This window comes from Streptomyces sp. JK94, assembly GCF_053613315.1.
In genome coordinates this window covers 1-57,114 of record NZ_JBSICH010000032.1, presented here as the reverse complement: position 1 = coordinate 57,114, position 57,114 = coordinate 1, and the positions used below count along the sequence as shown (strand labels likewise).

The 57,114-nt window shown below is 73.4% G+C and carries 49 protein-coding genes and 2 pseudogenes (1 of these 51 only partly in view); 31 read left to right on the top strand and 20 right to left on the bottom strand.

The features are described from left to right. Positions 1-720 carry the 3' portion of a TIGR03842 family LLM class F420-dependent oxidoreductase gene (locus tag ACVV2G_RS25450; protein ID WP_453845092.1) on the top strand. Its footprint begins 303 nt before the window's first position, so 720 of the gene's 1,023 nt are visible here — the last part of the coding sequence; its start codon lies off the left edge, out of view; the stop codon is at positions 718-720. Positions 721-757: 37 nt separating this feature from the next. On the opposite strand, the gene ACVV2G_RS25445 is transcribed toward ACVV2G_RS25450, so the two are convergent. Then, positions 758-1,420 (bottom strand): hypothetical protein, encoded by a 663-nt coding sequence (locus ACVV2G_RS25445; protein ID WP_453845091.1) that lies wholly within the window; start codon positions 1,418-1,420, stop codon positions 758-760. Between the two features lie 635 nt (positions 1,421-2,055). Between ACVV2G_RS25445 and ACVV2G_RS25440 the strand changes: the two genes are divergently transcribed. From ACVV2G_RS25440 to ACVV2G_RS25370, 15 genes are all read left to right on the top strand, one after another. Further along, positions 2,056-3,264: a PP2C family protein-serine/threonine phosphatase gene (locus tag ACVV2G_RS25440; protein WP_453845107.1), complete on the top strand. Its 1,209-nt coding sequence runs from the start codon at positions 2,056-2,058 to the stop codon at positions 3,262-3,264. A 287-nt stretch (positions 3,265-3,551) separates the two neighbouring features. Next, positions 3,552-3,968 carry an ATP-binding protein gene (locus ACVV2G_RS25435; RefSeq protein WP_453845106.1) on the top strand — a complete coding sequence of 139 codons (417 nt, stop codon included), beginning with the start codon at positions 3,552-3,554 and terminating at the stop codon, positions 3,966-3,968. Positions 3,969-4,241: 273 nt separating this feature from the next. Beyond that, positions 4,242-6,080: a gamma-glutamyltransferase family protein gene (locus ACVV2G_RS25430; protein ID WP_453845090.1), complete on the top strand. Its 1,839-nt coding sequence runs from the start codon at positions 4,242-4,244 to the stop codon at positions 6,078-6,080. A 214-nt stretch (positions 6,081-6,294) separates the two neighbouring features. Beyond that, positions 6,295-7,140, top strand: coding sequence for an inositol monophosphatase family protein (locus ACVV2G_RS25425; RefSeq protein WP_453845089.1), 846 nt, complete (start codon positions 6,295-6,297; stop codon positions 7,138-7,140). 174 nt (positions 7,141-7,314) lie between these two features. Then, a complete protein-coding gene (locus tag ACVV2G_RS25420; protein WP_453845088.1) occupies positions 7,315-8,724 on the top strand; it encodes a phytoene desaturase family protein in 1,410 nt (469 codons plus the stop codon). A gap of 31 nt (positions 8,725-8,755) precedes the next feature. Continuing rightward, complete coding sequence (locus ACVV2G_RS25415) at positions 8,756-9,277, top strand: O-acetyl-ADP-ribose deacetylase (protein WP_453845087.1); 522 nt, start codon at positions 8,756-8,758, stop codon at positions 9,275-9,277. After that, positions 9,274-9,453 (top strand): hypothetical protein, encoded by a 180-nt coding sequence (locus ACVV2G_RS25410; RefSeq protein WP_453845086.1) that lies wholly within the window; start codon positions 9,274-9,276, stop codon positions 9,451-9,453. Before ACVV2G_RS25415 ends, ACVV2G_RS25410 begins: the two co-directional genes overlap by 4 nt. Continuing rightward, positions 9,450-10,061, top strand: a complete 612-nt coding sequence (locus ACVV2G_RS25405) for an SRPBCC family protein (RefSeq protein WP_453845085.1) — start codon at positions 9,450-9,452, stop codon at positions 10,059-10,061. The genes ACVV2G_RS25410 and ACVV2G_RS25405 overlap by 4 nt, the downstream gene beginning before the upstream one ends. After that, a complete protein-coding gene (locus tag ACVV2G_RS25400) occupies positions 10,058-11,662 on the top strand; it encodes an ABC transporter substrate-binding protein (protein WP_453845084.1) in 1,605 nt (534 codons plus the stop codon). The genes ACVV2G_RS25405 and ACVV2G_RS25400 overlap by 4 nt, the downstream gene beginning before the upstream one ends. 32 nt (positions 11,663-11,694) lie before the next feature. Next, positions 11,695-12,663, top strand: coding sequence for an ABC transporter permease (locus tag ACVV2G_RS25395; protein ID WP_453845083.1), 969 nt, complete (start codon positions 11,695-11,697; stop codon positions 12,661-12,663). A 5-nt stretch (positions 12,664-12,668) separates the two neighbouring features. Next, positions 12,669-13,580: an ABC transporter permease gene (locus ACVV2G_RS25390; protein WP_453845082.1), complete on the top strand. Its 912-nt coding sequence runs from the start codon at positions 12,669-12,671 to the stop codon at positions 13,578-13,580. After that, positions 13,577-14,659, top strand: a complete 1,083-nt coding sequence (locus ACVV2G_RS25385; RefSeq protein WP_453845081.1) for an ABC transporter ATP-binding protein — start codon at positions 13,577-13,579, stop codon at positions 14,657-14,659. Before ACVV2G_RS25390 ends, ACVV2G_RS25385 begins: the two co-directional genes overlap by 4 nt. Then, entirely contained in the window at positions 14,652-15,311 is a 660-nt protein-coding gene (locus tag ACVV2G_RS25380; RefSeq protein WP_453845080.1) for an ABC transporter ATP-binding protein, read from the top strand. The genes ACVV2G_RS25385 and ACVV2G_RS25380 overlap by 8 nt, the downstream gene beginning before the upstream one ends. Positions 15,312-15,610: 299 nt before the next feature. Continuing rightward, positions 15,611-19,525, top strand: a complete 3,915-nt coding sequence (locus tag ACVV2G_RS25375; protein ID WP_453845079.1) for a glycoside hydrolase family 2 TIM barrel-domain containing protein — start codon at positions 15,611-15,613, stop codon at positions 19,523-19,525. A 40-nt stretch (positions 19,526-19,565) separates the two neighbouring features. Continuing rightward, positions 19,566-20,444 (top strand): DUF72 domain-containing protein, encoded by an 879-nt coding sequence (locus tag ACVV2G_RS25370; protein ID WP_453845078.1) that lies wholly within the window; start codon positions 19,566-19,568, stop codon positions 20,442-20,444. Here the strand turns inward: ACVV2G_RS25370 and ACVV2G_RS25365 are convergent. Next, positions 20,425-20,787 (bottom strand): ArsR/SmtB family transcription factor, encoded by a 363-nt coding sequence (locus ACVV2G_RS25365; protein WP_453845077.1) that lies wholly within the window; start codon positions 20,785-20,787, stop codon positions 20,425-20,427. The genes ACVV2G_RS25370 and ACVV2G_RS25365 overlap by 20 nt on opposite strands. Before the next feature lie 57 nt (positions 20,788-20,844). On the opposite strand from ACVV2G_RS25365, the gene ACVV2G_RS25360 reads away from it, so the two are divergent. The 3 genes from ACVV2G_RS25360 to ACVV2G_RS25350 are packed head-to-tail and all read left to right on the top strand — an operon-like array spanning position 20,845 to position 24,814. Further along, complete coding sequence (locus ACVV2G_RS25360) at positions 20,845-22,770, top strand: heavy metal translocating P-type ATPase (RefSeq protein ID WP_453845076.1); 1,926 nt, start codon at positions 20,845-20,847, stop codon at positions 22,768-22,770. A 55-nt stretch (positions 22,771-22,825) separates the two neighbouring features. Further along, the gene (locus ACVV2G_RS25355; protein WP_453845075.1) at positions 22,826-24,313 is read left to right on the top strand and encodes an AlkA N-terminal domain-containing protein; all 1,488 of its coding nucleotides are present in this window, start codon (positions 22,826-22,828) and stop codon (positions 24,311-24,313) included. 18 nt (positions 24,314-24,331) lie between these two features. Continuing rightward, the gene (locus tag ACVV2G_RS25350) at positions 24,332-24,814 is read left to right on the top strand and encodes a methylated-DNA--[protein]-cysteine S-methyltransferase (RefSeq protein ID WP_453845074.1); all 483 of its coding nucleotides are present in this window, start codon (positions 24,332-24,334) and stop codon (positions 24,812-24,814) included. Between the two features lie 200 nt (positions 24,815-25,014). Here ACVV2G_RS25350 and ACVV2G_RS25345 read toward each other — a convergent pair whose 3' ends face one another. The 3 genes and pseudogenes from ACVV2G_RS25345 to ACVV2G_RS25335 form a co-directional block, all read right to left on the bottom strand. Then, the gene (locus tag ACVV2G_RS25345) at positions 25,015-25,347 is read right to left on the bottom strand and encodes a glyoxalase superfamily protein (RefSeq protein ID WP_453845073.1); all 333 of its coding nucleotides are present in this window, start codon (positions 25,345-25,347) and stop codon (positions 25,015-25,017) included. Between the two features lie 4 nt (positions 25,348-25,351). Then, a pseudogene (locus tag ACVV2G_RS25340) lies at positions 25,352-26,101 on the bottom strand (SIR2 family NAD-dependent protein deacylase). 40 nt (positions 26,102-26,141) lie between these two features. Further along, a complete protein-coding gene (locus tag ACVV2G_RS25335; protein WP_453845072.1) occupies positions 26,142-26,636 on the bottom strand; it encodes an NUDIX domain-containing protein in 495 nt (164 codons plus the stop codon). 144 nt (positions 26,637-26,780) lie between these two features. On the opposite strand from ACVV2G_RS25335, the gene ACVV2G_RS25330 reads away from it, so the two are divergent. After that, complete coding sequence (locus ACVV2G_RS25330) at positions 26,781-27,935, top strand: glycerate kinase (RefSeq protein WP_453845071.1); 1,155 nt, start codon at positions 26,781-26,783, stop codon at positions 27,933-27,935. A gap of 283 nt (positions 27,936-28,218) precedes the next feature. On the opposite strand, the gene pssA is transcribed toward ACVV2G_RS25330, so the two are convergent. The 9 genes from pssA to ACVV2G_RS25285 form a co-directional block, all read right to left on the bottom strand. After that, entirely contained in the window at positions 28,219-29,034 is an 816-nt protein-coding gene (gene pssA / locus ACVV2G_RS25325) for a CDP-diacylglycerol--serine O-phosphatidyltransferase (RefSeq protein WP_453845105.1), read from the bottom strand. Between the two features lie 22 nt (positions 29,035-29,056). Further along, positions 29,057-29,713 carry a phosphatidylserine decarboxylase gene (locus ACVV2G_RS25320; RefSeq protein WP_453845070.1) on the bottom strand — a complete coding sequence of 219 codons (657 nt, stop codon included), beginning with the start codon at positions 29,711-29,713 and terminating at the stop codon, positions 29,057-29,059. A gap of 170 nt (positions 29,714-29,883) precedes the next feature. Then, positions 29,884-31,089, bottom strand: a complete 1,206-nt coding sequence (locus tag ACVV2G_RS25315; protein ID WP_453845069.1) for an acyl-CoA dehydrogenase family protein — start codon at positions 31,087-31,089, stop codon at positions 29,884-29,886. Beyond that, positions 31,090-31,602 carry a MaoC family dehydratase gene (locus ACVV2G_RS25310; RefSeq protein WP_453845068.1) on the bottom strand — a complete coding sequence of 171 codons (513 nt, stop codon included), beginning with the start codon at positions 31,600-31,602 and terminating at the stop codon, positions 31,090-31,092. Between the two features lie 5 nt (positions 31,603-31,607). Further along, positions 31,608-32,570 (bottom strand): HpcH/HpaI aldolase/citrate lyase family protein, encoded by a 963-nt coding sequence (locus ACVV2G_RS25305; RefSeq protein ID WP_453845067.1) that lies wholly within the window; start codon positions 32,568-32,570, stop codon positions 31,608-31,610. After that, on the bottom strand, positions 32,567-34,594 hold the full coding sequence (locus ACVV2G_RS25300) for a protein meaA (protein WP_453845066.1): 2,028 nt from the start codon (positions 34,592-34,594) through the stop codon (positions 32,567-32,569). Before ACVV2G_RS25300 ends, ACVV2G_RS25305 begins: the two co-directional genes overlap by 4 nt. A 10-nt stretch (positions 34,595-34,604) precedes the next feature. Beyond that, the gene (ccrA, locus tag ACVV2G_RS25295) at positions 34,605-35,942 is read right to left on the bottom strand and encodes a crotonyl-CoA carboxylase/reductase (protein WP_453845065.1); all 1,338 of its coding nucleotides are present in this window, start codon (positions 35,940-35,942) and stop codon (positions 34,605-34,607) included. 337 nt (positions 35,943-36,279) lie between these two features. Next, on the bottom strand, positions 36,280-37,092 hold the full coding sequence (locus tag ACVV2G_RS25290; RefSeq protein ID WP_453845064.1) for a TetR family transcriptional regulator: 813 nt from the start codon (positions 37,090-37,092) through the stop codon (positions 36,280-36,282). Positions 37,093-37,228: 136 nt separating this feature from the next. Beyond that, a complete protein-coding gene (locus ACVV2G_RS25285; protein WP_453845063.1) occupies positions 37,229-39,034 on the bottom strand; it encodes a 3-hydroxyacyl-CoA dehydrogenase family protein in 1,806 nt (601 codons plus the stop codon). A 380-nt stretch (positions 39,035-39,414) separates the two neighbouring features. On the opposite strand from ACVV2G_RS25285, the gene ACVV2G_RS25280 reads away from it, so the two are divergent. Next, positions 39,415-40,008, top strand: coding sequence for an adenylosuccinate lyase (locus ACVV2G_RS25280; RefSeq protein WP_453845062.1), 594 nt, complete (start codon positions 39,415-39,417; stop codon positions 40,006-40,008). 4 nt (positions 40,009-40,012) lie between these two features. Here the strand turns inward: ACVV2G_RS25280 and ACVV2G_RS25275 are convergent, their stop codons facing one another. The 4 genes and pseudogenes from ACVV2G_RS25275 to ACVV2G_RS25260 form a co-directional block, all read right to left on the bottom strand. Further along, positions 40,013-40,540, bottom strand: a complete 528-nt coding sequence (locus ACVV2G_RS25275) for a GNAT family N-acetyltransferase (RefSeq protein ID WP_453845061.1) — start codon at positions 40,538-40,540, stop codon at positions 40,013-40,015. Continuing rightward, on the bottom strand, positions 40,537-40,935 hold the full coding sequence (locus ACVV2G_RS25270; RefSeq protein WP_453845060.1) for a RidA family protein: 399 nt from the start codon (positions 40,933-40,935) through the stop codon (positions 40,537-40,539). The genes ACVV2G_RS25275 and ACVV2G_RS25270 overlap by 4 nt, the downstream gene beginning before the upstream one ends. A gap of 73 nt (positions 40,936-41,008) precedes the next feature. Then, the gene (locus tag ACVV2G_RS25265; protein WP_453845059.1) at positions 41,009-42,586 is read right to left on the bottom strand and encodes an alpha/beta hydrolase; all 1,578 of its coding nucleotides are present in this window, start codon (positions 42,584-42,586) and stop codon (positions 41,009-41,011) included. A gap of 605 nt (positions 42,587-43,191) precedes the next feature. Next, a pseudogene (locus ACVV2G_RS25260) lies at positions 43,192-43,482 on the bottom strand (NUDIX domain-containing protein); the annotation flags it as partial. A 170-nt stretch (positions 43,483-43,652) separates the two neighbouring features. Here ACVV2G_RS25260 and ACVV2G_RS25255 point away from each other — a divergent pair. The 8 genes from ACVV2G_RS25255 to ACVV2G_RS25220 all read left to right on the top strand — a co-directional run bounded on the left by ACVV2G_RS25255 (position 43,653) and on the right by ACVV2G_RS25220 (position 53,634). Then, positions 43,653-44,096 carry an SRPBCC family protein gene (locus tag ACVV2G_RS25255; protein WP_453845058.1) on the top strand — a complete coding sequence of 148 codons (444 nt, stop codon included), beginning with the start codon at positions 43,653-43,655 and terminating at the stop codon, positions 44,094-44,096. A gap of 150 nt (positions 44,097-44,246) precedes the next feature. Further along, positions 44,247-46,637, top strand: coding sequence for an MFS transporter (locus ACVV2G_RS25250; protein WP_453845057.1), 2,391 nt, complete (start codon positions 44,247-44,249; stop codon positions 46,635-46,637). 277 nt (positions 46,638-46,914) lie between these two features. Continuing rightward, positions 46,915-47,643: a class I SAM-dependent methyltransferase gene (locus ACVV2G_RS25245; protein WP_453845056.1), complete on the top strand. Its 729-nt coding sequence runs from the start codon at positions 46,915-46,917 to the stop codon at positions 47,641-47,643. 282 nt (positions 47,644-47,925) lie between these two features. Next, positions 47,926-48,759, top strand: coding sequence for a M55 family metallopeptidase (locus ACVV2G_RS25240; RefSeq protein WP_453845055.1), 834 nt, complete (start codon positions 47,926-47,928; stop codon positions 48,757-48,759). Next, positions 48,752-50,074: a M20/M25/M40 family metallo-hydrolase gene (locus ACVV2G_RS25235; protein ID WP_453845054.1), complete on the top strand. Its 1,323-nt coding sequence runs from the start codon at positions 48,752-48,754 to the stop codon at positions 50,072-50,074. Before ACVV2G_RS25240 ends, ACVV2G_RS25235 begins: the two co-directional genes overlap by 8 nt. A 19-nt stretch (positions 50,075-50,093) precedes the next feature. Further along, a complete protein-coding gene (locus ACVV2G_RS25230) occupies positions 50,094-52,061 on the top strand; it encodes a prolyl oligopeptidase family serine peptidase (protein ID WP_453845053.1) in 1,968 nt (655 codons plus the stop codon). Continuing rightward, positions 52,058-52,981 (top strand): S66 peptidase family protein, encoded by a 924-nt coding sequence (locus ACVV2G_RS25225; protein WP_453845052.1) that lies wholly within the window; start codon positions 52,058-52,060, stop codon positions 52,979-52,981. The genes ACVV2G_RS25230 and ACVV2G_RS25225 overlap by 4 nt, the downstream gene beginning before the upstream one ends. Positions 52,982-53,067: 86 nt before the next feature. Continuing rightward, positions 53,068-53,634 carry a GNAT family N-acetyltransferase gene (locus tag ACVV2G_RS25220; RefSeq protein WP_453845051.1) on the top strand — a complete coding sequence of 189 codons (567 nt, stop codon included), beginning with the start codon at positions 53,068-53,070 and terminating at the stop codon, positions 53,632-53,634. Here the strand turns inward: ACVV2G_RS25220 and ACVV2G_RS25215 are convergent. Then, positions 53,606-53,953, bottom strand: coding sequence for a DUF6204 family protein (locus tag ACVV2G_RS25215; protein ID WP_453845050.1), 348 nt, complete (start codon positions 53,951-53,953; stop codon positions 53,606-53,608). The two genes, ACVV2G_RS25220 and ACVV2G_RS25215, sit on opposite strands and share 29 nt — an antisense overlap. Positions 53,954-54,098: 145 nt before the next feature. Between ACVV2G_RS25215 and ACVV2G_RS25210 the strand changes: the two genes are divergently transcribed. Next, complete coding sequence (locus ACVV2G_RS25210; RefSeq protein ID WP_453845049.1) at positions 54,099-56,066, top strand: DUF5107 domain-containing protein; 1,968 nt, start codon at positions 54,099-54,101, stop codon at positions 56,064-56,066. Between the two features lie 19 nt (positions 56,067-56,085). Here ACVV2G_RS25210 and ACVV2G_RS25205 read toward each other — a convergent pair whose 3' ends face one another. After that, complete coding sequence (locus ACVV2G_RS25205; RefSeq protein ID WP_453845048.1) at positions 56,086-56,433, bottom strand: VOC family protein; 348 nt, start codon at positions 56,431-56,433, stop codon at positions 56,086-56,088. 79 nt (positions 56,434-56,512) lie between these two features. On the opposite strand from ACVV2G_RS25205, the gene ACVV2G_RS25200 reads away from it, so the two are divergent. Then, the gene (locus ACVV2G_RS25200; protein WP_453845047.1) at positions 56,513-57,028 is read left to right on the top strand and encodes a phage holin family protein; all 516 of its coding nucleotides are present in this window, start codon (positions 56,513-56,515) and stop codon (positions 57,026-57,028) included. Positions 57,029-57,114: the final 86 nt, after the last annotated feature.

The window sequence follows — 57,114 nt, the reverse complement described above, 5'->3', positions numbered from 1 at the left end:
GTCGCCGGCCGCAAGCCCAACACCCTCGCCCGCATCAGCGACGCGATGAAGGTCATCCGGGCGCTGGGCAGGGGAGAGGAGGCCGACCTCGGCGGCGGCACCGTCGTCCGGTTCCCCTGGATCAGGCCGGACGCCGAACTCCCGGTGTGGATGGCGGCGTACGGCCCGAAGGCGCTGAAGATGACCGGCGAGGAGGCCGACGGCTTCATCCTCCAGCTCGCCGACCTCTACCTGACCGAGTACATGGTGAAGGCCGTCAGGGACGCGGCCGCCGCCGCCGGGCGGGACCCGTCCCGGGTGACGGTCTGCGTCGCCGCCCCGGCCTACGTCACCGCCGACGACTCGCCCGAGGCGCTCGCCCACGCGCGCGAGCAGTGCCGCTGGTTCGGCGGCATGGTCGGCAACCACGTGGCCGACCTGGTCGGGAGGTACGGCACGCACTCCGGCGCCGTGCCCGGCGAACTCACCCGGTACATCGAGGCCCGCCAGGGCTACGACTACGCCCACCACGGGCGCAGCGGCAACCCGGACACGCGGTTCGTGCCGGACGAGATCGTCGACCGGTTCTGCCTGATCGGACCGGCCGGGAGGCACATCGAGAAGCTGAACGCCCTGCGCGCCCTCGGCGTCGACCAGTTCGCGCTGTACGACATGCACGACGCGCAGGAGGCCGTGATCGACGCCTACGGCACCACCGTGATCCCGGCCGTCAACGGCTGACCCGCCCCTGGAGAGGGGGAGGGGCGGCCGACCCGGCTCAGCCCCGACCCTCCTCCAGGGCGGCCACCGCCTCCTTGGCCGCCTTGATGGCACCCGTGTTGATCTCGTCCGTACCGGGCGCCTGCTTCGACTCGAAGTCACTGCCGTTGTACGTGACCACCACCAGGGCGTTGGCGGCGCGGACCAGCACGGTGCCCTCGCGCGTCTGCTGCTGGTCCTCGGTGGTGAGGTCCACCACCGAGTAGGCCGCGTCGCCGAGCCCGGGAACCTCACCGCCGCCGCTGCGGTCGGCGACCCGGTCCCCGTACGACTTCCGCGCCGCGTCGTCCGACGCCATCACCTCGAAGGAGACGTCGAGCCAGCGGTAGTCGTACTCCTCGAGCGCGTTCCAGGAACAGGTGCGGCGGGCCCGGGTGTCCGTCGAGGGAATCTCCTTGCCGGCCGCCTTGGCCCCCGGTACCAGGGAGGCGACCGTCTTCCCGGCCAGGCTCTCGCAGGGCGCCGGGGCGGCGGTGTACGTCCTCGTCTCGGCCTGCGCGGCCGGTGCGGAGGCGGACCGCTCCGGGGTGTCGGGCGGTGTCCGGTCCGTGGCGGCCGGCGTGGTGTCCGGCCCGGACGACAGTGCCCAGCCGGCCGTGGCGAGCACGGCGACCGGCGCCAGACGCGCGGTCAGGGCGAGCGGGAGAGGAAGAGAACGCACGGCGCACACTTCTCGTGGGGGACGGTGCGGAGAGGGTCCGCACTGCGGACGGGACGCCAGTGTCACACGAGTCCCCGTAGGGCGGAAGGGTCAACTCGGTGCGTGGCCGAGCGGTGACGCAGACGAACGGGGGCCGGCCCCGCGGTCCGCAGCCGGTCCGGCCCGTCGGCCGGGCGAGGACCGGGCCGGTTGCCCGGCGCCGGGCTCAACGGGCCGTGTCTTCCTGCGAGTCGGGCCCGGTGGAGGCAGGCCACCGGCCGCCGCCCGGTGAGGCGGGTGGGGGATCCGGGCCGGCCTACGGCCAGCGGCCGGTACCAGGCGCGGACCCCCAGCTCGCCGAGTGCGCCGAGCACCCAGTCGTCGAGGCAGGCGTAGCTGTCCGATTGCTCCGGCATCGGACGGACGCGCACAGGGTCCGTAGCGCACCTTGACGCCCGCCCTCGACGGGTCCGCGACTTCACGGAGCCGTCGGCGGGCGTCGAACGTGCCCGTCGTTGATCGAAAAGGGCAGCTCCTCGCGCGAGGGTGACACGGGTGTGACTCACCGTGCCGCACTCGTGGCCCCGCCGGAGGGTCGGCGCGTGTAAGGGCAGGTCGCGGGGCATCCGAAGAGATGGACCGGGGAGGTACCTGTGCTGAACGGTGAGGGCTTGGGCCTGGACGAGGTGTTGCGCGCGGCGGAGGGAGCCGCGCCGGTGGAGTCGGTGGACGTGGTGGCCCGGCACCTGGAGAAGCGGTTCTCGGCGAGGGAGGTGTCCTTCCTGTTCGTCGACATGCTGGGCCGGGAGGCCCTGCGGCTGCCCAGGGCCGGTACGGCGGAGCAGGAGCGCGGTGAGCCGGAGAGACTCGAGCTGTCGGGGAGCGTGTTCGACCGCGTCCTGCGCTCCCAGCGTCTGTACCAGGAGGACGACGGCGAGGGCGGCTGCCGGATCGTGGCCCCGGTGACGAACCGCGGCGACTGCGTCGGCGTGCTGGACCTGGTGGTCCCGTACGCGGACGACATGGTGTGCGACGCGGTGGCCCAGGCCGCGCACGCGCTCGCGTACATCGTGGTCACCGACCGTCGTTTCACCGACCTCTACCACTGCTGCCGGCGCACCACCTCCATGAGTCTGGCCGCGGAGATCCAGCACCAGCTGCTGCCGTCGGCGGCCTGCTGCGAGGCCGAGCAGTTCACCCTGGTCGGCGGCCTGGTCCCGGCCGACGACATCGGCGGCGACACCTACGACTACGCCCTCGACCAGGATGTCCTCCACCTGTCGATCACCGACGCGATGGGGCACGACACCGCCTCCGCCCTGCTGGCCACCCTGACCGTCAACGCGCTGCGCGGAGCCCGCCGCGCCGGACGCGGCCTCCTGGACCAGGCGTACGCCGCCCATGAGGCCATCACCCGCCACGCCCGGGGCATGACCACGGGGCAGCTGCTGCGGGTCCGGCTGGAGAGCGGGGCCTGCGAGCTGGTCAACGCCGGTCATCCCTGGCCCCTGCTGCTGCGCGGCACCTGCGTGGAGGAGCTGGCGCTGAAGGTCAACATGCCGTTCGGGGTCCCCGCCCCGGCCACCTACCAGGTGCAGCGGCTGCATCTGGAGCCCGGAGACCGGCTGGTGCTGATCACCGACGGCATGCACGACCGCGACGCGGCCGCGGTCGACCTGCCGGGCATCATCCACGACACCCGCGACGAACATCCCCGTGAAGCGGTCCGGGCACTGACGTCGGCGGTCCACGAGGCGTGCGGGGGGTCCCTGCCCGACGACGCCACCACGCTGGTCCTGGACTGGCACGGCGGCCGTCCGGAGAGCCGCCGCATCCGGGGTGCCGCCACTCCCGACCTCCGGTGACCGCGCGGGAGGGGCCCGCGACGCCCGGCACCGCGCCGGCGCGGGCGGCAGGACCCCGCTCATGAGGCACTTTCCTCGGCTCCGTCTACCCTTGCTCAGGGTCAGGGGCGCGCGGTGTTCCTGCTCCACCGCCCCGGCGGGACGCACCGGTGCGGTTGCCGGGCGACACGGCCGTGGAATAGGTGTCCGCAATGCGGGTATCGGAGCGCGGGTGAACGGGGAATGAGGGCGATGCTGTGGGAACCCATGCCGACGAGGGCGGCCGGGCGGAAGCGGACGTGTACGTCATGCGCGCAGGCCATGCCCTGGGCGGAGACGACGCGTGCATCGCGGACGCCCGGAACCACGCCACCGCGTTCCTCGACCGGGCCCGCGCCGACCACCGCCTGCCGGTGAGCGCCCGCGCGGGAGACCTGACCCGGCTGGTCGTCAGCGAACTGGTCACCAACGCGCGCAAGTACGCCCCCGGCCCCGTCCGGGTGGAACTGGGCATCACCGCCGAGCGCGTGGACGTCGTCGTGTGGGACAGCGACCCGACCGTTCCCGCCGCCCGGGCCGCCGATCCCGCCAGAATCGGCCAGCACGGCCTGGAGATCGTCAAGGCCGTCACCGAGGCCCTGTTCATCGAGCAGGAGGCCGCCGGCAAACGGATCACGGCCCGCATCGCCCTGTCCGACGCCGGTGAAGGCCGCGGCCCGGCGTAGGGGCCCTCGCCACCGGCCGGGTGCCGGGAGAACAGGGCCCCGGCTCCCGCAGGCCGGGCCCGGACGGGTCGGGGCGCGGAGGCCACGGGCCGTGTTCCGGCGTCGAAGCGACGTCCGCGGTGGTCGTCGGGGGATCTGTGCCGACGGCGGGCGCCTCGGTAGCCTGCTGCTTGATCGAGCCGCCCGGTCCCGGGCCCGGTCCGCCCCCGGGAGGCCTCCCCGGGGCGCTCCGGACCGCGGGCCGGCTGACGCACGCGAGCACCGAGGTGAGGGATGCTGTTCACCACCCGCCCCACCCTCCAGGGCACCTTCGGCATGGTGGCGTCCACCCACTGGCTGGCCTCCCAGTCCGCCATGGCGGTGCTGGAGGACGGAGGCAACGCCTTCGACGCCGCCGTGGCCGGAGCCTTCGTCCTGCACGTGGTCGAGCCGCACCTCAACGGGCCCGCCGGGGAGGTGCCGATCCTGCTCGCCCCCGCGGGCGGCGAGGTGCGGGTGCTGTGCGGGCAGGGGGTCGCACCGGCCGGGGCGACGGTCGCGCACCACCAGGGGCTCGGGCTGGACCTCGTCCCCGGCACCGGACCGCTCGCCGCCGCCGTGCCCGGCGCTTTCGACGCGTGGATGCTCCTGTTGCGCGACCACGGCACCAAGACCCTGGCCGACGTGCTGCAGTACGCCATCGGCTACGCTGAGCACGGGCACCCGCCCGTGGAGCGCCTCACGGAGACCGTCGAGACCGTACGGGAGCTGTTCGAGACGGAGTGGACCTCCTCGGCCGAGGTCTACCTGCCGGACGGACACCCGCCCCGCCCCGGGAGGCTCTTCCGCAACCCCGCCCTCGCCGCCACCTGGAAACGCCTGCTCACCGAGGTCTCCGGCGCGGGGGACCGGGAGGCGCGGATCGACGCGGCGCGGGAGGTCTGGCGCACCGGGTTCGTCGCCGAGGCCCTCGTACGGCAGGCCGGGCGGCCCACCATGGACACCAGCGGCGAGCGCCACACCGGCACCTTGACCGCCGCCGACCTCGCCGGCTGGTCCGCGGCCTACGAGGCACCGGCGACGTACGACTGGAACGGCTGGACCGTGTGCAAGGCCGGCCCGTGGAGCCAGGGACCCGTCCTGCTCCAGCAACTGGCGCTGCTCCCGCCGGAGCTGCCCCGCCACGGCTCCGCCGACTACGTCCACCTGCTGATCGAGGGCTGCAAGCTCGCCATGGCCGACCGGGAGGCCTGGTACGGCGACGCGGACGGCACGGCCGGGGTGCCGCTCGACGACCTGCTGTCACCGGAGTACAACGCGGCCCGCCGCAAGCTCGTCGGCGACGCGGCGTCCTTCGAACTGCGGCCCGGCAACCCGGGCGGGCGCACCCCGCGGCTCAGCTCCCACGCGCGTGTGGCCGTCGTGGAGGGCGGGGGCTTCGACGCCCCGGGAGTCGGCGAACCCACGGTTGCCAAGGGCCCGGCCTCCCCGGTGCCGGGCGAACCGGTCGTCGCCGCCGACGGAGGCACCCGCGGCGACACCTGCCACCTCGACGTCGTCGACCGCTGGGGCAACATGGTCTCGGCCACGCCCAGCGGCGGCTGGCTCCAGTCCAACCCCGTCGTGCCCGAACTGGGCTTCCCGCTCGGCACCCGGCTCCAGATGACCTGGCTGGAGGAGGGGCTGCCCAACTCGCTCACGCCGGGACGCCGGCCGCGCACCACCCTCACGCCCTCCCTCGCCCTGCGCGACGGGGTGCCCGTCATGGCGTTCGGCACGCCCGGCGGCGACCAGCAGGACCAGTGGCAGCTGCACTTCCTCCTGGCGGTCGCGCTGCGCGCCCCGGTGCGCGGCGGCCTCGACCTCCAGGGCGCGATCGACGTGCCGAACTGGCACAACGACAGTTTCCCCGGGTCGTTCTTCCCGCGCGGCATGCGGGCGGGCAGCCTCACCGTGGAGTCGCGCATGCCGGCGGAGGTCGTCGAGGAGCTGCGCCGCCGCGGACACGACGTGACGGTCGGCGAGGCCTGGTCGGAGGGACGGCTGTGCGCCGTCGCGCGGGACCCGGAGACCGGTGTGCTGTCTGCGGCGGCGAACCCGCGCGGCATGCAGGGGTACGCGGTCGGCCGCTGACGCCCGGCCCGTGCTCGGGTGCCCCGGCCCCGTTGCCGGTGACCCGGCCCGTGTTCGTACGACTCTCGACCGGCTGTTCGTGTGCGCCGGCCGCAAGGTTCGTGCGGCCCCGGGCCCCCTGTGGGCTGGGGCTCGAACCGGGTGTTCGTGCCGGTTCCACCCGGAGTACACCACCCGGGTGGGGAATGTCAGTGGGGCGTGCTCTCATGGAGCCATGATCGAGAACAACGAAACCATCGACGAGTTTCTCGCCCGGCACGCCGACGACGTGGAGGAGGCCGTCCGCAAGGCGGCGGCCCAGGAGATCATGCCGCGCTGGCGCCGGCTCGCCGCACACGAGGTGGACCAGAAGGCCGGCCCGCACGACCTGGTGACGGATGCCGACCGCAAGGCCGAGGTGTACCTGACGGAGGCCCTGGCCGCCCTGCTGCCCGGCTCGGTCGTGGTCGGCGAGGAGGCCGTGCACGCCAATCCCGCGTCGTACGGGGAGATACGCGGCGAGGCACCGGTGTGGATCGTCGACCCCGTCGACGGCACCCGGCAGTTCGTGCACGGCGACCCCGGTTTCTGCACGCTGATCGCGCTCGCCCGGCACGGAGTCGTGCACGCCTCGTGGACCTACGCCCCCGCCCTCGACCGACTCGCCACGGCGGCACGGGGCCGGGGGGCCTTCCTGGACGGCGAGCGGCTGTACGCCGGCCCGCCCGAGCCCGGCCGCGACCTGCGGGTCGCCACGTCGCACCCGGACTACACGACGGACGAGCAGAAGCGCGCCCTGGCCGGCCTGCGCGTCCCGGGCGTGGCACCCCGCGCCTGCGGCTCGGCCGGCCTGGAGTACCTGGCCGTGGCACAGGGCGAGTCCGACGCGACGGCTTTCTCGTGGGAGGCCGCGTGGGACCACGCCGCGGGCCTGCTCCTGGTCGAGGAGGCGGGCGGCACCCACCTGACCCGCTCGGGCGAGCCCTTCCGCATCACCGGCGACAACGACCTGCCGTTCACCGCGGCCCGCGACGCGGCCACGGCCCGCCGGGTGGTGGCACTGCTGTCGGGCGAAGCCTGATCGCCGGGACGGGACGAGACGGGGTGGGGCGCGGCGCCGGCGGTCGCGCGTGCCCGCCACCCGCCCGCACCACTCGCTCCGTCCACCTCACCCGCGACCACGGGCCGTCGGACACCGGGCCTATCCTGGTCCCGAGTGGCCATCGGCTGACGAAGGGGTCCGAAGGTGCCGTCGATGCTCGATGCGGTCGTAGTGGGTGCGGGGCCGAACGGACTGACCGCTGCCGTGGAGCTGGCCCGCCGCGGCTTCTCGGTCGCCGTGTTCGAGGCGGAGAGCACCGTCGGCGGCGGTGCGCGCACGGAGGAGCTGACCCTGCCGGGCTTCCGGCACGACCCGTGCTCCGCAGCGCACCCGCTGGGCATCAACTCGCCCGCCTTCCGCGGCCTCACCCTGGAGCGGTACGGGCTGCGGTGGCTGCACGCCCCGCTGCCCATGGCCCACCCCTTCCCGGACGGCTCGGCCGCCGTGCTGTCCCGGTCGGTCGGCGAGACGGCCGCCTCCTTCGGCGCGCGCGACGCGGGCGCCTACCGCAGGCTGGTCGAGCCCTTCCTCCCCAAGTGGGACACGCTCGCCCGGGACTTCATGTCCCTGCCGCTCACCGCGCTGCCCCGCGACCCGGTCACCCTCGCCCGGTTCGGCCTGGCCGGGCTGCCCCCCTCCACGTGGCTGATGCGCCGCTTCCGCGACGACAAGGCCAAGACCCTCTTCGCCGGGCTCGTCGCGCACGTCATGGCCCCGCTCGACGGGTTCGCCACCGGCGCCATAGGCCTGGTCTTCGCCCTCGCCGCGCACGCCCGCGGCTGGCCCGTGGCCCGGGGCGGCTCCCAGGCCATCTCCGACGCCCTCACCGCCTGCCTCAAGGACGTCGGCGGCAGCGTCCACACCGACTACGAGGTCAAACGCCTGGACGACCTGCCGCCCGCCCGCGCCTACGTCTTCGACACCTCGCCCACGGCCCTCGCCCGCATCGCCGGCCTCGGCAACCACTACGCCGGATTCCGGTACGGCCCCGGCGTCTTCAAGATCGACTACGCGCTGGACGGCCCCGTCCCGTGGACCGCCGAGGCACCCCGCACCGCGGGCACCGTACAGGTCGGCGCCAGCAGTGCGGAGATCGGCGCCGCGCTCAACGCCGCCTCCCGCGAAGGCCGCGCCCCCGACGCGCCGTTCCTCATCACCACGCAGCCCAGCGTCGCCGACCCCACCCGCGCCCCGGAGGGCAAGCACGTCTTCTGGGCGTACGGACACGTCCCGAACGGCTGGACCGGCGACCTCACCGACGCCGTAGAACGCCAGCTGGAGCGCTTCGCCCCCGGCTTCCGCGACCGCGTCCTCGCCCGCGCCACCGCCGGCCCGCCCGAACTCGCCGCCCGCAACGCCAACTACGTCGGCGGCGACATCGCCTCCGGCGCGGCCTCCGGCCTCCAGCTCCTGCTGCGCCCCAAGCTGTCCCTCTTCCCCTACGCCACCCCGCACCCGGCCGTCTTCATCTGCTCCTCGGCCACCCCGCCCGGCCCCGGCGTCCACGGCATGTCGGGGCACAACGCGGCGAAGGCCGTCTGGCGCAGGCTGCGGCAGACCTGACCACGCACCGGAAACGACCGGGGGACCCGCCATGACCACCCTCACCCTCGTCCAGGGCGACATCACCCGCGAGAGCGCCGACGCGATCGTCAACGCGGCCAACTCCTCGCTGCTCGGCGGAGGCGGCGTCGACGGCGCCATCCACCGGCGCGGCGGCCCCGCGATCCTGGAGGAGTGCCGGGGGCTCCGCGCGGGGCACCTCGGCAAGGGCCTGCCCACCGGCGAGGCGGTCGCCACCACCGCCGGCGACCTGGACGCCCGCTGGGTGATCCACACGGTCGGCCCCGTCTGGTCCGCCGAGCAGGACCGCTCGGACCTGCTCGCCTCCTGCTACCGCTCCTGCCTGCGCGTCGCCGACGAACTGGGCGCCCGCACGGTCGCCGTCCCGGCGATCTCCACCGGCGTGTACAGCTGGCCGATGGAGGACGCGGCCCGGATCGCGGTGGAGACGGTACGGGCCACTCCGAACGCCGTCGCAGAGGTCCGGTTCGTCCTGTTCGACGCCCGTGCCTACGCGGCGTTCGCCTCGCGACTGGCATGCTCCAGGACGTGAAGACCTACCTGGAGTCGATCGGCGTCCCCTGGACCGGCGGCGACGGCTGGACCGACAAGGACTGGGCCAGCCTCGGGGGCATCTCCAACACGGAGGCGTTCAACGCGGTGGTCGACGCGGACTGGCTCCTCTCGAGGCCGTCGTCGTCCCGTACGTCCTGCTCTGGCTGTCCGTGAACCGCTTCCTGGCCCGCCGCAGTTCGCTCACCTCACGCACCTACTGGTGGCTCAGCGCCCTGGCCACGTTCGTGCCGACCAAGGCGCTGATCATCTACTCACCCCAGGAAGGACCGTCGCGGTCGCGGGGGCGAGGGAGCCGACCGCGGCGGCCGCCGCGCGCTCCTGCGGCCGCCCCCGTGGCCGTCCCCGAGAAGGACCCCGCCTCGGCCAACGGCTGGACTCTGGAGAAGGAGGCCAACCACGTCTCCGCCGTCTGGACGCGCCCCGTCCCGGGCACCGGCCTGGAGGTCGACGTCCGCACCGGCGACGTGCAGGCGACCCTGCTCCACGTCGTCCGCCGCTTCCACTACGAGGTCGAGCGGCTGCCCCGCCCGGGCTCGGGTGCGAGCGGCAGCCTCTTCCCGCTCCGCGTACGGACGGTGCGGGACGAAGGAGCAGCGGGCGAGCTGAGGCCCGCGGCACCCGCGCTCGGGGGCGGACCGCTCGGTCCGCCCCCGACGGCCGGTGTCCGCGTCCTTTGGCCGTCGGCCCGCCCCGGCTTGACGCTTCAATTGCCACTGATGTGCAATAGCCTGACTTTGGCAGCAAGCGTGGGGGACACATGAGAACCCGTCGGACGACCCGTCGGATACGAGCAGCCGCCGCATCGGCCGCCCTGGCCGCAGGCGTGGGCGCCTGTTCGGCGCCCGGGAGCGGCGGATCGGGCGGCGACGCCAAGGCGGCCGACTCCGTCGTGATCGGGGTGTCCTCCGAACCGGACACCCTCAGCCCACTGCTCGGTTACGGCAAGGACGGGAACTCCAAGATCTTCGACGGGCTGCTCGCCCGCGACACCGACCTGGAGCTCAAGCCGGCCCTCGCCACCGCCCTGCCGAAGGTCGCCGACGGCGGCCGGACGTACACGTACACCCTGCGCGACGGCGTGAAGTTCAGCGACGGTGAGCCGCTGACGGCCCAGGACGTGGTCTACACGTACCGCACCGTCCTCGACGCGAAGACCAACAACACCGCGCGCAGCGAGCTGGACGCCGTCGAGGACGTCCGCGCGAGCGGCGACGGCACCGTCGTCTTCACCCTCAAGTACCCGTACGCGGCCTTCGCCGCCCGGACCGTGCTGCCCATCGTCCCCGAGCACGTCGCGGGCGGGCAGGACCCCAACACCGGCGCCTTCAACACCAAGCCGGTCGGCACCGGCCCGTACGTGCTCGCCAACTGGAGCAAGGGCGAGAAGCTCACCTTCAAGGCCAACCCCCATTACTGGGGCGGCGAGCCCGCGGTGAAGTCGTTCACCACGGCGATCATCCCCGACGACAACGTGCGCGCCACCCGCCTGCGCTCCGGCGACCTCGACGGCGCCGTCCTGCCGCCCAACCTCGCCGCCACCTTCGAGAAGGACGACGACCGGCGCACCTACCAGGCCAGGTCCTACGACTTCCGGGCCGTCACCCTGCCCACCACGGGCGAGGTCACCGGTGACCGGGCCGTCCGGCAGGCGCTGGACGCCGCCGTGGACCGGCAGGCCATGGTCGACAAGATCCTCGACGGCGCCGGCCGGCCGGCGTACGGGCCGCTGCCCGTCGACGACCCCTGGTACGCGCGCGCCGTCGAGCGCCCGCACGACCTCGCCAAGGCCCAGCGCATCCTGGACGAGGCCGGCTGGAAGCCCGGCCCCGGTGGCATCCGCGCCAAGGACGGACAGCGCGCCTCGTTCACCCTGTACTACCCCTCGGGCGACAAGGTCCGCCAGGACCACGCGCTCGCCTACGCCTCCGACGCCAAGAAGGCCGGCGTCGAGGTGAAGGTGGAGGGCGCCACCTGGGAGGTCATCGAGCCGCGGATGAAGCACGACGCGGTCCTGGCGGGCTTCGGCAGCGTCGGAGACCCGGACTTCGGCCTCTACACCCTGCTGCACTCCTCCCTCGCCAACGACGGCTTCAACAACATGGCCGGCTACGACAACGCGGCGGTGGACGAGTCGCTCGACGCCGGGCGGCGCACGCAGGACCCGAAGAAGCGCGAGGCCGCCTACGACACGATCCAGCAGGCCCTGGTCGAGAACCCCGGCTACACCTTCCTCACCCACATCGACCACCTCTACGTGCTCGCCGACCGCTGGGACGGCCCGACCACCCAGCTGGAACCCCACGAGCACGGCTTCGCCAGCGGACCCTGGTGGAACGTCGAGGACTGGCAGCCGAAGAAGTGACCCGGTCTCCTCGGCGGCTGCCCTGGGGAGCGATGGCACGCCTCGCGGGGCGGCGGGCGCTGTTCGCCGTCCCCGTCGTCCTCGTCGTCACCTTCGGCGTGTTCGCCATCGCCGCCGCCTCCCCGTTCGACCCCGTCAAGGCGTACGCCGGCACCGCCGCGCTCGGCGCCGACCAGGAGACCCTGGACCGCCTGAGGGGCAACCTCGGCGTGGACCAGTCGTTCGTGGCCCGCTGGTGGGACTGGCTGACCTCGGCGCTCACCGGCGACCTCGGCCACTCCGGTGTGCTGCGCCAGCCGGTGGCGCAGGTGATCGGCGAGCGCCTCGTGTGGTCCGCGCTGCTGTGCGCCGTCGCCTTCGCGGCCGCCGTCCTGGTCGGCACGCTCCTCGGTGTGCTGGCCGCCCGCCGCCCCGGCTCGATGCTCGACCGGGCCGTCACCTCGCTTGCGTACACCCTGGAGGCGGCCCCGGTCTTCTGGACCGCGCTGCTCGCGGTGTGGCTGTTCGCCCTCCAGTGGGGCGTCCTGCCGGCGGGCGGTCTGACGGACACCGCCAGCGAACAGGTCACCCCCGGTCAGGTCGCGAGCCACATCGTGCTGCCCGCCGCCGTGCTCGCAGTCTCCCAGCTGCCCTGGTTCACCCTCTACGTGCGCCAGGGCGTCGGTGACGCCCTCGCCGAGGACCCGGTGCGCGGCGCACGGGCCCGCGGCATCGGGGAGGGCACCGTCCTGTTCGGACACGCCCTGCGCTCGGGACTGCTGCCGGTGCTCACACTGATCGGCTCCCGCGTCCCCGAACTCATCACCGGCGCCCTGCTGGTGGAAAGCGTCTTCAGCTGGCCGGGCATCGCCGCGGCCACCGTCGAAGCGGCCACCGCCGTCGACTTCCCGCTGCTGGCCGCCCTGACCACCCTCGCCACCGCCGCCGTACTGGCCGGCAACCTGCTCGCCGACCTGCTCTACGGCCTCTTCGACCCGAGGGTGAAGCTCAGTGAAATGTGAGTCCCATGGCTGAGACCACAACCGAGAAGACGGAGCGGACGGAGCTGACGGAGCGGCCCACCGTCTGGCGGTCCCATGGCGACGACCGCCGCTCCACCCGCACCCTGCGCCTGCGCACCTCCGCCGCGCTGCTGACCGTCGTCACCCTCGTGGTGCTGCTCGTGCCGCCGCTGGCTCAGCTCGACCAGCAGGCCGTCGACCTGGCCGCGAAGCTGCAACCACCCAGCTGGGAACACCCGTTCGGCACCGACGACGTCGGCCGTGACCTGCTGCTGCGCTGTGTGTACGGCCTGCGCGTCTCCCTGCTCGTCGGGGTGGCGGCGGCCCTGACGGCGACGGTGGTCGGCACCGCCGTGGGTGCCACCGCCGGAGCATTGGGCGGCTGGGTCGACCGCGGCGTCATGCGGGTCGTCGACACCATCTCCTCCGTGCCCCACCTGCTGCTCGGCATCTTCATCGTCGCCATGTTCCGGCCGGGCGTGTGGCCGGTGGTGATCTCCGTCGCGCTGACCCACTGGCTGTCCACCGCGCGCATCGTCCGCGCGGAGGTGCTGTCCCTGCGTGCGCGTCCCTACGTCGACGCGGCCGTCTCCGGCGGCGCCTCCCGGTGGCGGGTGGCCGTACGGCACCTGCTGCCGGGCGTGCTGCCCCAGGCCGCGCTGGCCGCCGTACTGATGGTGCCGCACGCCATGTGGCACGAGTCCGCGCTGTCCTTCCTCGGGCTGGGACTGCCCACCCACACCGCGAGCCTCGGCAACCTGATCCAGGAGGCGCGGGGTTCGCTGCTCGCCGGGGACTGGTGGCCCACCCTCTTCCCGGGCCTGTTCATCATCGTCCCCACCCTCGCCGTCGCCGGTCTCGCGGGCGCCTGGCGGGAGCGGATCAACCCCCGCCGCCGATCGGAGCTGATGCTGTGACCGAGCGAGCCCCCGTGCTGTCGGTACGCGGTCTGTCGGTGCGTTTCCTGATGCCGGGCGGGCGCCGCGTCGCGGCCGTCACCGACGCCCGCTTCGACGTGGCGGCCGGTGAGTGCCTGGCGCTGATCGGCGAGAGCGGCTGCGGCAAGTCCGTCCTCGCCTCCGCCCTGCTCGGCCTGCTGCCCGGCAACGCACGGATCGCGGGCAGCGCGCTGCTCGGCGAGCTGGACCTGCTCACCGCCGAGGAACGGACCTTCGCCCGCACCGTACGCGGCCGGCTGATCGGCCTGGTCCCGCAGAGCCCGGCCGCCCACCTCACCCCGGTCCGCACCATCCGCTCCCAACTGGAGGAGACCGTCGCGGAACTCACCGCGGTCCGCGGCCGAGCGGCCCTGCGCGAGGCCGCGGAGGCCGCCGCCGAACGCGCCGCGTTCCCGGTGGACCACCTCGACCGCCACCCGCACGAGCTCTCCGGCGGTCTCGCCCAGCGTGCCGCCACCGCCCTCGCCCTGGTCGGCGATGCCCCGCTGCTGCTCGCCGACGAGCCGACCACCGGACTCGACCGGGACCTGGTGGACCGGACCGTCGACGAGCTGAGACGACATGTCGACAGCACCGGCCGGGGCCATGACGTCGACGACCTCGTCGGCAGGAGCGGCAAGAGGGAGAAGGGCGGTGAGGACGGCAAGGGCGGCAAGAACGGCGAGGGCGGCAAGGGTGGCAGCGGCCGTGCCCTGTTGATGATCACTCACGACCTGGCAGCCGCCGAACGCATCGCCGACCGGGTCGCCGTGATGTACGCGGGCCGCATCGTCGAACTGGCCGACGCGAAGGAGTTCTTCGGCGTCCCGGGCCCCCGCCACCCCTACAGCCGCGGCCTGCTGGACGCCCTGCCGGACCGCGCCTTCACCCCCATCCCCGGCCTGCCGCCCGAACTCGGCGCTCTCCCGGACGGCTGCGCCTTCGCCGTCCGCTGCGAGCGGGCGACCGACTCCTGCGCCGCGCCGCCGCCGCTGACCGGCGCAGTCGCCTGCCACCACCCGCACGCCGCGCTCACGGAGGCCGCCGACCGTGCTTGAACTGAGCGACATCACCGCCGGATACGACAGGAACACGCCCGTGATCCGGGGGATCTCCCTGTCGGTGGCGCCGGGGGAGGCCGTCGGCCTGCTCGGCCCGAGCGGCTGCGGCAAGTCCACCCTCGCGCGCGTCGCGGCCCTGCTGCACCATCCCGACGCCGGCACCCTGGTGGTCGACGGCACCCCGGTACGGCGGTGGCGCCACCGTGCCCCGCGTGCGCAGCGCACCGCCTTCGGCGTCGTCTTCCAGCAGGCCCGGCTCTCGGCCGACCCCCGGCTGGCCCTCACCGATCTGATCGCCGAACCCCTGCGCGCCACCGGCCGGCGGGAAGGCGTCGCCGACCGGGTCCGCGAACTGGCCGCCACCGTGGGGCTGACCACCGACCTGCTGGGCAGGCGTCCGCACGAGGTCAGCGACGGTCAGTTGCAGCGCGCCTGCCTCGCCCGCGCCCTCGTGCTGCGCCCGCGCTGGCTGGTGTGCGACGAGATGACGGCGATGCTCGACGCCTCGACCACCGCCGCCCTGGTCCGGGTGGTGGAGGACTACCGGGCCGCCACCGGCGCGGGCCTGCTGGCCGTCGGTCACGACCGGGTCCTCCTGGACCGCTGGTGCGACCGCACCGTCGAATGGGCCACCCTGGCGCACTCCTGACCGCGCCGGGCCGCGTACGTACCGCCCCCACGCCCCCTCCAGCCCGACCTCGCGCCCTCTCCAAGCCCCCGTGCCCGCCCAGTGCCCACCCTCCCCGCCCGCTCCAGACCCGGGCGCGAGGTAGGCCCCCAGGAACCAACAAAGTCCGATGGGGTAATTGATTCGGTTGTGTCCGAGTCCTAGGGTGTGCCTGACTCAGTAGTCGCCGCGTCACCGGCAGTTGCGTCCCACCCACACCTCAACTGCTTCCACAGCACCGTGCGTTGAGTCGCCCCCGAAGCACACGGAAGGCCACGGTCATGCCGCACTCGCCCGTGTCACCCGCCGGACTCCCGGCCCCCCGCTCCCGGCCGCTCGTCAGCCGCCGGCGCCTCCTGGAGGGGGGCGCCGCCGTCCTCGGCGCGCTCGCCCTGTCCGCCCCGCCCGTCGCGGCACACGCGGCCGGCCGGCGGGCGGCGGCCGACGAGCCCCCGGAGTGGCGGGACTTCGGTGTCTTCCGGCTCGGCACCGAACCGCCGCACACCACACTCATGCCGTACGCGGACGTGAGCGCGGCCCTCGCCGCGGACCGCACCCGCTCGCCGTACCGGTTGAGCCTCGACGGCATGTGGAAGTTCGCCTACGCCGACCGCCCCGAGGACCGGGACGCCGACTTCCACCGCACCGACACCGACGACGGCGACTGGGAGACCATCCCCGTGCCGTCCGTGTGGCAGCTGCACGGGCACGACCACCCGATCTACCTGAACGTCACCTACCCGTACTGGGGACCCAACGGCCGCGGCGAGGACCCCCGGCCGCCCGCCGCGCCGACCCGCCACCACCCGGTCGGCCAGTACCGGCGGACGTTCACCGTCCCCCGTGACTGGCAGGGCCGCCGCACCTTCCTCCACTTCGAGGGCGTCAAGTCCGCCCACTACGTGTGGATCAACGGCGAACTGGTCGGCTACGACGAGGACTCCTGCACTCCCTCCGAGTACGACATCACCGACCGCCTCGAACCCGGCACCAACCAGATCGCCGTGGAGGTGTACCGCTACGCCGACGGGGACTGGCTGGAGGACCAGGACATGATCCGGCTGAGCGGCATCTTCCGCTCGGTCTACCTGTACTCCACGCCGGCCGTGCACCTGCGCGACTTCAAGCTGGACACCCCGCTCGACGACACGTACACGGACGCCGAACTGGCGGTCACCGCAAGCGTGCGGGCGTACGGCGAGGGCGCCGACGCGGGCCGGTACACCGTCGAGACCCAGCTCTACGACGCGCGCGGCCACGCGGTCTGGTCCCGCCCGCTCGAACAGTCCGCCGACCTCGGCACGGTCGGCGCCGGCCGGGACGTCACCGTACGGGCCGCGAAGGCCGTACCGGGGCCCCGGCTGTGGTCGGCCGAGCACCCGAACCTCTACACGGCCGTACTGCGCCTGCGGGACCCCGCGGGGAAGGTCGTGGAGACCCTGTCCCACCGGGTCGGCTTCCGGGAGTTCGCGCTCCGGGACGGCCTGATGCGCATCAACGGCAAGCCCGTCTCCTTCCGCGGCACCAACCGCCACGAGATGCACCCCGACCGCGGCACGGCCCTCGGCCGCGACGACCTGGTCGAGGACATCGGGATCATCAAGCGGCTGAACATGAACAGCGTCCGTACCTCGCACTACCCGAACAACCCCCTGTGGTACGAACTCGCCGACGAGTACGGCCTCTACCTCGTCGACGAGACGAACCTGGAGACCCACGGCATCCGCGAGGAGTATCCCGGCGACCACCCCGAGTGGACCGAGGCCTGCGTGGCCCGCGCCCAGAACATGGTGCACCGCGACAAGAACCACGCCTCGGTCGTCATCTGGTCGCTCGGCAACGAGGCGGGCGGCGGCAGCACCTTCACCGCCATGCACGACTGGATCCGCTCCTACGACCCCACCCGCGTCATCCAGTACGAGGGCGACGACCGGCCGGGCGTCAGCGACATCCGCTCGGAGATGTACGACACCCCGCAGCGCGTCGAGCAGCGGGCGAAGGACACCTCCGACACCCGCCCGTACGTGATGATCGAGTACTCCCACGCGATGGGGAACTCCAACGGCAACTTCAAGAAGTACTGGGACGTCGTCCGCTCCCACGACGTGCTCCAGGGCGGCTGGATCTGGGACTTCGCCGACCAGTCGCTGACCTGGCCGGTCCCGGAGCGCATCTGTCTGACCGAGGAGGGCCCCGCCGGGCTGCGCGGTGAGGTCCTCGCCGCCTCCGGCACCTTCGGGCGCGGCGTGGGCCTGTCCGGCGGCACGGTCTTCGCCCGCGACGAGGGCCTCGACCTCACCGGCTCGCTGACGTTGGAGGCCTGGGCCACCCCGGGCGTGACCGGCTACCACCAGCCGATCCTCACCAAGGGCGACACCCAGTACGCGCTTAAGCAGAACAACCGGACGCTGGAGTTCTTCATCCACTCCGGCGGCCGGTGGATCACCGCCACCTGGACGGTGCCGGAGGACTGGACCGGCCGTGAGCACCACCTCGCGGGCGTCTTCGACGCGGAGGCCGGCACCCTCACCCTGTACGTCGACGGCGAGCGGCGGGCGACCCGCACCACCGACCGCAGGCCCACCGGCAACACGGCGCCCCTGGCCCTGGCCACCGACGCCGACAACCAGGTGCGCGAGTTCAGCGGCACCATCCGCCGCGCCCGCGTCTACGCCCGTGCCCTCACCGCAGCCGAACTGGCCGACGGCGACCGCGGCCCCGGCGACGACGGCGTGCGGTTCTGGTTCGACGCGCGGACCGTGAAGGCCGAGAGGAAGCGGCCGAAGGAGAAGACCTTCCTCGCGTACGGCGGCGACTGGGGCGACAACCCGAACGACGGCTGCTTCGCCGCCGACGGCGTCGTCCTGGCCGACCGCGGCCACACCGGCAAGGCCGCCGAGATCAAGCGGGTCCACCAGGCCGTCGGCGTCGAGCGGCGGTCCGGTGGCCCGGGAGCGGTCACGCTCGTCAACGAGTACCTGTTCACCAGCCTCCGCGAGTTCGACGGCCACTGGGAACTCGTCGCCGACGGGGAGACGGTGCGGCGCGGACGGCTCGACCGCGGGCAGCTCGACGTGGAGCCCCTGTCCAGGAAGGACATCACCGTGCCCGTGCGGCTGCCGGACGACCCGGCGCCCGGCACCGAGTACTTCCTCCAGCTGTCCTTCACCGCCAAGGAGTCCACGCCCTGGGCGAAGGCGGGCTTCGAGGTCGCCCGTGCGCAGCTCGCCCTCGACGCGGACGTCCGTGCGGTGACCCCCGTGCCCCTGGACCGGGTGCCGCCCCTGCGCCACCGGGACGGCGACGACGAGGTCACGGTCGACGGCCGGGGTTTCTCGGTGACCGTCGACAAGCGCGCCGGCACCATCACCTCGTTCGAGGCGAAGGGCAGGCGGCTGATCACCTCCGGGCCCGTGCCCAACTTCTGGCGCGCGCCCACCGACAACGACCGCGGAAACGGCCAGCACACCCGCAACCAGACCTGGCGCGACGCCGGCGCCCGGCGCACGGTCACGGACGTCGCCGTCCGCGCCCTGGGCGACCGGGCCGTGGAGATCGAGGTCAGCGGCACCCTGCCGACCACCGTGGAGTCGACGTACACCACCACGTTCACGGTGTTCGGCAACGGCGAGATCAAGGTCGGCAACACCCTGCGCCCGGGCGCCGCGGACCTGCCGTACCTCCCCGAGGTCGGCACCCTGCTGTTCCTGCCGCGCGGCCTGGACCGGCTGCACTACTACGGCCGCGGCCCCGAGGAGAATCACTGGGACCGCAACAACGGCACCGACGTCGGCCTGTACTCCGGGACCGTCGCCGAGCAGTGGACGCCGTACATCCGCCCGCAGGAGAACGGCAACAAGACCGACGTCCGCTGGATCGCCCTCACCGACCGGCACGGCGTCGGTCTCCTCGCCTCGGGCGAGCCCCTGCTGGAGGCCAACGCGTCCCACTTCACCCCGGAGGACCTGTCGGCGGGGGCGCGCCACGACCACCAGCTCACGCCGCGGGACGCCGTCGTCCTCAGGCTGAACCACCGTCAGATGGGCGTCGGCGGCGACAACAGCTGGGGCGCGCACACGCACGACGAGTTCAAGCTGTTCGCCGACCGGGACTACGCGTACACCTACCGGCTGCGCCCGCTGACCGACGTGGGGGAGGCGACGGCGGCCTCGCGCCGGCCCACGGCGACCGGATGACCGGGGGATGAACGGGGAGTCCGGGGCAACCCGGACTCCCATGAACGACGTACTGGTGGGAGCCTGTTCCTGGACGGACCGCCAACTCGTCACGAGCGGCTGGTATCCGCGCGGGCGACGGGACGCCGAGGGGCGGCTGCGGCACTACGCCTCGCGGCTGCCCGTCGTGGAAGTGGACGCCGGGTACTACGCGTTGCCGAGCCGGCGCAACGCCGAGCTGTGGGTGGAGCGCACGCCGGAGGGCTTCCGGTTCGACGTCAAGGCCTTCTCCCTGCTGACCGGCCACCCCACGCGGGTGGAGGCCCTGCCGCCCGACCTGCGCCGGGCCGGCCCCGCCGCGCTGCGGCGCGGTCAGGCGGGTGAGGGGCTGCTGGACGAGGTATGGGGGCGCTTCGCCGAGGCGGTCGAGCCGCTGCGCGAGGCCGGGCGGCTCGGCACCGTGCTGTTCCAGTTCCCGCCGTGGTTCGCGCCCGGTTCCCAGGCCGAGGCGGCGCTCGAAGCATGCATGCGGCGCACGCAGGGCTGGCCGCTCGCCGTGGAGTTCCGGCATCCGGGGTGGTGGGCGGCGGAACAGGCGGACACCACCCACGCGCTGCTGTCCGCGCTGGGGGCCTCGGCCGTCGGCACCGACATGGCCCAGGACCTGCCCGCGTCCCTGCCGCCCGTCGCGCCGGTCACCCGGCCGGCCCTCGCGGTCGTCCGCTTCCACGGGCGCAGCCGCGCGTGGGGGAGGGGCAGCAAGGAGGACCGCTTCCGGTACGACTACTCCGCCGCCGAACTCGCCGCCTGGGTGCCCCGGCTGCGGCGCGCCGCCCGACAGGCGGACGAACTGCACGTGCTCTTCAACAACTGCTGCGCGGACGCCGCCGTACGCGCCGCCGAGACCATGCGGCGGCTGCTCACTGTGCCGCGTCGCTGATGCCCAGCCGCAGGTGCTCCACGTGGTACACGGCCTGGTCGAGCAGTTCGGCGACATGGTGGTCGTGCAGGGCGTACACCACCGACCGGCCGTGTCGCTCACCCACCACCAGGCCCAGGTTGCGCAGCAGCCGCAGCTGGTGGGAGCAGGCGGACTGCTCCATGCCGACCTCCGCCGCCAGTTCGGTGGCGGGCAGCGGGCCTTCGCGCAGGCGGGCCAGGATCAGCAGCCGGGAAGGCGTGGACAGGGCCTGGAGCGTGGTGGCGACCTTCGCGACGTTGTCCGCGTCCAGTCGCACGCGTGCGGCGGCGTCCTGCGCGGTGGTGGCGGCTCCGTGACCCATGCGGTTCATCCTACTCACCCCGCCTGAATGCATGAATGAGTCTTCATCTGTTCCTGTATGGTGGGGCGCGTGTCCACCACGCTCGTCCCCGCCCCGGTCCCCGCGCCCGCCCACCGGGCGCCCCGCCGCCGCACCCGCGTCCTCGCCCTGCCCGAGGCCCGCTGGGCGCTCGCCTCGCTGCTCGCCTTCCTCGCGGCGCTCCCGCTCGACCTCGGCTCCGCCCCCGCCTGGACGTACGGCCCGCTCTACGCGTTCGCCTACGCCGCGGGCGGCTGGGAGCCCGCGCTGGAGGGCCTGCGGGCGCTGCGCGAGAAGACCCTGGACGTCGACCTGCTGATGATCGTCGCGGCACTCGGCGCGGCGTCCATCGGACAGGTCCTCGACGGCGCCCTGCTGATCGTCATCTTCGCCACCTCCGGCGCCCTGGAGGCCCTGGCCACCGCCCGCACCGCCGACTCCGTGCGCGGTCTGCTCGACCTCGCGCCCACCACCGCGACACGCGTGACCGGGGACCGCGAGGAGACCGTCCCCACCGCCGCCCTCACCGTCGGCGACGTCCTCCTGGTCCGTCCGGGGGAGCGGATCGGCGCAGACGGCTCGGTCGCCGACGGCACCGGCGAGGTCGACCAGGCCACCATCACCGGCGAGTCCCTCCCCGTCCTCAAGGGCCCCGGCGACGACGTCTTCGCCGGCACCCTCAACGGCACCGGCGCCCTGCGCGTCCGCGTCGGACGCGACCCGGCCGACTCGGTGATCGCCCGGATCGTCACCCTGGTCGAGGAGGCGTCCCGCACCAAGGCGCCCACGCAGCTGTTCATCGAGAAGATCGAGCAGCGCTACGCGGTCGGCGTGGTGGTGGCCACCCTCGCGGTCTTCGGCATCCCGCTCGCCTTCGGCGCCGCCCTCACGGACGCCCTGCTGCGCGCCATGACCTTCATGATCGTCGCCTCGCCCTGCGCGGTGGTCCTCGCCACGATGCCGCCCCTGCTGTCCGCCATCGCCACCGCGGGCCGGCACGGCGTCCTGGTGAAGTCGGCGGTCGCCATGGAACGCCTCGGCGAGATCGACGCCGCCGCCCTCGACAAGACCGGCACCCTCACCGAAGGCGCCCCCGAGGTGACCGCCGTACGGCCGCTGCCCGGTACCGGTCTCGACGAGGACGCCCTCCTCGCGCTCGCCGCCGCGGCCGAGCACCCCAGTGAGCATCCGCTGGCCCGCGCGATCGTGGCCGCCGCCCGCGCCCGGGGTCTGCGCCTCGCGCCCGCCCAGGACTTCACGGCGACCCCGGGCCGCGGTGTGACGGCCGTCGTCGAGGGCCGCACGGTGCACGTCGGCCGCGCCGAGGCCCCCGAGGGCGCCGAGACCACCGTCCAGGTCACCCGCGACGGCACCCCCGTCGGCACCCTCGCCCTCACCGACCGCCTGCGGGCCGACGCCGCCGGGGCCACCGCCGCGCTCACCGCCCTCACCGGCACCGCCCCCACCCTGCTCACCGGCGACCACGCGACCGCCGCCGCCCGCGTGGCCGCCGCGACCGGCATCACCGACGTCCGCGCGGGCCTGCTGCCCGAGGACAAGGTCGAGGCGGTACGGGAACGGGAGCGCGCCGGCCGCAAGGTCCTCTTCGTCGGCGACGGGGTCAACGACGCCCCCGCGCTCGCCGCGGCGCACGCCGGCCTCGCCATGGGCCGTGCCGGTTCCGACCTGGCCCTGGAGACCGCGGACGCGGTCGTCGTGCGCGACGAGCTGGCGGCCGTGCCCGCCGTCGTCCGGCTGTCCCGGCGCGCCCGCCGCCTGGTGGTCCAGAACCTGGTGATCGCGGGCACGTGCATCACCGTGCTCGTCCTGTGGGACCTGATCGGGCATCTGCCGCTGCCGCTGGGCGTCGCCGGGCACGAGGGCTCGACCGTACTGGTCGGCCTCAACGGCCTGCGGCTGCTGCGCGAGTCGGCGTGGCGATCCGGACCGGCCCAGGAAGCGTGACGTCCATGTCGGATTCCCGCCAGCTCCCGCCGGGCCGGCGGGCCATCCTGGAGTCATGCAGAGGGGAATGCACACCGACACCGAGCGCTGCGTGCGTGCCGTGCGGTCGAAGGACGCGCGGTTCGACGGCTGGTTCTTCACGGCCGTCCTGACGACCCGCATCTACTGCCGGCCCAGCTGCCCGGTGGTGCCGCCCAAGCCCGAGAACATGACCTTCCACCCCAGCGCGGCGGCCTGCCAGCAGGCCGGCTTCCGGGCGTGCAAACGCTGCCGCCCGGACACCAGCCCCGGCTCACCGGAGTGGAACCGGCGCGCCGACCTCACCGCCCGCGCCATGCGGCTGATCGCCGACGGCGTCGTGGACCGCGAGGGCGTCCCCGGCCTCGCCGCACGGCTCGGCTACAGCACCCGGCAGATCGAACGCCAGCTGCTCGCCGAGCTGGGCGCCGGACCGCTCGCACTCGCCCGCGCGCAGCGCGCCCAGACCGCCCGCCTGCTCGTCGAGACGACCCCGCTGCCGATGGCGGACGTCGCCTTCGCCGCCGGCTTCTCCTCCGTCCGCGCCTTCAACGACACGGTCCGCGAGGTCTACGCCCTCACCCCGAGCGACCTGCGCACCCGCGCCGCCCCGAAGAGCCCCCTCGCCGGCACCACCCCCGGCACCCTCTCCCTGCGCCTCCCGTTCCGCACCCCGCTCCACCCCGACAACCTCTTCGGCCACCTCGCCGCCACCGCCGTCCCCGGCGTGGAGGAGTGGCGGGACGGCGCGTACCGGCGCACCCTGCGCCTCCCGTACGGTCACGGCATCGTGGCCCTCACGCCGAACCCCGACCACATCGCCTGCCGCCTCACCCTCAGCGATCTGCGCGACCTGACCGTCGCCATCAGCCGCTGCCGGCGCCTGCTCGACCTGGACGCCGACCCGGCGGCCGTCGGTGAACAGCTGCGCGCCGACCCGCTGCTCGCGCCGCTCGTCGACAAGGCACCCGGCCGGCGCGTGCCGCGCACGGTCGACGAGGCGGAGTTCGCCGTACGGGCCGTACTCGGCCAGCAGGTCTCCACCGCCGCCGCCCGCACCCACGCCGCCCGCCTGGTCACGGCACACGGCGAGCCGGTCGACGACCCCGAGGGCGGCCTGACCCGCCTCTTCCCGTCGGCGACGGCACTGGCGGAGGTGGACCCGCAGACCCTGGCGATGCCCCGGGCCCGCCGCACCACCCTGGCCACCCTCGTGGCCCACCTGGCCGACGGCTCACTCAACCTCGGCGTCGAGACCGACCGGGCCGAGACCCGGGCCCGGCTCCTCGCCCTGCCCGGCTTCGGCCCCTGGACCGCCGACGTCATCGCCATGCGCGCGCTCGGTGACCCCGACGCCTTCCTCCCCACCGACCTCGGCGTCCGCCGCGCCGCCGGCACCCTCGGCCTGCCCTCCACGCCGGTGGCGCTCACCGCCCGCGCCGCGGCCTGGCGGCCCTGGCGGGCTTACGCCGTCCAGTACCTGTGGGCGACCGACGACCACCCGATCAACCTCCTGCCCGTATGAACCTTCCGAGGAATCCCCGTGAGACAGCACACCGTGATCGACAGCCCCTACGGCGCGCTCACCCTCGTCGCCGAGGAGGGCGCCCTGTGCGGCCTCTACATGACCGACCAGCGCCACCGCCCGCCGGAGGAGTCCTTCGGCGCGGCCGACGACGGGCCGTTCGCGCGGGCGCAGGAACAGCTGACGGCGTACTTCGCCGGCGAGCTGACGGACTTCACCCTCGACCTGCGCCTGAACGGAACCCCGTTCCAGCGCACGGTCTGGGACCAGCTCCGCCGCATCCCCTACGGCGAGACCCGCACTTACGGCGAACTCGCCGACGCCCTCGGCAACCGGGGTGCCTCGCGCGCCGTCGGCCTCGCCAACGGCCGCAACCCGATCGGCATCATCGTCCCCTGCCACCGCGTCGTCGGCGCGGGCGGCGGCCTCACCGGCTACGGCGGCGGCCTGGAGCGCAAGCAGCGCCTGCTGGACTTCGAACGGGGTGCGGCGCTCTTCTGACCACCGGGGCTCCTCGGGGCGGGACGGGAAGCTGTTGCGCCGGGCCGGTCTCCGCGCGCGTCGCCCCGGGCTTCGCCCGCGCCGGGCCGGTGTCCGCGCGCGTCGCCCCGGCCTTCGCCCGCGCCGAACGGCCGAACGGCCGACCGGAGCCCGGGCCCGGGCGTCCGGCGCGGCGCCGCCACTATCACGGCACGCTCGCCTCACCCGCGCAGCGTGCCGATCCTCCGGCGGTTGCCGTCCGGGTCGCGCAGCTCGATCTCGCGTGCCCACGGCGCCTCCTCGACTCGGACGCCGCCGAAGGCGGCGGCCGCGTCGACGTCGGCCACCCGCGGGTACACCGGCGTGTCCGGCCGGGCGTCCCCGGTGTGCTCCGACGGGAACAGCCGCATCCGCCCGCGCGCGGCCTCCACGGACGCCGGCAGACCGGGCTCGAAACGGTGCTCCCACTGCTCGGCGCATCCCAGCCGCGCGTACCACCGCACGGCCGCGGCGGCGTCGGCCATGCGCAGGACCGGAACGACCTCCTCATCCACCCGCTCAGTCGCCCTCTTCGCCCCTCCCGGCGCCCAGTCGGCGCAGCAGCGCGGGCAGCGCGGTCCCGATCGGCTCCCGGACGACCTCGTCGGCGAGTTCGTCGTACGGCGTCGGTTCGGCGTTGACGACGACCAGGCGGGCGCCGTGGTCGGCGGCCACGCCGGCCAGTCCCGCCGCGGGCTGCACCTGGAGGCTGGAGCCGACGGCGACGAACACCTGGCACGCCTTGCTGATGGCGGCCGCCTCGCCGAGCACCACCGGGTCGAGGCGCTCGCCGAACATCACGGTCGCCGGCTTCAGGACGCCGCCGCACTCCAGGCACGGCGGGTCGTCCTCGCCGGCGTCGAGACGGGCCAGCACGTCCTCCATCGGCCCCGGGCGTGGCAGCCGGTGCACACACAGCTCCGTGCGCTGCCGTGCAGTTCGAGGACCTTGCGGGCGGGGAGCCCGGCGAGCTGGTGCAGGCCGTCCACGTTCTGCGTGAGCACCCGGACCGGCACCCCGGACCGCTCCAGCTCCGCCACCGCGCGGTGCGCGGCGTTCGGCCGGGCCCGCAGAGCCTGGCTCTCCCGCCGCATCCGCCAGGAGCGGCGCCTGATGTCCGGGTCGCCCATTGTAGTACTCGTACGTGACGAGCTTCTCGGCCTCCGGGTCGCGTCGCCACAGCCCGTTCGGCCCGCGGTAGTCGGGGATGCCGGAGTCCGTCGAGATACCGGCGCCGCTCAGGACGGCGACGAGGGGCCTGCGGGTCATGCGGTCGAGGGTAGGGCGCAGGTGTGCGGCCGGCGAACGGTTATCGGCCGACGCGGACGCCGTTCTCCAGCTCGGCCGTCCCCGCACCGTCCGCCAGGACGTCCAGCGCGGTCAGCACCCGGCCGTGCAACGCGCCGAGCAGGTGGTCGCCCAGTTCCTCGCGCGGCACCAGACGCCAGGACAACAGCTCCTCCTCCTGCAACCGGATCGCCTTGAGGTCGTCCTCGGACAGGACGCCGCCGTCGTACAGGTACGCCACGATCGGCGGACGGCCCGTCCCGCGCACCCAGTCCACCGCGAGCAGCCGGCCGATCGGGACGTCCAGCCCGATCTCCTCGGCGGTCTCCCGCCTCGCGCCCTGCCGCGGACCCTCCCCGTCCTCCGACTCGATCGTCCCGCCGGGCAGCGCCCATCCGTCACGGTAGTTGGGCTCGACGAGCAGCACCCGCCCCTCGGCGTCGCGGAACAGGGCGGCGGCACCGGCGAGCACGCGGGGGAGCCCGGCGATGTAGGTGGCGTAGTCAGCAGTGGTCATTGCGGAAGCGTAACGAGCCCGAGTGCCGTCCCGGTCGTTCCAGGGTGCGGGCGGGGCATGACGGCGCGGCCGTCCTCCGGTTAAGGTCGCAGCGGCGCGACTGCCTTGACGTGCGCAAGGCTCGGAGAGCAAGGGGAGAGCAAGGTGGCTGACGCTGCAGTGGACGGGGCCCGCCGGGTGCTCGTCGCCGCGGACAAGTTCAAGGGGTCGCTGACGGCCGTCGAGGTCGCCGAGCGCGTGACGGCCGGACTGCGCCGGGTCGTGCCGGACGTCCGGGTCGAGGCGCTGCCGGTGGCCGACGGCGGCGACGGCACCGTGGCCGCGGCGGTCGCGGCCGGTTTCGAGCGCCGGGAGGTCCGGGTCGCCGGGCCCCTCGGTGACGAGGTGACGGCCGCCTACGCGTTGCGCGGCGACACCGCGGTGGTGGAGATGGCCGAGGCCAGTGGGCTGCAGCGGCTGCCGGCCGGTGTCCTCGCACCGCTGACGGCGTCCACGCACGGCTCGGGCGAGCTGCTGCGGGCCGCGCTGGACGCGGGGGCCCGGACGATCGTGTTCGGCGTCGGCGGCAGCGCGACCACCGACGGCGGCGCCGGGATGCTGGCGGCGCTGGGTGCCCGGTTCCTGGACGGAGCCGGCGAGCCGGTCCCGCCCGGCGGCGGTGGCCTCGCGGCCCTGGCCTCGGCCGACCTGTCGGGTCTGGACCCGCGGCTGGCCGGTGTGGAGCTGGTGCTCGCGAGCGACGTGGACAATCCGCTGACCGGGCCGAAGGGCGCCCCCGCGGTCTACGGCCCGCAGAAGGGGGCCTCACCGCAGGACGTGGAGACCCTGGACGGAGCCCTCGCGCACTTCGCGAAGGTACTGGAGACGGGGGCCGCGGGCGCGCGGGCCGCCGGGTACGCCGCCTCGCCGGGTGCCGGCGCGGCGGGCGGGATCGGCTTCGGCGCGATGCTGCTCGGGGCGCGGTTCCGGCCCGGTATCGAGGTGATGCTGGACGTGCTCGGCTTCGCGCCGGCGCTGGACCGGGCGGACCTGGTGATCACCGGGGAGGGCTCGCTGGACGAGCAGACCCTGCACGGGAAGGCCCCGGCCGGCGTCGCCGCGGTGGCGCGGGCCGCGGGCAGGGAGGTCATCGCGGTGTGCGGGCGGCTGGCGCTGGCGCCGGAGGTGCTCGGGCGGGCCGGGATCCGGCGGGCCTACCCGCTGACGGACGTCGAACCGGACGTGGCGAAGTGCATCGCCGAGGCGGGGCCCATCCTGGAGCGGGTCGCGGAGAACATCGCGAGGGACTTCCTGACGTAGGGGGTGCTCCGCCCCCGTCCTGCCGCCCCTTCCCGTACCCGCCCCGGGGGTCCCTTGCCGGCCTGACCGGTTCCGTCCTCGACCGGTTCCGTCCTCAATCGACGGACCGGGCGGGTGGGCCGCCGCGGCCCTCGCGAACCCACCGCGTCGGGCGGCGGGCGGGCCACGGGCACCGGCCGGGGGGCGAACCCCCGGCGAGCGTGACACCGATGCCGGGCACCGCGCATGCGGAGGGCCCCGGACCCACTCACCCGGGTCCGGGGCCCTCCGCGAGCGCGTGGTGTTACGGCTGTGCCGCCCGTGCCTCGCGCCGGTTGTCCCTGAAGTTGTTCACCTTGCGGGCGGTGGCGAACAGCGGAATCACCGCGCCCATCACCAGCTGCAGAGCGCACCCCGTCTGGAGCAGCAGCTGCCCGCTCGGCGCCTCGAAGGCCCAGGCGGCCAGCAGCCCCATCGACAGCACGATCCACGACAGCATCGCCACCGCGAGCCGCCCCCGCGGCTTCGGGTACTCGACCCTGCTCACCATCAGCCAGGCGGTACCGATGATCGCGAGCAGCGTCGCCACGAAGGGCAGCTCCAGCAGCACGATCGACACCACCGTCAGCGCCCCGAACGGCGACGGCATGCCCTGGAACGTGCCGTCCTTGACGGTGACGCAGGAGAACCGCGCGAGCCGCAGCACCACCGCCAGCAGCACCACGATCGCCCCCACCGCCGCCACCCGCTGGTAGGCGTCGTCGGCGACCATGCCGTAGACGAGCACGAAGTATGCCGGCGCCAGCCCGAAGCTGATCAGGTCGGAGAGGTTGTCCAGCTCGGCGCCCATCGGCGAGCTGCGCAGCTTGCGCGCCACCAGGCCGTCGAACAGGTCGAAGATCGCCGCGCACAGCATCAGGATGACCGCGGTGGCCGCGCTGTGCCGGGCCATGCCCGACTCGTCGCTGCCCATGAGGTGCGGGATCAGGATGCCCGTGGTGGTGAAGTACACCGCCATGAAGCCGCATGTGGCGTTGCCGAGGGTGAGGGTGTCCGCTATCGAGAGGCGGAGCGAGAGCGGCATCTCCTCGTCGTCGTCCACCTCGTCGCCCTCCGGCACCCATCCGGCCTGGGTCTGTGGATCAACCACGGTCAATGCGAGTCACCCCAGCCACCGTCTTCTGCCCCACCTCGACCGCGACCTCCACACCCTCCGGCAGGTACAGGTCGACGCGTGAGCCGAAGCGGATCAGACCGACCCGGTCGCCCTGCTCGACCTTGGTGCCCTGCGGCACGTACGGGACGATGCGGCGGGCCACCGCGCCGGCGATCTGGATCATCTCGATGTCGCCGAGCTCGGTGTCGAAGTGCCACACGACGCGCTCGTTGTTCTCGCTCTCCTTGTTGAAAGCGGGAACGAAGCCGCCCGGCAGGTGCTCGACCGACGTCACGGTGCCCGCCAGGGGGGCGCGGTTGACGTGGACGTTGAGCGGGCTCATGAAGATCGCGACGCGGGTACGGCCGTCCTTCCACGGCATGATGCTCTGCACCACACCGTCGGCGGGGGAGACGACCCGGCCCTGGGTGATCTCGCGCTCGGGGTCGCGGAAGAACCACAGCATCCCCGCCGCGAGCGCGGTGGCGGGGACGGCGACGGCCTTGGCGACGCCGGAGCGGCGGGCACCAAGGAGGCTGACGGCTGCGGTGGCGACGGTCGGCAGAAGCCACGGCGATGCTCCGCGCGCGAGGCGTACGCCGGCCAGGCTGTCGCGAGATGCAGAGGTTTGGCTGTGGGGCATGGATGACCTTCGTAGCGGATGATGCCGCACACTGACGGGGGACGGCGGCTTTCCGGCGATCGTAGCGGCTTCCCGCCGCAACTGGGTAAGCCAGGAAGCCGAGTCGGCGACCGAACACTGCCTACGGGGTGTGACCTTCTTCTCCAAGAAAACACCCCGTATCCGGACATCTAACCCTGGAATCGATACTCTTCGAGCAGTCGGCGGCCGATGATCATTTTCTGGATCTCGGCGGTGCCTTCCCCGATCAGGAGCATCGGGGCCTCGCGGTAGAGGCGCTCGATCTCGTACTCCTTGGAGAAGCCGTACCCGCCGTGGATCCGGAAGGCGTCCTCCACGACCTCTTTGCAGTATTCAGAGGCGAGGTACTTGGCCATCCCCGCTTCCAGGTCGTTTCGTTCGCCCGAGTCCTTTTTGCGTGCAGCGTTCACCATCATCGCATGCGCGGCCTCCACCTTGGTAGCCATCTCCGCCAGCTTGAACTGAATGGCCTGGTGCTGGGCGATCTGCTTGCCGAAAGTGTGACGCTGCTGGGCGTACCGGACGCCCAGCTCGAAGGCGCGCTGAGCGACGCCGCACCCACGCGCCGCCACATTGACGCGGCCGACCTCGACGCCGTCCATCATTTGGTAAAAACCTCGGCCGGTGACTCCGCCGAGCACCCGGTCGGCGGGAACGCGCAGGTCGTCCATGATGAGCTCGGTGGTGTCGACGCCCTTGTAGCCCATCTTGTCGATCTTGCCGGGAATGGTCAGTCCGGGCCGGACCTCGCCGAAACCGGGCTCCTTCTCCACCAGGAAGGTCGTCATCGACCGGTGCGGCGCCGTGCCGTCCGGGTGACCCTCGTCACTCTTCACCAGAACGGCCACCAGCGACGACGTGCCGCCGTTCGTCAGCCACATCTTCTGGCCGTTCAGGACGTACTCCCCGCCGTCCTTCACGGCCTTCGAGGAGATCGCCGACACGTCGGAGCCCAGCGCCGGCTCCGACATCGAGAAGGCGCCCCGGACGTCGCCGGCGGCCATGCGGGGCAGGAAGTGGTCCTTCTGCTCCCGCGTGCCGTGCTGCTTGAGCATGTACGCCACGATGAAGTGCGTGTTGATGATGCCGGACACCGACATCCAGCCGCGGGCGATCTCCTCCACGCACAGCGCGTAGGTGAGCAGCGACTCGCCCAGGCCCCCGTACTCCTCCGGGATCATCAGCCCGAACAGGCCCAGCTCCTTGAGCCCGTCCACGATGTCCTGCGGGTACTCGTCGCGGTGCTCCAGCTCGGTCGCGACCGGGATGATCTCCTTGTCCACGAAGTCCCGGACGGTGGAGAGGATCTCCCGCTGGACGTCGGTGAGGCCGTGGGTCTGGGCGAGGTGGCTCATCTACTTCCCCTGTTCCTTCAGCTCGGGGCGGCCCGGCTGCTCGCCGCCCCGCTCCTTGACGTACGTCTCGGTGGGCACCATCACCTTGCGGCGGAACACGCACACCAGCGTGCCGTCCTGCTTGTAGCCCTTGGTCTCGACGTGGACGATGCCCCGGTCGCCCTTCGACTTGGACGGCCACTTGTCGAGCACGGTCGTCTGGCCGTAGAGGGTGTCGCCGTGGAAGGTCGGTGCCACGTGCCGGAGCGACTCGATCTCCAGGTTGGCGATCGCCTTGCCCGAGACGTCCGGCACCGACATGCCGAGCAGGAGGGAGTAGACGTAGTTCCCGACCACCACGTTCCTGCCGAAGTCCGTCGTCCTCTCGGCGTAGTTGCCGTCCAGGTGCAGCGGGTGGTGGTTCATGGTGAGGAGACAGAACAGGTGGTCGTCGTACTCCGTGACCGTCTTGCCCGGCCAGTGCTTGTACGTCGCCCCGACCTCGAACTCCTCGTAGGTGCGTCCGAACTGCATGGCCCTCAGCCCTCCGGGATCTCGAACTTCGACGTGCGCCGCATGCCCGCCGCACGTCCCTTGCCGGAGACCACCAGCGCCATCTTGCGGCTGGCCTCGTCGATCATCTCGTCGCCGAGCATCGCGGAGCCCTTCCTGCCGCCCGCCTCGGACGTGTGGTAGTCGTACGCGTCCAGGATCAGCTCGGCGTGGTCGTAGTCCTCCTGGGAGGGCGAGAAGATCTCGTTGGACGCCTCGACCTGGCCCGGGTGCAGCACCCACTTGCCGTCGAAGCCGAGGGCGGCGGCCCGCCGGGCGACCTCGCGGTAGCCGTCGACGTTGCGGATCTGCAGGTAGGGGCCGTCGATCGCCTGGAGGTCGTTGGCGCGGGCGGCCATCAGGATCTTCATGAGGATGTAGTGGTAGGCGTCCGCCGGGTAGCCGGGCGGCTGCTCGCCCACGACCAGGGACTTCATGTTGATGGACGCCATGAAGTCGGCCGGGCCGAAGATGATGGTCTCCACGCGCGGGGAGGCCTGGGCGATCTCGTTGACGTTGTTCAGGCCCTGCGCGTTCTCGATCTGCGCCTCGATGCCGATGCGGCCGACCTCGAAGCCCATCGTCTTCTCGATCTGGGTGAGGAGGAGGTCGAGCGCCACGACTTGCCGGGCGTCCTGGACCTTCGGCAGCATGATGCAGTCGAGGTTCGGGCCGGCGCCCTCCACCACCGTCACGACGTCGCGGTACGTCCACTCGGTCGTCCAGTCGTTGACGCGCACCACGCGGGTCTTGCCGGTCCAGTCGCCCTCGTTGAGGAACTTCACGACGGTGTGCCGCGCCTCCGGCTTGGCGAGCGGCGCGCAGGCGTCCTCCAGGTCGAGGAAGACCTGGTCGGCCGGGAGGCCCTGGGCCTTCTCCAGGAAGCGCGGGTTGCTTCCCGGGACCGCCAGGCAGGAGCGGCGGGGGCGAAGGCGGTCGACGGTCGTCATGCGGGGACCTCCAGGGGGTCGAGCTTGTTCGCGTTCCGGATCTCGTCGACGATCCGGCCGATGATGCCGGTGATGTCGAAATCCTTCGGAGTGAAGACCGCGGCCACTCCCGCGGCCCGCAGTTCTTCGGCGTCACCGTTCGGGATGATGCCACCGGCGATCACCGGTATGTCTGTGGCACCGGCCACACGGAGCCGTTCCAGCACGTCCGGGACGAGCCGGGCGTGCGAGCCGGAGAGGACCGACAGGCCCACCGCGTGCACGTCCTCCGCGAGGGCGGCGTCCACGATCTGCTCCGGGGTGAGCCGGATGCCCTGGTAGACCACCTCGAACCCGGCGTCGCGGGCCCGCACGGCGATCTGCTCGGCGCCGTTGGAGTGACCGTCCAGGCCCGGCTTGCCGACCAGGAAGCGCAGCTTGCCGACCCCCAGGTCCCGCGCCGTCAGGTCCACCCTGCGGCGGACCTCGGACAGGGCCGAGCCCTCCTCGGCGGCGACCGCCACCGGCGCCGACGACACGCCGGTGGGGGCGCGGAACTCCCCGAACACCTCGCGCAGCGCCCCGGCCCACTCGCCGGTCGTGACGCCGGCACGGGCGCACTCCAGGGTGGCCGCCATGAGGTTGTCGGTGCCCTGGGCGGCCTCCTTCAGCTTCTCCAGCGCCTTGCAGGGGCGCGGGTGGTTGAAGGGCGGCTGGTAGCGGGTGTCCCGCCAGTGCTGGAGCGAGGCGATGACGCGGGCCTCCACCGCCGGGTCGACCGTCTGGATCGCGGTGTCCAGGTCGGCGGTCAGCGGGCTGGGCTCGGTGGCCTCGAAGGCGTTGACACCGACGATCTTCTCCTCGCCCGACTCGATCCGGGCGCGGCGCTCGGCGTGCGAGGCGACGAGCCGGGACTTGAGGTAGCCGGACTCGACGGCGGCCATCGCGCCGCCCATCTCCTGGATGCGCTCGATCTCGGCGAGCGACTCCGCGACCAGGTCGTCCACCTTCGCCTCGACCACCTTCGAGCCCTCGAAGAGGTCGCCGTACTCCAGCAGGTCGCTCTCGTACGCCAGCACCTGCTGGATGCGCAGCGACCACTGCTGGTCCCAGGGCCGGGGCAGCCCGAGCGCCTCGTTCCAGGCGGGCAGCTGCACGGCACGCGCGCGGGCGTCCTTGGAGAGGGTGACGGCCAGCATCTCCAGCACGATCCGCTGGACGTTGTTCTCCGGCTGGGCCTCGGTCAGCCCGAGGGAGTTGACCTGGACGCCGTAGCGGAAGCGGCGGTGCCTGGGGTCCTCGATGCCGTACCGCTCGCGGGTGACGCGGTCCCAGATGCGGCCGAAGGCGCGCATCTTGCACATCTCCTCGACGAAGCGGACGCCCGCGTTCACGAAGAACGAGATGCGGCCGACGACGTCGCCCATGCGCTCCTGCGGCACCTGGCCGCCGTCGCGCACCGCGTCCAGCACGGCGATCGCGGTGGACATCGCGTACGCGATCTCCTGCACCGGCGTGGCGCCCGCCTCCTGCAGGTGGTAGCTGCAGATGTTGATCGGGTTCCACTTCGGGAGGTGGGAGACGGTGTACGCGATCATGTCCGTCGTCAGGCGGAGGGACGGCCCCGGCGGGAAGACGTGCGTCCCCCGGGACAGGTACTCCTTGACGATGTCGTTCTGGGTCGTGCCCTGGAGCCTGGTGACGTCCGCACCCTGCTCCTCGGCGACGACCTGGTAGAGCGCCAGCAGCCACATGGCCGTGGCGTTGATGGTCATCGAGGTGTTCATCTGCTCCAGGGGGATGTCCTGGAACAGCCGGCGCATGTCACCGAGGTGCGCGACCGGCACCCCGACCCGGCCCACCTCGCCGCGGGCGAGGACGTGGTCGGAGTCGTAGCCGGTCTGGGTCGGCAGGTCGAAGGCGACCGACAGGCCCGTCTGGCCCTTGGCGAGGTTGCGCCGGTACAGCTCGTTGGACGCCTCGGCCGTGGAGTGACCGGCGTAGGTCCGCATCAGCCACGGCCGGTCCTTGTGACGCTCACTCATGCGGCGCTCCTCAGATGTTCCGGAAGCGGTTGATGGCGTCGGCGTGCTTGGCGCGCATCTCCTCGTCGCGCACGCCCAGGCCCTCCTCGGGGGCGAGGCACAGCACGCCGACCTTGCCCTGGTGGGCGTTGCGGTGGACGTCGTGGGCGGCCTGGCCGGTGTCCTCCAGGGAGTACACCTTGGACAGCGTGGGGTGGATCCTGCCCTTGGCGATGAGGCGGTTGGCCTCCCAGGCCTCGCGGTAGTTGGCGAAGTGGGAGCCGATGATGCGCTTGAGGGACATCCACAGGTAGCGGTTGTCGTACTCGTGCATGTAGCCCGAGGTCGAGGCGCAGGTGGTGATGGTGCCGCCCTTGCGGGTGACGAAGACACTCGCGCCGAAGGTCTCGCGGCCGGGGTGCTCGAAGACGATGTCGATGTCCTCGCCGCCGGTGAACTCGCGGATGCGCTTGCCGAAGCGCTTCCACTCCTTCGGGTCCTGGGTCCGCTCGTCCTTCCAGAACCGGTAGCCCTCGGCGTTGCGGTCGATGATCGCGTCGGCGCCCATCGAGCGGCAGATCTCCGCCTTCTGCGGCGAGGAGACGACGCAGATCGGGTTGGCGCCGCCGGCCAGCGCGAACTGGGTGGCGTAGGAGCCGAGACCGCCGCTGGCGCCCCAGACGAGCACGTTGTCGCCCTGCTTCATGCCGGCGCCGTTGCGGGAGACCAGCTGGCGGTACGCGGTGGAGTTGACCAGGCCAGGGGCGGCGGCCTCCTCCCAGCTGAGGTGGCCCGGCTTGGGCATCAGCTGGTTGGACTTGACGAGGGCGATCTCCGCGAGACCGCCGAAGTTGGTCTCGAAGCCCCAGATGCGCTGCTCGGGGTCGAGCATCGTGTCGTTGTGGCCGTCGGACGACTCCAGCTCGACGGAGAGGCAATGCGCGACGACCTCGTCGCCGGGCCGCCAGGCGTTGACGCCGGGGCCGGTGCGGAGCACGACGCCGGCCAGGTCGGAGCCGATGACGTGGTACGGCAGGTCGTGGCGCCGGGTCAGCTCGCTGACCTTCCCGTAGCGCTCCAGGAACCCGAACGTCGACAGCGGCTCGAAGATCGAGGTCCACACCGAGTTGTAGTTGACCGAGGAGGCCATGACGGCCACCAGGGCCTCACCGGGACCCAGTTCGGGCAACGGCACCTCGTCCAGGTGGAGCGACTTGCGCGGGTCCTTGTCACGGGTTTCGAGGCCCGCGAACATCTCGGTCTCGTCCTTGTGCACGGTGATCGCGCGGTACGACTCGGGCAGCGGCAGTGCGGCGATGTCGGCCGGCGTGGAGTCGGGCGACTGGATCGCGTCCAGGATGTCCTTCACGGTGTTGCCTCCGGCGGTGAGCGCCCTGAGGGAGGGGCGCTGGGGGTTACGTCGGTGCTGATGAGGGTGGGTGAGGGTGCCTGTGACGCAGGCGTTCGGACGCGCAGGGGATGAGGTGCGGGGACAGCCCGAACACCTTCAACGTATGACACCGCGTGTCACCCCGCAAGGCACTGAGTGCCAGAAATTGTTCTCAGATGAATCTTTGCCCGACAGATGAGCGATGATCGATCGAACGGGGGCCCGGGCGCCGCCGAAAAGGGGCACTGACATGCAAAAACGGCCACCCGGCGGGTGGCCGTTGCCCGTGGCCGTCGTCACAGCGGGAGGAGCCCGCTCAGCGCTCCTTGAGCGCCTGCTCGATGGTCCGCATCACCTCGTGCAGCGGTGCGTCGGTACGCGCGAGCGTCACCAGCACCTCGCCCTGCACGGACGCCGAGGCGGAGGCCGGCCGGGCGGCGGAGGCGGAGCGCCCGGCGCCGATGCCCGTGCCGAACGTCTTGCGCACGATCGCGAAGGCGTGGTCGAGCTGGGCCTCCACGTCTCCCTGCGCGCCCGCCCTCAGCCAGCGCCGCAGCACGTGGTTGTGCGCGGTGACCACGGCGGACGCGGCGACCTCCGCCAGCAGCGGGTCGTCGTTCGCGTCGTCGTCGTGCGCGTGCTCGTCGAAGTGACCCAGCAGATAGCGGGTGAAGAGGCGCTCGTAGCGGGCCACGGACGCGATCTCCGCCTCGCGCAGGGTGGGCACCTCACGGGTCAGCTTGTACCGGGCGACCGAGATCTCCGGCCGGGCCGCGTACATCTTCATGACCTCTTTGATGCCGCGGCACACGGTGTCGAGCGGGTGCTCGTGCGCGGGAGCCGCGTTGAGCACCGCCTCGGCACGGACCAGGGTGTCGTCGTGGTCCGGGAAGATCGCCTCTTCCTTGGAGCGGAAGTGGCGGAAGAAGGTGCGGCGGGCGACCCCGGCCTGCGCCGCGATCTCGTCGACGGTGGTCGCCTCGTACCCCTTGGTCGCGAACAGCTCCATCGCGGCCGCCGCCAGCTCCCGGCGCATTTTGAGCCGCTGGGCGGCGGCCCGGCCGCCGGCCGCGCTCTCCGGCGCGTCGGGCGTGGCTGGTGTACGTGGGGACCTGGCGGGCTGGGACATGACCCGAACGTACTGCATGTGCGCGCAATCATGCGCGTGACCGGGGATTCCCCCGCCCGGACGGGGCGGGGGAGACCCGGCGGGATCGAGCAGCCCGCCCCAGTCCTCCTCGGGCCGGAACCAGTCACCCGGTCGCTCAGCGGCGGGCATACTCGCGGAAGCCGCGGCCCGTCTTGCGGCCGAGGCAGCCCGCGGCCACCAGGTGCTCCAGGAGCGGCGCCGGGGCCAGGCCCGGGTCGCGGAACTCGCGGTGCAGGACCTTCTCGATGGCGAGCGAGACGTCCAGCCCCACCACGTCCAGCAGCTCGAACGGGCCCATCGGGTAGCCGCCGCCCAGCTTCATCGCCGCGTCGATGTCGTCCAGCGTCGCGTAGTGCTCCTGGACCATCTTCACGGCGTTGTTCAGGTACGGGAACAGCAGCGCGTTCACGATGAAGCCGGCCCGGTCGCCGCAGTCCACGGCGTGCTTCCCGACCCCGGCGCAGACCTCGCGCACGGTGGCGTGCACGTCGTCCGCCGTCAGCACCGTGCGGACCACCTCGACCAGCTTCATGGCCGGCGCCGGGTTGAAGAAGTGCATGCCGATCACGTCCTGCGGGCGCGAGGTGGCGCGGGCGCAGGCGACGACGGGCAACGAGGAGGTGGTGGTGGCCAGCACCGCGCCCGGCTTGCAGACCTTGTCCAGCGTGGCGAACAGCTGCCGCTTGACCTCCAGGTCCTCGGCGACCGCCTCGACGGCCAGGTCGACGTCGGCGAAGTCGTCGTACGTCCCCGTCGGGGTGATCCGCTCCAGGGTCCGCGCGGCGGCCTCGGCGGTCAGCCGGCCCTTGTCGACGCCGCGCGCCAGCGACGTGCCGATCCGAGCCCTGGCCGTCCGCGCCTTCTCCGCGCTGCGGGCGGCGAGCACCACCTCGTACCCGGCCTTGGCGAAGACCTCGGCGATACCGGACGCCATGGTGCCCGAACCGGCGACGCCCACCGCCCGCACGGGGCGGCCGGCGACCGCGGTGCCGCTCGCCCCCGGGGTCAGGGTGTCCGGCACGACGACCGCGCTGCCCGGCGCCTCGTAGGTGTAGAAACCGCGCCCGGCCTTGCGCCCCGTCAGGCCCGCCTCGCTGAGCTGCCTGAGGACCGGGGCGGGGGCGTGCAGACGGTCGTGGGAGGCGGTGTACATGGCCTCCAGGACGGTGCGCGCGGTGTCCACGCCGATCAGGTCCAGCAGCGCCAGCGGGCCCATCGGCAGGCCGCAGCCGAGCCGCATCGCGGCGTCGATGTCCTCGCGGGAGGCGTAGTTCGCCTCGTACATCGCCGCGGCCTGGTTGAGGTAGCCGAACAGCAGCCCGTCGGCGACGAAGCCGGGCCGGTCGCCGACCGCGACGGGCTCCTTGCCGAGGTCGAGGGCGAGGTCGGTGACGGCCGTGACGGCGCCCGGCGCGGTCAGCACGGAGGAGACCACCTCGACCAGCTTCATCGCCGGGGCCGGGTTGAAGAAGTGCAGGCCGAGCACCCGCTCCGGGTGGGCCGACTCGGCGGCCAGCCGCGTGACGGACAGGGCGTTGGTGCCGGTCGCCAGGATCGTCCCGGGACGCACGATCCCGTCCAGCTCCCGGAAGACCTGCTGCTTGATCTCGTACGACTCCGGGACCACCTCGACGACCAGGTCCGCGTCGGCCGCCGCCCGCAGGTCGGTCGAGGTGCGCACGCGGGCGAGGGCACCGGCGCGCTCCTGCTCGGTGAGGCGTCCGCGCTCGACGGCGCGGGCGGTGGAGGACTCCAGCGCGGCGACGGCGGTCGCGGCCTGCGCCTCGCTGACGTCGATGCCGACGACGTCACGGCCGGCCCGGGCCAGGACCTCGGCGATGCCGGTGCCCATGGTGCCGAGGCCGACGACGGCGATGGTCCGGAGCGGGGACAGAGGGGTGTCGGACAGGGGAGTGGCCATCGCGGGACTCCAGGAATGAGGGTGACGACGGGAACGTCCCCGGATACGCCTGCGGCGCACCGGGTGCGTGAGGAAAGGGGTGCGGGTGTTGCCGGGCCGACTGGCGCACACGCCCGGTGCCGGAGCGCAGGGCGTGCACACGCCCGTGCGGCGGCGGGGTCCGACCGGCCCTGTCCCGGGGCGCGGTCGTACTGCGGTACCTCGATGCCCGGTACCGGACCGACTGCTCTCACCGCGGCTGCGTCACCGGACCGCCGTGAGGAGTACCGCGAGTGGGTAACTCGCTCGTCTGAGATTAACTCGCGGGTAACGAGCGCGCCAGACCCCGGTGTTCGTGATGTACGTCCCACCCGCCCGACGACGCCCCTAACCTCGGTGTCATGGACGAAGAGTTGCGCACGCTCACGGAGCGCTTACGGGCCGAGGCGGGTGCGTCGGGGGTGCCGGGCGACCCGGTGGCGTACCAACGGCTCGTGGCGACCGGCGACCCGGACGAGCTGGCCGCGGTGCTCACCGAACCCGGCCACCGGCTCTGGGCCCGCGAACTGGCCGCCTTCCGGCTGGGCGTGGCGGGGGACCGGCGCGCCTTCGAGTCCCTCGTGCTGCTGCTGAACCACCGCGACCCCCCGCGCTGCGCCTCCGCCGCCCACGCCCTCGCCCGCCTCGGCGACCCGCGCACCGCCCGCGCCGCCGCCGCCCTCGCCACCAACGAACTGCGCGTCGCCTACGCCCTGCACCCGGTACGGCTGCTGGTCGAACTGCGGGCCCCCGAGGCGGTACCCGCCCTGATCACCACCCTGCGGCGACGGCTGCGTCCGCACGACCCGTACCGGCGCGTGGCGCTCGCCTGCGTGGAGGGGCTGGGCACGCTCGGCGACCGGCGGGCCGCACCCGTCCTGCGGGAGGCCCTGGCCCATCCGGCGCTGGCGGAGGCGGCGGTGCGGGCGCTGGCGCGGCTCGCGGGGCAGGCGTGAGCCGTCAGCCGGTCAGCCGCCTCGCGTACCGCACCTCGGGCACGGCGACCCCCTCCACCTCGAACGGCTCCCCGGCGCCGTCGGCGTGGAAACCCGCCCGTTCGTAGAAGCGCCGGGCGCGGGCGTTGCCCTCCAGCACCCACAGGAGCATGCGGGCGTGCCCGGCGGCCGTGCAGCGGCGGACCGACTCCCGCAGCAGCGCCTGTCCGACGCCGGTGCCGAGGCGCCCGGGGTCCACGTAGAGGGCGTACAACTCGGCGTCGGCGGTGCGTCGTTCCCCGTCCCGGTAGGGGCCGTGGCAGCACCATCCGACGACCTCGCCGGCCGCGTCCTCGGCGACCAGGTCCACCACGTCGTCCGGGCGCCGGGCGAAGAGGCCGCGGCGGCGCTCGGCATCCCTCGCCGCGTCGAGCCCGTCCAGGTACCGCTGCGGCACGAGGCCCCGGTACGCCGTGCGCCAGCCGCGGATCCGGATCGCGGACACGCGGTCGCAGTCGGCGAGGGTCATCTCCCGTACGCGGGGCCCGCTCACGGGGCGACGACCGCGAACGCCTCGATCTCCATCAGGAACTCCGGCCGGACCAGCCCCGCGACCCGCACCGCCGAGGCGGCCGGCAGCCGGTCGTCGGGTATGTGCGCGGCGCGGGCGGCGCGGATCGCGGGCGGGTGCGCCGTGTCCGTGACGTAGAAGGTCAGCTTCACCACGTCGTCGAAGGTGGCGCCGGCCGCCGCCAGGCACCGGCGCGCATTCTCGAAGACCTGACGGGCCTGGGCCGCCGGGTCGTCCTCGCCGACCAGCCCGCCGTCCTCGTCCAGGGCGAGCTGGCCGGAGACGGCCACGAACCGTCCGGTGCCGGCGACGACATGGCTGTACTGGGCGGCGGGCGCGACGCCCTCGGGCGCGGGGATCCTCGTCAGCTCACTCATGTGTTCATGGTGGACCACGGGTCCGACGACGCCCCGGGCGGGCGGGCGGCGGGGCCGCCGGCCCCCGGACGCGTCAGCTCCGCAAGCCGAGCAGTCCGTGCAGCGTCGAGCCGCGTGAGGACGTCGAGACCGCCCTGGACTCCAGTGGCCGCGGCGCGGGCAGCGCCGCGCACACCGCGTCCGCCTCGCCGCCGCCGCGCGGCACGGTGCCGTCGGCCAGATACGCGGCCAGGTGCTCGTCCAGGCAGGTGTTGCCGCTCAGGGTGATGCCGTGGTTCCCGCCGCCCTCCTCCACCACCAGGCCGGAGCCGCGCAGCAGCCGGTGTGCGGTGACGCCGCCCTCGTACGGGGTGGCCGCGTCGCCGGTCGCCTGGAACAGCAGGGCCGGCGGCAGTTCGTGGTTGGTGACGTCCACCGGCCGACGCGAGTCCGCGGGCCAGAAGGCGCACGGTGCGTTGTACCAGGCGTTGTTCCATGTCACGAAGGGTGCCTTCTCGTGCACGTTCCAGTTGTCGTCGCGCCACCGGTCCCAGTCGCGCGGCCAGGCGGCGTCGCGGCACTGCACCGAGGCGTAGACGCTGTAGCCGTTCTCGTCCGAGGCGTCCACGGCACCGAAGTCCTCGTACGCCTCCACCAGCGGGCCGGTGTCGGCGTCGTTCACGTACGCGGCGAACGCCTCCGCCAGGTAGGGCCAGTAGCCGTTGTAGTAGCCGCCGGGGAGGAAGGTGTCCTCCAGCTCGGAGGCGCCGACCTTACCGTCCGCCGGCTCCTTCGCCAGCGCCGTCCGCATGGCGTACCACGCGGCTGCGACCCGCTCCGGGTCGGAGCCCAGCCCGTACGCCCCGTCGTGCGCGGCGATCCAGGCCAGGAAGGCCCGGTGGCGGTCGTCGAAGGCGTGGTCCTGGCGGAGGTTGGCGTCGTACCAGACGGCGGTCGGGTCGACCACGGAGTCCAGGACCAGGCGCCGCACGCGGTCCGGGTGGAGCCTGGCGTAGACGGCGCCCAGATAGGTGCCGTACGAGTAGCCGAAGTAGTTGATCCGCTCCGCGCCGAGCGCCCTGCGGACCGCGTCCAGGTCCCGTGCGGCGCTGACCGTGTCGACGTACGGCAGCACGTCCGCGTACTTCTCGCCGCAGGCGTCGGCGAAGGCCTTCGCCCGTGCGAGGCCGGCCCGCTCGACGGCCGGCGCGGTGGGCACGGAGTCGGGACGCACCGGGGCGAAGTGGCCCGGCAGGCAGTTCAGGGCGGGCTCGCTCCTGCCCACACCGCGCGGGTCGAACCCGATGACGTCGTACTGCGCGGCCACGTCCGCGGGCAGTGAGGACGCCACGAAGCCGGCCAGCGTCAGCCCGCTGCCGCCGGGGCCGCCGGGGTTGACCAGCAACGGGCCCTGGAAGGTCTCGGCGGTGTGCGGGACGCGGGAGAGGGCCAGCGTGATCTGCTCGCCGCTCGGGCGGGCGTGGTCCAGCGGCACCCTGAGGGTCGCGCACTGGAGCGTCGGGTAGCCCTCCGTGCCGCACGTCTTCCAGGTGAGCGCCGCGGCGTCCGCGTCGCGCGCGGGGTGCGGTGCGCTCGCCCCGGCGGGGAGGGCCGTGACGGCCCCGGCGGCGATGACGGCGGCGCCGCACAGCACGGCTGCGCGTTGTCCCATGGCGTTCTCCCAGGACTCCCAGGGCGGAGAGGCTGCGGTCCGCGCGGGTCGCGGTCCTCGCCGCATCGTCCCGGGGCCCACTTCCGGAAGAACGCGTTCCGTTCATACTTGACCCGATTGGGCCGGAAGATACCCTCGAATGCTCAGAGAAGCGACAACTGAACCGGCTCGGTGGGTGCGGGCCCGGCGTCCGCGAGTCCGGTCGCCGCGGGCCCGTCGCCGGCTCCGGCCGCGCGACCCGTCGGGGCCTCCCCGTCGGCGCGGGGCAACTGAGCTGTTTCACCGGGCAGGTGAAGGACTCCGGGGAGACGCCCAGGGGCCCCGATCCCAGCCAGGCCGTCGACGAGCTCGACGACCGCACCCGCGTCCCCGCTCCCGTCCCGGGGCCACGCGGTCCCAAGGGCGAGCCCGGCAAGCCTGCTCCCACCATGACGCCTCCCCCCGGTACCGGTGCGACGCCTCCCCAGCCAGACCCGCGCCATCCGACAGCGGCGGTGCGCCCAGCCCGCCGGCCGCAGCACTGGACCCGAGCCACCGCGGGTACGCCTGATCGCCCTGGCACGGCCCTCGCCGGGCGTGCCAGGGGCGATCACCCATGTCTGAGGTCAGCCGAGACGGATGCGGCGCCGCACGGGGAGAGCGGCGGCCGCGTTCGCGGATCGGACCTCGCCGCGGGCAACCAGCTCGGGGACTCGCGCCAGCGGCACCCATTCGCGGCGTGCCGACTCGAAGCTGTCGAGTGGTTCACCGACGCGTTCCGCCGTGTCGGACCAGTAGACGCGGTGGTGACTCGTCGAGATCCCCGGCATGGGATCCACGGCGAGGAGCAGCTGTATGGGACCGGGGCGCCACCCCGTCTCCTCCTCGAACTCCCGTGCCGCGGCCGCTACTGGATTCACCGGAGCGCGTTGACGCCTCCTCGGTGGCTCTGCCCCCCGATAAAGCACCTGTTCCCTTGCTCGTGCGGGCGCGTCACGCGGGCCGCTTCACGTCCCCCGATTTGGTGGCCGGGCGGTGGGGTGGTTGGCTTGCCCCGACCCGGAACACCAGGCCCTGGAGGAACCCGATGGCGCAGGTCGAGGCGGAGACGGAGCGGATCGTCGCGGCGGACGCGGAGACGGTGTTCGACACCCTCGCCGACTACAGCGGCACCCGCGCGAAGCTGCTGCCCGAGCACTTCAGCGAGTACGAGGTCCGCGAGGGCGGGGACGGTGAGGGCACCCTCGTGCACTGGAAGCTCCAGGCGACCAGCAAGCGCGTCCGGGACTGCCTGCTGGAGGTCACCGAGCCGTCCGACGGCGAGCTGGTCGAGAAGGACCGCAACTCCTCCATGGTCACCACCTGGCGGGTCACCCCGGCCGGTGAGGGCAGGTCCCGGGTGGTCGTCGTCACCACCTGGCAGGGGGCCGGCGGCATCGGCGGCTTCTTCGAGAAGACCTTCGCCCCCAAGGGCCTCGCCCGGATCTACGACGCGCTGCTCGCCAAGCTCGCGGCCGAGGTCGAGAAGTAGCCAAAGGCCAAGCCCCGGGCGGCCGTTGGCTGTCTCACCGGTTCGAGTGATCTGCGTCCGAAAACGCCGCACTTCCGTAACTCGTCGCACTTGTTCGCAGTTGTCGCATCAGGCGGCAATTGTGAGCAGGTGTGACGAGGGGAGCGGGCCATGGGCGGGATCACTCTGGTGCAGGACGAACCGGTCACCGCGCCTCCCGAACCCCCCGCACCGAGGCCCGGACCGGGTGCGGGCCTGAGCCCGCGCCGGGTGCGGCTCGTCTTCGTCGGACTGATGCTGGCGCTGCTGCTCGCCGCCCTGGAGCAGATGATCGTCGCCACGGCGCTGCCGAAGATCGTCGGTGAGCTGCACGGCCTGGACAAGATGTCCTGGGCGATCACCGCCTACCTGCTCACCTCCACCGTCGGCCTGCCGGTCTACGGCAAGCTCGGCGACCTCTTCGGGCGCAAGGGCGTCTTCCAGTTCGCCATCCTGGTGTTCATCGTCGGCTCGGCCCTCGCCGGCCGGGCGCAGACCATGGACCAGCTGATCGCCTTCCGCGCCGTGCAGGGCGTCGGCGCGGGCGGCCTCATGATCGGCGTGCAGGCGATCATCGCGGACATCGTGCCGCCCCGCGAGCGCGGCCGTTTCATGGGGCTGATCGGCGCCGCCTTCGGACTCGCCTCGGTCGCCGGTCCGCTGCTGGGCGGCTACTTCACCGACCACCACTCCTGGCGCTGGTGCTTCTACATCAACGTGCCCTTCGGCCTGGTGACCATGGCCGTCGTCGCCGTCGTGCTGAAACTGCCCAAGCCGCAGGTCAAACCCCGTCTCGACGTCCCCGGCGCGCTGCTGCTCACCGCCGCCTCCACCTGCCTGGTACTGCTGACCAGCTGGGGCGGCACCGAGTACCCGTGGGGATCGAAGGTCATCCTCGGTCTCGCCGCCGGGGCGGTCGCGGCCACCGTCCTCTTCCTGGTCGCCGAACACTTCGCACCCGAACCGCTCATCCCGCTTCGGCTGTTCCGGGACTCCGTCTTCAACGTCACCGGCCTGGTCGGGCTCGTCATCGGCATCGCCCTCTTCGGCGCCGCCAGCTACCTGCCGACCTTCCTGCAGATGGTCGACGGTGCCACCGCCACCGAGTCCGGCCTGCTGATGCTGCCGATGATGGGCGGCATCGTCGGCGCCTCGATCATCTCCGGGCAGTTGATCAGCCGCACCGGGCACTACCGGTCCCACCCGATCCTCGGCAGCGTGCTGTCCGTCGTCGGCATGTGGCTGCTGTCCCGGCTCGACGCCGACACGCCCCGGCTGCACTACAGCGTCTGGATGGCCGTCCTCGGCGCCGGCATCGGCATGGTGATGCCCGTCCTCGTCCTCGCCGTGCAGAACTCCGTGCGCCCCGCCGACCTGGGCACCGCCACCAGCGCCAACAACTACTTCCGGCAGATCGGCGGCAGCGTCGGCGCGGCCGTCTTCGGCACGCTCTTCGCCGGCCGGCTCACCGACGCCCTCGCCGACCGGATCCCCGCCGAGGCGGGCGCCGGACTGCCCGACGCCGAGGCCATCACCCCCCAGCTCGTCCACTCCCTGCCCCCGGCACTGCGCGACGCCTACATCGGGGCGTACGCCGACGCCATGCCGCGGATCTTCCTCTACCTGGTGCCGGTGCTCGCCCTCGGGCTGTTCATCGCCTTCTTCCTCAAGGAGAAACCACTGGTGTCCCACCACGCCCCCGTCTCCGGACCGGAGACGACCGCCCACCCCGCCCAGGTCCCGCAGGCCCGTACCGCCCACGCGGCCGGCCTTCCGGTCTGCGGCACGGTGCAGCACCCCGACGGCACCGCCGTGCCCCGCGCGGCGCTCACCCTCATCGATGTCGGCGGCCGGCAGATCGGCCGGGGCGCCAGTGGCGACGACGGCCGCTACGCGCTGGCCACCCCGGGCTCGGGGGCGTACGTCCTGATCGCCGCGGCCGGCGGCCACCAGCCGCAGGCGGTCTCCGTGACCGTCGGCGAGCGCCCGGTCGAACTGGACGTCGTCCTCGGCGGCGCCGGGCGCCTCGCCGGCAGCGTGCTCACCGCCGACGGCAGCCCGGTGCGCGACGCGGCCGTCACGCTCACCAACGTCCACGGAGAGGTCGTCGCCACCACCCGCAGCGGCCGGGAGGGCGGCTACGTCATCACCGAGCTGGTGGCCGGCGAGTACACCCTGGCCGCCAGTGCCCCCGCCTTCCGCCCGGCCGCGCTGCCCGTCAGCGTCCAGGCCGCCCGGGAGACCCGCCAGGACGTGGAGCTGGCCGGCGGCGTCGTGCTGCGCGGCACGGTGCGCGCCGGCGGCGGACGGATCGTGGAGGACGCGCGGGTCACGCTGCTCGACGCGGCGGGCAACGTGGTGGACACGCTGACCACCGGACCGGACGGCACCTTCCGCTTCGTCGACCTGGCCTCCGGCGAGTACACCGTCATCGCCGCCGGCTACCCGCCCGTCGCCACCGTGCTCCAGGTGGCCGGCGGCGGCCGTACGGAGCGCGACCTCCAGCTCGGGCACGAGGACTGACCGCGGGCACCGGCGTGCGGGCGCACGCCGGTGTGTTCGCGCGCCACCGATCCCCCCGCCGCCGGCACATCCGGCCCCGAAGCGGCTGCTCGGGCCGCCCGCCGGCGCGGACGGGCTGCGGTGGGACCGCGGCGAGGGAGGCGGTGGGGGCGCGTGCCGTTCGCACGTCCGGTGAAGGAATGCGCCGGGCGCTTGTGGCCGTGCGCCGGGCGCGGTACACCGTACGGGCCCGTCGCCTCCGACGGGCCCGTACGTCGTCGTACCTGGGGAGACGGGCATGAGCGTGACGAGTCGGTACCGGGACGCCTGGGAGAGCTTCTGGAGTGAGGCGCCCGAGGGGCAGGGGGCGGTGTTCTGGGACGCGGAGCCGATGCTGACCGCCGGCCGCCACCTGGCCCACTTCGAGCCGTACCTGCTCGACCCCGGCCTGCCGATGATCGACCTCGGCTGCGGCAACGGCACCCAGACCCGCTACCTCGCCGACCGCTTCCCGCACGTCGTCGGCGCCGACCTGAGCACCGCCGCCCTCGACCGCGCCCGCCGCTCCGATCCCGCAGGGCAGGCCGTGTACCGGCGGCTGGACGCCGCCGACAAGGCCGAGACGGAGATGCTGCACGCCGAGATCGGGGACGCCAACGTCTATGTGCGGGGCGTCCTGCACCAGTGCGAACCCGACGACCGGCAGCCGCTGGCCGACGCCCTCGCCGCACTCCTCGGCGCCCGCGGACGCGCCTTCCTGGTCGAGCCCACCCAGGCCGCCGGGACGGTCCTGGCGCGGCTGGCACAGGAGCCCGAGGGCCCGCCGGCCAAGCTCGCCCCCGTCCTGCGGCACGGCCTGACGCCCGGAGCCGTACCCGACGACGCGGTGCCGGAGTACCTCCGCGCGGCCGGTCTGACCGTCCTGTCGAGCGGTGAACTGCCGCTGTACACCACGGAGTACACGGTGGACGGCGCCAGGATCGAGCTGCCGTCGACGTGGAGGGTGACGGGGCGGGGCACGGGGTGACGCAGCCCGCCCGCCGATGACACCCGAGTGCGGTCGTCTTCCCGCCCACCGGGGCGGGCGACCGGGCGGAGTCCGCGTACGAGAGCGCCGTGCGCCTGACGGAGCGCCCGGAACCGGCCGGCCGGCCCGGTTCCGGCACCGGGAACGGCGTCCGGCCCTCCCTCCCGGGACCGGCCCCCGCGGTGGCGCGCCGCTGCGGCCGGGGCGTCGTCCGAGCACTGGTGGCAGCCGTCTCCCCTCCTTCGTAGCCCCCTTCCGCCCCGGCGCGTAACGTGGCGCCCCATGAAGATCCTCATCAGCGCCGACATGGAAGGCGCCACCGGCGTCACCTGGCCGGCCGACGTGCTGCCGGGGACGCCGCAGTGGGAGCGGTGCCGGTCGATGTTCACCTCGGACGTGAACGCCGCCGTGCTGGGCTTCCTGGACGGCGGCGCCGACGAGGTGCTCGTCAACGAGGCCCACTGGACCATGCGCAACCTGCTCCTGGAGCGGCTCGACGAGCGCACCCGGATGCTCACCGGCCGCCACAAGGCCCTCTCCATGGTGGAGGGCGTGCAGCACGGCGACGTGGACGGCATCGCCTTCGTCGGGTACCACGCCGGCGCCGGCATGGAGGGCGTCCTCGCGCACACCTACCTCGCCAACCAGATCACCGGCGTGTGGCTGAACGGCGTACGGGCCAGTGAGGGCCTGCTCAACGCGCACGTCGTCGCCGAGTACGGAGTGCCGGTGGTCCTGGTCACCGGCGACGACGTGGCCTGCGAGGACGCGCTCGGGTACGCGCCCGAGGCACGGAAGGTCGCCGTCAAGGACCACGTGTCGCGCTACGCGGCCGTGTGCCGGACGCCGGCCAGGACCGCCGCCGACATCCGGGCGGCGGCCAAGGAGGCGACGGCGCTCGCGGTGCGGTACGAGCCGGTGAGCGGCGGACCGTACACCGTCGTGGTGGAGTTCGACGCCGAGCACCTGGCCGCGGCCTCGACCGTGGTACCGGGCGTGGCCCCGGCCGGGGAACGCAAGGTGGCGTACACCCACGCCACCATGTTCGAGACGATCCGTACCTTCAAGGCGGTCACCACGATCGCCTCCGCCGCCGTGGAGGAGCAATATGGCTGAGCAGCCGCAGCACACCGGCGCACTGGCGCTGGAGGAGGTCGTCCGGTTCACCTCCGAACTCATCCGGATCGACACCACCAACCGGGGCGGCGGCGACTGCCGGGAGCGCCCGGCCGCCGAGTACGCGGCCGAGCGGCTCGCCGAGGCGGGGATCGAGCCCACGCTGCTGGAGCGGACCAGGGGCCGGGCCAACGTCGTCGCCCGCGTCGAGGGCACCGACCCGTCGGCGGGCGCGCTGCTCCTGCACGGCCACCTGGACGTGGTGCCCGCCGAGGCCGCCGACTGGAGCGTGCACCCGTTCTCCGGGGAGATCCGCGACGGGGTCGTCTGGGGGCGCGGCGCGGTCGACATGAAGAACATGGACGCGATGATCCTGGCCGTCGTCCGCGACTGGGCCCGGCGGGGCGTACGACCCCGGCGGGACGTCGTGATCGCGTTCACCGCGGACGAGGAGGCCAGCGCCGAGGACGGCTCCGGCTTCCTCGCCGACCGGCACGCCGGCCTGTTCGAGGGCTGCACCGAGGGCGTCAGCGAGTCCGGGGCGTTCACCTTCCACGACGGCGCCGGCCGGCAGTTCTACCCGATCGCCGCCGGTGAACGCGGCACGGGCTGGCTGAAGCTCACCGCGCGCGGGCGGGCCGGCCACGGCTCCAAGGTCAACCGGGAGAACGCGGTCACCCGGCTCGCGGCGGCGGTCACCCGCATCGGCGACCACGAGTGGCCGCTGCGGCTGACCCCGACCGTGCGCGCCGCCCTGCGCGAACTCGCCGCCGTCCACGGCATCGAGACCGACCTCAGGGACGTCGACGCCCTGCTGGACAAGCTCGGGCCCGCCGCCAAGCTGGTCGAGGCCACCGTCCGCAACAGCAGCAACCCGACCATGCTGGACGCCGGCTACAAGGTCAACGTCATCCCCGGCGAAGCCGCCGCGCACGTCGACGGGCGCTTCCTGCACGGCTGTGAGGACGAGTTCCGCAGCACCCTCGACCGGCTCACCGGACCGGACGTGGACTGGGAGTTTGTCCACCGCGAGGTCGCCCTCCAGGCGCCGGTGGATTCGCCGACCTACGCCCGGATGCGGGCCGCCGTCGAGGAGTTCGCCCCGGAGGGGCACGTGGTGCCGTACTGCATGTCCGGCGGCACGGACGCCAAGCAGTTCTCGCGGCTCGGCATCACCGGCTACGGGTTCACGCCGCTGAAGCTGCCCGAGGGCTTCGACTACCAGGCCCTTTTCCACGGTGTGGACGAACGCGTCCCCGTCGAGGCGCTGCACTTCGGCGTCCGCGTCCTCGACCGGTTCCTGCGTACGGCCTAGAAGCGAGACTGGAGGAGAAGTGGCGGAGTCAGTGCGGACCCTGGCGTACGGATCGTGGCCCTCACCCCTCGACGCGGCCCTCGCCGCCGCGCACGACGGACGGCCCGACGACGTCGGTTTCGTCGGGGACGAGGTGTGGTGGACCGCGCCCCGGCCCGCCGAGGGCGGCCGGCGCACGCTGGTGCGACGGCGTCCCGACGGCACCGAGGAACCGGTGCTGCCCGCGCCGTGGAACGTGCGCAGCCGTGTCATCGAGTACGGCGGCCGGCCCTGGGCCGCGCGCATGACCGACGCCGGGCCGCTGCTGGTCTTCGTGCACTTCACCGACCAGCGGCTGTACGTCCAGGAGCCGGGCGGCGGCGAGCCCCGCCCCCTGACGCCGGTCTCCCCGGTGGGAGACGGGCTGCGCTGGGCCGAGCCGCAGCTGCGTCCCGGGCGCGGTGAGGTCTGGTGCGTCCTGGAGGAGTTCACCGGTGACGGGCCCACCGACGTGCGCCGGGTGCCCGTGGCCGTGCCGCTGGACGGCTCGGCGGCCGACGACCGGGACGCCGTCCGTGAACTCACCGGCGACCGCCACCGCTTCGTCACCGGCCCCCGCCTCTCGCCCGACGGCCGGCGCGCGGCCTGGCTGGCCTGGGACCACCCGCGCATGCCCTGGGACGGCACCGAGCTGATCGTCGCCGAGATCGGCCCCGAGGGAACCCTCCGGGACGCGCGGACGGTCGCCGGCGGGCCCGAGGAGTCGATCGCCCAGGTGGAGTGGGCCCCCGACGGCTCCCTGCTCCACGCCTCCGACCGCACCGGCTGGTGGAACCTCTACCGCGACGGACAGCCGCTGTGCGCCCGCGAGGAGGAGTTCGGCGGGCCGCTGTGGAAGCTCGGGCAGCGCTGGTTCGCCCCGCTGGACAGCGGCCTCGTCGCCGTCCTGCACGGCCGGGGCGCCGCCGTCCTCGGCATACTCGACCCCGAGACCGGCGAGGTCGTCGACGCGGCCGGCCCCTGGACCGAGTTCGCGGCCACCCTCGACGCCCACGGCGAACGGATCGCGGCCGTCGGCGCGAGCCCGCGCAGCTCCTACGAGGTGGTCGAGCTGGACGCCCGCACCGGCCGGTCCCGGGTGATCGGCGCCCCGCACGTCGACGCCGTCGATCCCGCGTACTACCCCGAGCCGCAGGTCCGCACCTTCACCGGGCCCGCCGGGCGCGAGATCCACGCCCGCCTCCACCCGCCGCACCACCCCGGCTGCCGCGCCCCGGACGGCGAGCTGCCGCCGTACGTGGTCTGGGCGCACGGCGGTCCCACCAGCCGGTCGCCGCTGGTCCTGGACCTGGAGATCGTCTACTTCACCTCGCGCGGCATCGGCGTCGCGGAGGTCGACTACGGCGGCTCCACGGGGTACGGCAGGGAGTACCGCAACCGGCTGCGCGGGCAGTGGGGCGTGGTCGACGTCGAGGACTGCGCGGCCGTCGCCCTCGCCCTCGCGGACGAGGGCACCGCCGACCGGGAACGGCTCGGCGTGCGGGGCGGCAGCGCCGGCGGCTGGACGGCCGCGGCCTCGCTGGCCACCACCGACGTCTACGCCTGCGGCACCATCGTCTACCCGGTCCTCGACCTGACCGGCTGGGGCGCGGGCGAGACCCACGACTTCGAGTCCCGGTACCTGGAGAGCCTCATCGGCCCGTACGCCGAGGTGCCCGAGCGGTACGCCGAGCGGTCGCCCGCCGAGCACGCCGACCGGATCACCGCGCCGTTCCTGCTGCTCCAGGGGCTGGACGACGTGATCTGCCCGCCCGTCCAGTGCGAACGGTTCCTCGCCCGCACGGCGGGCCGGGGCGTGCCGCACGCCTACCTCGCCTTCGAGGGCGAGGGCCACGGATTCCGCCGGGCGGACACCATGGTGCGCGCCCTGGAGGCCGAACTCTCCCTGTACGCCCAGACCTTCGGCCTCGCCCCGGGCGGCATCCCGACGCTGGAGCTGACCAGGTGAGGGAACTGGCCCGGCCCCTCCGGCTCGCCCCCGGCGCCCGGGTCGCCGTCGTCGCGCCCAGCGGGCCCGTGCCCGAGGAGAGGCTGCAGGCGGGCCTGGACGTCCTGCGCGCCTGGGACCTCGACCCGGTCGTGGCCCCGCACGTCCTCGACCGGCACGGCACCTTCGACTACCTCGCGGGCACCGACGCCGACCGGGCCGCCGACCTCCAGGCCGCCTGGTGCGACCCGTCCGGGGACGCGGTCCTGTGCGCCCGTGGCGGGTACGGCGTCCAGCGCATGACCGACCTGCTCGACTGGGAGGCGATGCGCGCCGCCGGCCCCAAGGTCTTCGTCGGCTTCAGCGACATCACCGCCCTGCACGAGGCGTTCGCCACCCGGCTGGGCCTGGTCACCCTGCACGGGCCCATGGCGGCGGGGACCGACTTCCTCAAGAACGCCCGGGCCCAGGAGCACCTGCGGGCCACCCTGTTCGCCCCGGAGACCGTACGCGTCATCGCCTCCGGCGGCAGGCCGCTGGTGCCCGGCCGGGCACGGGGTGTCACCCTCGGCGGCTGCCTGTGCCTGCTCGCCGCCGAACTGGGCACCGCGCACGCCCGCCCCCGGGCACGCGGCGGGCTGCTGTGCCTGGAGGACGTGGGGGAGGAGACCTACCGGCTGGACCGCTACCTCACCCAGCTGCTGCGGGCCGGCTGGCTCGACGGGGTCGGCGGTGTCCTGCTCGGCTCCTGGCACGCGTGCGAGCCGTACGCGGGGCTGCGGCCGATGCTCGCCGACCGGCTCGGCGGCCTCGGCGTGCCGGTGGTCGAGGACTTCGGCTTCGGCCACTGCGAGGGGGCGCTGACCGTCCCGTTCGGCGTAACGGCGGAACTGGACGCGGACGCCGCCACCCTGACGCTGGACCGGCCGGCACTGCGCTGACCGGCACTGCGCTGACCGGCACCGCGCTGACCGGCACCGCGCTGACCGGCACCGCGCGGGGCGGCACGCCGTCGTAGGCTGGCGGAATGCCGCACCACACGTCCCGCCACCTCGCCGAAGGCCCTCGCGTGGGCATACGGCACTTCACCCCCGAGGACGGCGCCGAGTTCACCGCCCGGGCCCGGCAGAGCAAGGACCTGCACCACCCCTGGCTCTTCCCGCCGGACAGCGCCACCGCGTACCAGGCCTACGCGGCCCGGCTGACCGAGGACCGCACCAAGGCCGGGTTCCTCGTGTGCGAGAAGGAGGCGCGGGGTACCGACGGCGGCTCCATCGCGGGGTTCGTCAACATCAACAACATCGTCGAGGGCGGCTTCCTCAGCGGAGCGCTCGGCTACGGCGCCTTCGCGCACGCGGCGGGGCGCGGCCTGATGCGCGAGGGACTGGACCTCGTCGTGCGGTACGCCTTCGGACCGATGCGGCTGCACCGGCTGGAGATCAACGTGCAGCCCGGCAACGCGGCCTCGATCGCGCTGGCCCGCGCCTGCGGCTTCCACCTGGAGGGCTTCTCGCCGAGGATGCTCTTCGTCGACGGGGCCTGGCGGGACCACCAGCGCTGGGCGATCACCGCCGAGACCGTGACTTCCGGTTGATCTTCATCGTGTCCAGGTCCGTCACCGTCGACCGCAGATCCCGGAACCCGTAGCCGAGCCCGCGCAGCGCCGTCTCCGCCCGGTCCTCGGCGATCGCACCCGCCATCTCCTCGCCGTCCGCCGCGTCCGACACCACGACGTACCGCATCGAGAAGTGCTTCAGCGGCGAGGATTCGTACGTCAGGGAACCCTCCTCGGTGAAGCGCATGCTCGCCATCCCGTGCTCCGCGGCCTCGGCGAGCAGCCGGGCACGGGCCCGATCGCTGAGCCCCTCCCAGGTGCCCCGGACGATCACCCGGTAGGTGTGCTGCTCACTCATGCCGCTCCTTCGTACGCGTGCCGACCGCCCGACCCTACGCCGCCGCGGACGCGGACCCCAGGCAATTGAACGTGAGCGACATCGCCCGAAGACGGCCGGCGGCGCCCCTGTTCACGGCACCGGTGAACGGCTTCCATGGGGAAGCGTGACGACGATCCGACGTGAGGTACTGACCCTGCCCGCCGCGCCGCTGGGACCGGACAACCCCCTGCCGCCGCTGCGCCCCCTGGACGAGGCCCACCGCATCGACGAACGCGACCGGGCCGGCCTGCCGCGCGACATGGCCCGCCAGGTCGGTTACGAACCCCTGCGCAGCCTGCTGCCCGCGCCGGTCCGGGACGGCTACGGGCGGGTGCGCGCACCCCGCGCGTTCGACGCCCTCGTCATCGAGAACGACCGGCTGCGGGCCACCGTCCTGCCGGGGCTCGGCGGTCGCGTCGCCTCCCTCCACCACAAGCCGACCGACCGCGAACTCCTCTACGCCAACCCCGTGTTCCAGCCCGCCAACTTCGCCCTCAACGGCGCCTGGTACTCCGGCGGCATCGAGTGGAACATCGGTGCCACCGGCCACACCGCCCTGTCCTGCTCGCCCGTGCACGCCGCCCGCGTGCCCGCCCCCGACGGCGGGGAGATGCTGCGCCTGTGGGAGTGGGAGCGGCTGCGCGACCTGCCGTTCCAGGTCGACCTGTGGCTGCCGGACGGCTCGGACTTCCTCCACGTCGGCGTCCGCATCCGCAATCCGCACGAGCGGGCGGTGCCCACGTACTGGTGGTCCAACACCGCCGTCCCCGAGGAACGGCGCGTCCTGGCCCCGGCCGACGAGGCCTGGCACTTCGGCTACGAGCGGCGGCTGCGCCGGGTGCCCGTGCCCTCGTACGGCGGAGCCGACCGGACGTACCCGCTGAACAGCAGGTACGCCGCCGACTGGTTCTACGAGGTGCCCGAGGGGCGGCGCCGCTGGATCGCCGCGCTCGACGAGCGGGGCCACGGGCTGGTGCAGACGTCGACCGACACACTGCGCGGCCGCAAGCTGTTCGTGTGGGGCACGGGCCCCGGCGGGCGGCGCTGGCAGGAGTGGCTCACCGAGCCCGGCACCGGCGGCTACTGCGAGATCCAGGCGGGGCTCGCCCGCACCCAGTTGGAGCACGTCAGGCTGGAGGCGGAGAGCGAGGTGTCCTGGCTGGAGGCGTACGGGCCGCTCGACGCGCCGCCCGGGGGCGAGTGGCAGGCCGTACTGCGCGGCGCCGAGGACCGGCTGGAGACGGTCCTGCCGCGCGCCGGCGTCGACGCGGCGTACGCGGCCTGGCAGCCGTACGCCGACGCCGAGCCCGGCGAGGGTCTCGCCACCGGGTCGGGCTGGGGCGCGCTCGAGGTGCTGCGCGCGGGCTGGAAGCTGCCCGGCACTCCCTTCGAGGAGAGCACCCTGGGCGAGGAGCAGCGGCCCTGGCTGCAGTTGCTGCGTGCCGGTTCGCTGCCCGAACCGGGGCGCGGCGAACCGCCCGGTGGCACGCTGGTCGCCCGGCCCTGGCGGGACATGCTGGAGACCACGGCCGCCACACCCGCCGCCGAGTACCACCTCGGTGTCGCGCAGTGGCACGGCGGTGACCGGGCCCAGGCGGTGCGCAGTTGGGAACGGGGCCTGAAGACCGCCACCGCCGCCTGGCCGCTGCTGCGCTGCCTCGCCGTCGCCGACCAGGAGGGTGGCCACCACGAGCGGGCCGCCGACCGCTACGCCGCGGCCTTCGACGACCTGTGCGGGCAGCTTCGGGAGGAGTCGGCCCCGAGCGGTGACGAGCGGTGGGCGGCCGTCACCGCCGCGCTCGGCCGCGAGGCCGTCGAGGCGCTGCTCGCGTCCGGGCGCGTGGCGGACGCCCGTGCCGTGTGCGAGCGGCTGCACCCCGCGACCCGCGCCCGCGGCCGGTTCCGGCTGGCCGAGGCGGCGCTGCTGGTCGCCGAGGGCCGGCACGAGGAGGCACGGACCGTCTTCGACGAGGGCTTCGAGGTCGCCGACCTGCGGGAGGGCGACGAGGTCATCGGCCGCCTGTGGGCCCGGCTCGGCGACGAACCGCTCCCGGACCGGTACGACTTCCGGATGCGGCCGGACGGGGAGTGAGCCCCGTCCGGCCCTGGCCCTACGCCCGCCGGTCCACGTACTCGTAGATCGCCCCGTCGGGATGCCGGGCGATCAGGTTGCGGCCGGCGGGCGTCGGGACCGGCCCCGCGATGACGTCCGCGCCCAGCGAGGTCAGGACCCGGTGGGTCTCGTCGACATCCGCCACGGCGATCGTCGCGACCACCTTGCGCAACACCTCGAGCTGGGACTCGGGCCCGCTCATCAGCAGGAAGCAGCCGACCGCGGCGACGTGGACGCCGCCGCGTTCGAAACGCAGGGCCTGGCCCCCGGCCAGACCTTCGTAGAAGGGGATCGCCTTCTCCAGGTCGTCGACGTAGATGCGCAGTGTGGCTCCCAGAATGTCCATGCGGACGAGCCTAGTTGGAGGCCGCGGGGCCGGTCCCGCGGTCCCCCATGGAAGCCCCGGACGCGGGTACCCGCGGGACATGGACCGCATGGATCACTTGGAACACCTGGACAAGCATCTGGTCGACGAACTGGCGCAGGTGGCACGCGAGACCGTGCGCGACGAGCTGCGCGAGCAGACGAGGAAGCAGCGCCGCAAGGCCACGCTGTACGCCGCGTCCGGTGCCGCCGCCCTGTACGCGGGCGCCGCCCTCGCCCTCGCCGTGGGCCTGGCCCTCGCCCTCGCCCTGCCCGGCTGGGCCGCCGCGCTGATCACGGCCGCCCTGCTCGGCGTCGCGGCCTACCTGCTGCGGGGCGCGGCCCGGCCGGGGTCCGCCCACGGCCCGGGGCAGGACCACGTCCGCGGCGGTGACGCCCCCGTGGCGCCGCCGAACGGCCTCGGCGTGCCCTACCCGCCGATGCCCCCCGTCGCGCCCGGCGGAGTCGGCGGCGCGACCGGCGCCCCGGGCGCGGGCACACCCGCACCGGGCGGCCCCGGACGGGCCGCGCCGCGCCAGGACGACATCGACCCCGAGGCCCCGCACGGCGGCGGCTGACCGTCCTCGACCCGGACGGCGCGGGGGCCCCCAAAAAAGATTTGGGGGGGGGAAGCAGAACATCCGAGGCCCTTTCCCAAGCGAGG

Bases quoted from the DNA above. Each gene is read 5' to 3' on its own strand.
- ACVV2G_RS25280 (WP_453845062.1), top strand. From the start codon at position 39,415: ATGGACGAAGAGTTGCGCACGCTCACGGAGCGCTTACGGGCCGAGGCG.
- ACVV2G_RS25235 (WP_453845054.1), top strand. From the start codon at position 48,752: ATGGCTGAGCAGCCGCAGCACACCGGCGCACTGGCGCTGGAGGAGGTC.
- ACVV2G_RS25360 (WP_453845076.1), top strand. From the start codon at position 20,845: ATGGTGGGGCGCGTGTCCACCACGCTCGTCCCCGCCCCGGTCCCCGCG.
- ACVV2G_RS25310 (WP_453845068.1), bottom strand. From the start codon at position 31,602: ATGCAGTTCGGACGCACCTACGAGGAGTTCGAGGTCGGGGCGACGTAC.
- ACVV2G_RS25355 (WP_453845075.1), top strand. From the start codon at position 22,826: ATGCAGAGGGGAATGCACACCGACACCGAGCGCTGCGTGCGTGCCGTG.
- ACVV2G_RS25375 (WP_453845079.1), top strand. From the start codon at position 15,611: ATGCCGCACTCGCCCGTGTCACCCGCCGGACTCCCGGCCCCCCGCTCC.
- ACVV2G_RS25265 (WP_453845059.1), bottom strand. From the start codon at position 42,586: ATGGGACAACGCGCAGCCGTGCTGTGCGGCGCCGCCGTCATCGCCGCC.
- ACVV2G_RS25335 (WP_453845072.1), bottom strand. From the start codon at position 26,636: ATGACCACTGCTGACTACGCCACCTACATCGCCGGGCTCCCCCGCGTG.
- ACVV2G_RS25255 (WP_453845058.1), top strand. From the start codon at position 43,653: ATGGCGCAGGTCGAGGCGGAGACGGAGCGGATCGTCGCGGCGGACGCG.
- ACVV2G_RS25250 (WP_453845057.1), top strand. From the start codon at position 44,247: ATGGGCGGGATCACTCTGGTGCAGGACGAACCGGTCACCGCGCCTCCC.
- ACVV2G_RS25240 (WP_453845055.1), top strand. From the start codon at position 47,926: ATGAAGATCCTCATCAGCGCCGACATGGAAGGCGCCACCGGCGTCACC.
- ACVV2G_RS25205 (WP_453845048.1), bottom strand. From the start codon at position 56,433: ATGGACATTCTGGGAGCCACACTGCGCATCTACGTCGACGACCTGGAG.
- ACVV2G_RS25320 (WP_453845070.1), bottom strand. From the start codon at position 29,713: ATGCCCCACAGCCAAACCTCTGCATCTCGCGACAGCCTGGCCGGCGTA.
- ACVV2G_RS25425 (WP_453845089.1), top strand. From the start codon at position 6,295: ATGATCGAGAACAACGAAACCATCGACGAGTTTCTCGCCCGGCACGCC.
- ACVV2G_RS25290 (WP_453845064.1), bottom strand. From the start codon at position 37,092: ATGTCCCAGCCCGCCAGGTCCCCACGTACACCAGCCACGCCCGACGCG.
- ACVV2G_RS25435 (WP_453845106.1), top strand. From the start codon at position 3,552: ATGCGCGCAGGCCATGCCCTGGGCGGAGACGACGCGTGCATCGCGGAC.
- ACVV2G_RS25285 (WP_453845063.1), bottom strand. From the start codon at position 39,034: ATGGCCACTCCCCTGTCCGACACCCCTCTGTCCCCGCTCCGGACCATC.
- ACVV2G_RS25220 (WP_453845051.1), top strand. From the start codon at position 53,068: ATGCCGCACCACACGTCCCGCCACCTCGCCGAAGGCCCTCGCGTGGGC.
- ACVV2G_RS25400 (WP_453845084.1), top strand. From the start codon at position 10,058: ATGAGAACCCGTCGGACGACCCGTCGGATACGAGCAGCCGCCGCATCG.
- ACVV2G_RS25430 (WP_453845090.1), top strand. From the start codon at position 4,242: ATGCTGTTCACCACCCGCCCCACCCTCCAGGGCACCTTCGGCATGGTG.
- ACVV2G_RS25200 (WP_453845047.1), top strand. From the start codon at position 56,513: ATGGACCGCATGGATCACTTGGAACACCTGGACAAGCATCTGGTCGAC.
- ACVV2G_RS25370 (WP_453845078.1), top strand. From the start codon at position 19,566: ATGAACGACGTACTGGTGGGAGCCTGTTCCTGGACGGACCGCCAACTC.
- ACVV2G_RS25390 (WP_453845082.1), top strand. From the start codon at position 12,669: ATGGCTGAGACCACAACCGAGAAGACGGAGCGGACGGAGCTGACGGAG.
- ACVV2G_RS25215 (WP_453845050.1), bottom strand. From the start codon at position 53,953: ATGAGTGAGCAGCACACCTACCGGGTGATCGTCCGGGGCACCTGGGAG.
- ACVV2G_RS25300 (WP_453845066.1), bottom strand. From the start codon at position 34,594: ATGAGTGAGCGTCACAAGGACCGGCCGTGGCTGATGCGGACCTACGCC.
- ACVV2G_RS25395 (WP_453845083.1), top strand. From the start codon at position 11,695: ATGGCACGCCTCGCGGGGCGGCGGGCGCTGTTCGCCGTCCCCGTCGTC.
- ACVV2G_RS25415 (WP_453845087.1), top strand. From the start codon at position 8,756: ATGACCACCCTCACCCTCGTCCAGGGCGACATCACCCGCGAGAGCGCC.
- ACVV2G_RS25305 (WP_453845067.1), bottom strand. From the start codon at position 32,570: ATGACGACCGTCGACCGCCTTCGCCCCCGCCGCTCCTGCCTGGCGGTC.
- ACVV2G_RS25315 (WP_453845069.1), bottom strand. From the start codon at position 31,089: ATGAGCCACCTCGCCCAGACCCACGGCCTCACCGACGTCCAGCGGGAG.
- ACVV2G_RS25420 (WP_453845088.1), top strand. From the start codon at position 7,315: ATGCTCGATGCGGTCGTAGTGGGTGCGGGGCCGAACGGACTGACCGCT.
- ACVV2G_RS25245 (WP_453845056.1), top strand. From the start codon at position 46,915: ATGAGCGTGACGAGTCGGTACCGGGACGCCTGGGAGAGCTTCTGGAGT.
- ACVV2G_RS25270 (WP_453845060.1), bottom strand. From the start codon at position 40,935: ATGAGTGAGCTGACGAGGATCCCCGCGCCCGAGGGCGTCGCGCCCGCC.
- ACVV2G_RS25365 (WP_453845077.1), bottom strand. From the start codon at position 20,787: ATGGGTCACGGAGCCGCCACCACCGCGCAGGACGCCGCCGCACGCGTG.